We start from the raw sequence: 40397 nt of genomic DNA on the forward strand, positions 1-40397 counted from the left end.
GTATCGCGGCCCTCGGCCGCCTCGGCCACGACATCGAGGAGCTGGGCGGTCCCTACATCGACTCGCTCGGCCATGCCGGCATGCTGGTCCGCCATCCTGGTAACGGGCGGATCGAGGCAACCCACGATCCGCGTTCGGACGGCGGCGCGCTGGGGCTCTGAAGACAGGTATCCGTGGGTGGGGGCCGGTTCTCAGGGCGTGCAGCCCTTCCCGGCCTCCCTGTCAGCCCGCCCCGCCTGCGCGTCGATGTCGAGGGCGGTCATGTCGCCCAGGATGGCGAAGTCGCCGTAATCGAGCTTGAGCGCGCCGCTGACGCCGTTCTCGTAGAGGTCGAAGCCGAGGGTGTAGATCGGTGTCCGCTCCCCGGCGCCCTCCGTGTAGTAGCTCAGGCGCACGGGCCAGTGCGGCATGGCGGCGAGGGCCCCGGCGCGCAGGGGCTTGTCGCGGGTCGAGCCGGAGGCGGGTGCCGGCCCCGTCTCCGTGTGGCCGATCACCGCGAAGGTGTCGTAGATCTTTTTACCGTCGTCCGAGCCGTCGAACACCTTCACCGACAGCGTCGGCTGGCCGGCCCGCGCGGTCTCGATCAGGCGGCGCATGTGCTCGCTGGGGAACAGGACCGGCCCCGCGACGGTCAGCGGCTTACCGGGACCCTTCAGCTTCACCGTCAGGCTGTCGCCCTGCTCGGTGGCGGTCCCGTCCACGGGGGCAGCGGGCTGGTTGTTGGTGAGCGTCGTCGTCTTGAACCGGAACTCGCGGCCCTGCCCGCCCTCGAAGGTGGTGCTGCGCATGTCGGACAGGCGCGTGCCGGTCTCGCCCGAGGCCAGTTCCGTCACCTGACGGGTCAGCATCGTGTAGCCCCGGCAGGCATCACCCCGGAAATCGACGACGATGCGGCCCCGGGCGCTCTCCACCGAACGGGTGCCGCCGCCCTCGGCGAGCGACAGGTCGTAGACCGCGCGGTGGTTGGCCAGCACGATGGCGGGTTCGGTGGCGGGAGCCTGCGGCTTGGCCTCAGGCTCGGGCGCCGGGGGCGGGGCCGCCTGCGCGCTCCAGGCGGAGACGAGAAGGCCGGCCGTCAGCAGTCGGGAGAGGCGCAGGCGCATGGAGGACCTCAGTTCAGCCCGCCGCAGATAGCAGGCTGGGCAAATCGGGCAAACCTCGCGATCACCGGTAGCCCTCGGCCTGCAGGGTGAACAACTCGGCATAGCGCCCGCTCCGCGCCATCAGGGCCGTGTGACTGCCCGATTCCAGCACCCGGCCGCCCTCCAGGACCAGGATCCGGTCGGCCATGCGCACCGTGGAGAAGCGGTGCGAGATCAGCACCGCGGTGCGGCCAGCCGACAATTCGCGGAAGCGCGCGAAGACGTCGTGTTCGGCCCGGGCGTCGAGGGCGGCGGTGGGCTCGTCGAGGATCAGGATCTCAGCTTCGCGCATGTAGGCGCGGGACAGCGCGACCTTCTGCCACTCGCCTCCGGAGAGGTCGAGGCCGCCCGCGAAGCGCTTGCCGAGCGGCTGGGCATAACCCTCGGGCAGGCGCTCAATCACCGGGGCGGCGAGGCCCCGGGCGGCCGCGGCAGCGATGCGATCCTCATCCGCCGCGGCCTCGATACGGCCGACCGCGACGTTCTCCCCGGCGGTGAGATCGAAGCGGACGAAGTCCTGGAAGATCGCCCCGATCCGCGCCCGCAGATCCTCGAGGTCGTAGGCGGTGAGCGGCACGCCGTCGAGGAGAACACGGCCCTCGTGCGGGTCGTAGAGACGGGTCATCAGCTTGACGATCGTGGTCTTGCCGGCGCCGTTGCCGCCGACCAGCGCCACCGTCTCCCCGGCGCGGACGGTGAAGGAGAGGCTCCGCAGCGCCCAGATCTCCGTGCCGGGATAGCGGTATCCGACATCCTCGAAGACCAGCCCCTCGCGGATCGGCACCGGCACCGGGACGGGACGCGCGGGCGCGACGATCTGCGGCCGTATCTCGAAGAACGCGTAGAAGTCGTCGAGGTACTGGGCCTGGCTGGTGATCTGGGTGAGTCCGAGGAGCATCTCCCTGATGCCGCTGTGCAGGCGCTGGAAGGCACCGGCCAGGAAGGCGAGGTCGCCCACCGAGAAGGATCCCGCCACCGTCCGCCAGACGATCACCGCGTAGGCGGCGTAGTAGGCGAGCGTCCCGAGGCCCGCGAAGGCGAAGCCCCAGCCGGCGCGGGCGGTGGCGAGCCTCCGGTTCTCGGCCAGCAGCCGGCGCGCCACCGTCGCGTAGAGGTCGGTGACGTAGCCCGAGAGGCCGAAGAGCTTGACCTCCTTGGCGGTCTCCACGCTGGCGCCGAGATAGCGCAGGTAGTCGAGCCTGCGCCGCTCGGGGCTGCGCAACCAGGCCAGCCGGTAACCGGCCGCGGTGAAGTGCCACTCGTTCAGCACCGCCGGCACGAGGGCCACAGCGATCAGGACGATGAGCCAGGGCGTGAAGGCCGCCACGCCCGCCGCCAGGGAGACGAGGGTCAGCAGAGCCTGGACCTGCCAGAGCACCGTCCCGATGAGGCCGGTGCGGCCGCTGACCTGCCGGCGCGCGCGCTCAAGGCGATCCTGCTGGGCACTGTCCTCGAACTGCGCGAGGTCGAGCGCTGCGGCATGCGCCATCAGCCGCAGGGAGGCCGCGTTGGCGTAGAGGTCGCCGATCAGGGTCTCGACGAGGCTCGTGAGCCGGCCGGCGAGATCCGAGACCAGGGCGAGGCCGAACTCGGCCGCCACCAAGCCGGCGAGCCGCGCCCGGGCGGGATCGGCGAGCCACTGGGACAGGCTCATCTCCGGCGCTGGCCGGGCGTGCTCGGCGACGATCCCGTCGAGGATCAACTTGGCGAGATACAGGGATAGGACCGGCAGGCAGGCCGCGACGAGCCGCAAGGCGAGGCTCGCGGCGAGCAGGCGCGGACTCGCCGCGGCGATCTCGCGGAACAGGACGGGCAGGTAGCGCAGTGCGCCGAAGCGCCCGGCGAGGCGCGACGTGCGCTCGGTCATCCCCGGACGATTCCGCGCCGCCGATCGACGCCCGGTTGGCCGGCGTGCAGAGAAAGCATAAGCTGTAGCATTATAGAGGCTTAGATCTCGTCGAGTGGTGTGTGCTCAGCGGCCCTGCAATTCTGAGAGTTTCGGTCTTACTCATTATCGCCGGCATACTCGCCGCGGTGGTGCAGTTCCTGTTGCCGTCCGCGGGACCCGGGCTCGGGACCCAATCGGCACCGCCGCCCGCTCCCTCTCAAGTGAACGAGCCGCCGCCCGTCGTCCAGCCGGCGCCGCCGCCCTCGTCGCCCGCGCCGGCCGAGCGTTCCCGGGAGCCGGCCGCGCCTTCCGGGACTGGCGCGACGACGCAAGCAGCCCCGCACCAGATGCCCTCCGACGCCCTCGCCTTCCCGTCGGATCCGGCCGCGCAGCAGGACGCGCAGACACAGGCACAGGCACAGCCTCAACCGCAAGGCCAAGAGGCCGCAGGTCAGGCCGAGGTCGAGCGGGCCGAGGACGGTGCCGGACCCCGGGCGCTGGCGGTGGTCGACCTGAACACCGCCTCGGTGGCGGATCTCAACCGCCTGCGGGGTGGCGGCACCATCGGCCGAGCGATCGTCGCCAAGCGCCCCTACACCTCGGTGGACCAGTTGCTGTCGAAACGCGTGCTCAGCCGGGCGGTCTACCAGCGGATCAAGGATCAGGTGACGGTGCGGTGAGGCAGCGGCGGCCCCTGCAGATCATTGTATCGCGGATGCCGCGCCCCGACCGAGATCGATTTCGCGGCGCGGGCGCGCGGGCTCACGCGGTCAGCCGTCCTGGTCTCCGCGGCGCGGGACAAGATCCAGGCCGAAGGCTGACATGCGCCCCTTCAGAGCCTGGTCCCGAAGATCTCCGCCACCTGCGGGATGTCCTTGTCGCCGCGGCCCGACATGTTCATCACCATCAGGTGATCGGCCGGGCGCTGCGGCGCGAGTTCCAGGACCTTGGACAGGGCGTGGGCCGGCTCCAGGGCGGGGATGATCCCCTCCAGCATCGAGCAGAGCTTGAACGCCTCTAGGGTCTCGGTGTCGGTCGCCGACAGGTAGGTGACCCGGCCCATCTCGTGCAGCCACGCGTGCTCGGGGCCGATGCCCGGGTAGTCGAGGCCCGCCGAGATCGAGTGGGCGTCAGCGATCTGCCCGTCCCCGTCCATCAGCAGGTAGGTGCGGTTGCCGTGCAGCACGCCCGGCTTGCCGCCGGTGAGCGAGGCCGCGTGCAGGCCCGACTGCACACCGTGGCCCGCCGCCTCGACGCCGAAGATCTCGACCTCGCGGTCGTCCAGGAACGGGTGGAACAGCCCCATGGCGTTCGAGCCGCCGCCGATGCAGGCGACGAGGGAGTCCGGGATGCGGCCCTCCTGGGCGATCATCTGCTCGCGGGTCTCGCGGCCGATCACCGACTGGAAGTCGCGGACCATTGCCGGATACGGATGCGGGCCCGCCACCGTGCCGATGCAGTAGAACGTGTCGGCGACGTTGGTGACCCAGTCGCGCAGCGCCTCGTTCATGGCGTCCTTGAGGGTCTTGGTGCCGGATTCCACCGGGATCACCTCGGCGCCGAGCATCTTCATGCGGAACACGTTGGGCGCCTGCCGGGCGACGTCGACCGCGCCCATGTAGACGACACACTTGAGGCCGAAGCGCGCGCAGAGGGTCGCGGTGGCGACGCCGTGCTGGCCGGCGCCGGTCTCGGCGATGATCCGCGGCTTGCCCATGCGGCGGGCCAGCAGGATCTGACCCAGCACGTTGTTCACCTTGTGGGAGCCGGTATGGTTCAGCTCCTCGCGCTTGAAATAGACCTTGGCACCCTGCCCCGCCGGAGCCTTGGCGCGCAGGTGCTCGGTGAGGCGCTCGGCGTAGTAGAGCGGGCTCGGCCGGCCGATATAGTGGGTGCCGTAGGACTCCATCTCGGCCTGGAAGCTCAGGTCGGTCTTGGCCGCGTCGTAGGCCGCCTCCAGCTCAAGGATCAGCGGCATCAGCGTCTCGGCGACGAATCGGCCACCGAAGATGCCGAAGCGGCCGCGCTCGTCGGGGCCGGTGCGGAAAGAGTTGGGCTCGGGGGCGATGGTCACGGGACGGGTCCTGCGCGAAGGTCGATCGTTTGCCGGGTGCCTAGACCCATGCGGCCGCCGCCGCAATGCGGCCAGCCGCCCGCGTAACCGGATCGGGCCTCAGGACGAACAGGCTGTCAGCGCACGCCGCCGCATCCGGCAGGCGCATCCGACAGGAGGTCTGCATGGCTCTTCGCGATACGGTCCGTCCGCTCCTCGGCGCGGCTCTCGGGCTCGGCTTGGCCGGCGCGCTCCTGCTGCCCCGGCTGCCCGCCTTCGCCGAGGAGGCGCCGCGCCGTCTGCCGGAGGCGGTGACGCGCTCCGCCGAGGCGCCGGGACCACACGTGGCCGTCTTCGCCGGCGGCTGCTTCTGGGGGGTGCAGGGGGTGTTCCAGCATGTCCGCGGCGTGAGCAGCGCGGTATCGGGCTACGCCGGCGGCACCCGCGCAGAGGCCGATTACCGGGCGGTGAGCGGCGGCGGGACCGGCCATGCCGAGGCCGTCAAGGTCACCTACGATCCGGCTTTGATCCGCTACGATGAGCTCCTGCGGATCTTCTTCTCCGTAGCCCTCGACCCGACCCAGGTGGATCGCCAGGGACCCGATTCCGGGAGCCAGTACCGCTCGGCCCTGTTCCCGCGGGATGACGCGCAGGCCGGCGTGGCGCAGGCCTATATCGCCCAGCTCAACGCGGCCAAGGCCTATGCGCGGCCGATCGCCACCCGGATCGAGCCAGGCGCGGCCTTCTACCCGGCCGAAGCCTACCATCAAGACTTCATGGCGCTCCACCCGGGGCACCCGTACATCACCGTCAACGACGCGCCGAAGCTGGAGGCGCTGCGCACGCTCTTCCCGGAGCGCACGGCGCCGCAGCCGGTCCTGGTCAACCGTCCCCCGGCGTGAGGGTCCGCTCCGTCATCACGAGCGCTGCGAAGCGACGCGGGGCAGCGCGACATCCCTGAGCGTGGCGCCACCCTGGATCGCTTCGCTCCGCTCGCAACGACGGCGGTGCGATCACCGCGAGCCGTCCAGACTCCCCTACTCTTCCGGCGGCCGCGGACGGCCGAAATCGGGAGCCGCGGTCTCCTGGCCCAGGGCCACGATGCTGCGCCGGATCGCCCGGGTGCGGGTGAACATCGCGTGCAGCGCGTCGCCGTCGCCCCAGCGCACCGCTTTGGCGAGGGCCGAGAGATCCTCGTTGAACCGCCCGAGCATCTCCAACACCGCGTCGCGGTTGTTGAGGAAGATGTCGCGCCACATCGTCGGGTCCGAGGCGGCAATGCGGGTGAAGTCGCGAAATCCGCTCGCCGAGAACTTGATGACTTCGGATTGCGTGGCTGATTCGAGGTCGGCGGCCGTGCCGACGATGTTGTAGGCGATCAGGTGCGGCAGGTGGCTGGTGATCGCCAGCACGTGGTCGTGGTGCTCGGCGCTCATCGTCTCCACGTTGGCGCCCATGCCCTCCCACAGCGCCCGGACCCGCTCGACAGCCGCCGGATCCGTGCCCTCCGGCGGCGTGAGGATGCACCAGCGGCCGTTGAACAGGGTCGCGAAGCCCGCATCCGGCCCCGAGAACTCGGTGCCGGCGATCGGGTGGCCGGGGACCAGTGCGACGCCCTCGGGCAGGTGCGGCCGGACCGCCGCCACGACGGCGCCCTTCACCGAGCCGACATCCGACACGATGGCGCCGGGCTTGAGATGCGGCGCCATCTCGGCCGCTGCCGCACCGATGGCGCCGACCGGCACGCAGAGGATCACCAAGTCGGTGTCGGCCGCGCCCTCCGCCGGATCCCCCGTGACCACGTCGGCGATGCCGAGCTCGCGCACCCGCTCGCGCACGGCCGGATCTCGGTCCACCGCCACGATCGTGCGGGCGAGGCCGTAGCGGCGCGCCGCGCGGGCGATCGAGGACCCGATCAGGCCGAGGCCCACGATGGCGAGGCGGCCGAGGGCGGGCTCCGCCGGGATCGTCTCAGGCATGCTGGCCCCGCACGAAGTCGCCGAGGGCTGCCAGGAAGGCCGTGTTGGCCTCCGCCCCGGCCACCGTCACCCGCAGGGCGTCGGGCAGGCCGTAGGCGGTCACGCGGCGTGTGATCAGGCCGCGCTCCGTGAGGAACGCGTCCGCGTCGGCCGCCGAGCGGCCGGGGGCGTCGGGGAAGTGGATCAGCAGGAAGTTCGCGACGCTCGGCGTCACGGTCAGGCCCAGGGCGCGCGCGCCCTCGGTGAGCTTCGGCAGCCACTCGGCATTGTGGGCGGCGGCCGCCGCCATGTGGGCCTCGTCGGCGATGGCCGCCGAGCCCGCGGCGATCGCCGGTCCCGAGACGTTGAAGGGGCCGCGAATGCGGTTGACCGCGTCGGCCACGTGTGACGGTGCCACCATCCAGCCGATCCGGACCGCGGCGAGCCCGTGAATCTTCGAGAAGGTGCGGGTCATCACGACGTTCTCGGCCTCAAGGGCGAGTTCGAGCCCGGCCGAGTAGTCGTTCGCCCGGACGTACTCCGCGTAGGCGCCGTCGATCACCAGCAGCACGTGCGGCGGCAGGCCGGCATGCAGGCGGCGGATCTCGTCGAAGGGCAGGTAGGTGCCGGTCGGGTTGTTGGGGTTGGTGACGTAGACGATCCGGGTCCGGTCCGTGACCCGGGCCAGGATCGCGTCGACATCGACGGTGAGATCGCGTTCGGGCGCCACCACGGGCTCGCCGCCGGAGGCCAGGATGGCGATCCGGTAGACCAGGAATCCGTGCTCCGAGTAGATCCCCTCGGTGCCCGGGCCGCCATACGCGTAAGCCAGCAGCGAGAGCAGCTCGTCCGAGCCAGCCCCGCAGACGATCCGCTCAGGATCGAGCCCGTATCGCTTCGCGATGGCGGTTCGCAGCACCGTGGCGCGCCCGTCCGGGTAGGTCTCCAGCTTGGCAGTGGCTTCGTGGAGGGCCGCGAGCGCCGCCGGGCTGGGGCCGAGGGGCGTCTCGTTGGACGAGAGCTTGTAGACCTTGCCGCCGCCGGGCCGCCCGCTCTTGCCGGGCACGTAGGTGTCGATCGCCAGGACGCCGGGACGCGGTTCCGGACGGGCGGGTCGGGGGGCGGACATGGGCGGGCGACTCGGGATGGGCGGGTTTGAGGATTCTCGCGCCCGTCTACAGCATTTCCTTTGCCGGTGAACCCGGGCCCTCCGGACGCGCCGGCGGATCCGCCGCGAAGCGGTCCGCCCGATCCATCCCCGCGCGACCGCGCCGCCCTACTTCTTCCCCGTCCCACCTCACTGCGGAGGACGATCCCATGCCCCTCGAACGCTATCTGGACGGCGGCGCCCACATCCTGCCCGCCAACGAATCCCTGATCCGCTTCGCCATGACCGACGGCCAGCGGGTGATCGGCATCGACGTTCCGATCCCCGTGCTGCGCCAGCACTTCGGCGGCGGGGCCGAACTCGCGCCCCTGGAGCTGTTCGCCCACAACCAAGCGGTGATCGAGGCCGCGGCGAGCCAAGCCTACGACCGGACCGAGACGCCAAACGACCTGCTGGACATGGGGCCGGAGGATTTCGACACGCGGCCAGCCCCAGCCAAGCTCTGACCAGCAGGATCTCTCAGCGGCAAAACGGTGACGCGCAAATGCCGCGGGGCACTCGCCACGTTTCGGCCTGTTGAGTCCGGAGAAGGGGCGCGTCGGGCGTGCCGCGCCCAGAATCCTCGTTGGCGGATCGACGATGCCCGGTGACCTGATCCTCTGCAGCCTGTTCTTGACCGGGATCCTCACCTCGGTCGCCGCGGATTGCCGCCTCCGGCGCGTCGAGGCTGCCCCGTGGATGAACGGCTGCATCACGGCGGCCGGCGCAGCCCTGGTCTTCGTCGCCTGCGCGGCCGCGATCCGCTGAGGAACCGTCCGGCACCGGACGGATTTCCCCAGCCGGATCGGGTGCTGCGCAGGCGACGCGGCCGGTTGGATGAGGTGTTTATGGTTTCGATACAGGCCCTCATCGGCTGCGGACTCGTCCTGACCGGCATGGTCATCGAGAGTGCGGCGAGCCGGCATTGGCGTGGCGGTGTGCGCGCCGATCGGCTCGATGCCCGCGCAGCCCTCGCCCTCGGCCTTCCGGCGCTGGGTCTTGCCGTGATGGCCGCACCGCTGGCGTGAGCGGGTCGGGGCCGGCGCGGAAAGGTCCCTCCTTCACGAAGCCGCGGACGTGGCGCGTTGACGCTCGGCGCCCCGCGCATTACCTCCGCGGACGCTGACCGCGTCGGGCGAGTGCGGCGCGTCACGCGACCTCCCTTCTCTCCCGGTTCGGCTCCGATCGGATACACGGTCGTCACGACCCGCCATGGACACCCAACCGGACACGGCCCTTCGGCCGGACCCGACCGACGCGCCCGCCCGGACTGTGCCCGAGCGCTCGCAGGCGCTCGACCCGAAGAGCCCGGTCGCCCACTTCGCCGCCGACACGCCGCTCCTCACGGATGCAGGGGTCGAACTCGCCCCCTTCCAGATCGCCTACCAGACCGCCGGCACCCTCAACGCCGCGCGCTCGAACGCGGTGCTGATCTGCCACGCGCTCACCGGCGACCAGTACTTCGCCCACACCCATCCGGTCACCGGCAAGCCCGGCTGGTGGGAGACCCTAGTCGGCCCCGGCAAGCCGATCGATACGGACCGCTACTTCGTGGTCTGCTCGAACGTCATCGGCTCCTGTATGGGCTCCACCGGCCCGGCCTCGATCGACCCGGCGTCGGGGCGACCCTACGGACTGAACTTCCCGCTGGTGACGATCCGCGACATGGTCCGGGCCCAGGCGATGCTGCTCGAGCATCTCGGTATCCGGGACCTGTTCCTGTGCATCGGCGGCTCGATGGGCGGGATGCAAGTGCTGCAATGGGCGGCGCTCTATCCTGAGCGCGTCTTCGCCGCGATGCCGATCGCCACCGGCGCCCGCCATTCCGCGCAGAACATCGCGTTCCACGAGGTCGGCCGGCAGGCGATCATGGCGGATCCCGCCTGGGCGGACGGGCGCTACCTCGAGGCCGGCACGCGTCCCGCCAAGGGGCTCGGCGTCGCCCGGATGGGCGCGCACATCACCTATCTGTCGGAGCCCGCTCTGCACCGGAAGTTCGGCCGGCGTTTCCAGGGCGGCACGGCGCCGACTTTCTCGTTCAACGCGGATTTTCAGATCGAGAGCTACCTGCGCCACCAGGGCCTGAGCTTCGTCGAGCGGTTCGACGCCAACGCCTACCTCTACCTGACCCGAGCGATGGACTATTTCGACCTCGCCGAGGACCATGGCGGCGTGCTCGCCAACGCCTTCCGGGGTACGAAGACCCGCTTCTGCGTGATTTCGTTCACGTCGGACTGGCTGTTCCCGACGCGCGATTCCCGGGCGATCGTGCACGCTCTCAACGCGGCCGCGGCGCCGGTGGCCTTCGTGGAGGTCGAGAGCGACAAGGGCCACGACGCTTTCCTGCTCGACGAGCCGGCGATGTTCTCTGCGGCCCGCGGTTTCATCGACGCCGCGGCACGGGCACGCGGTCTGTGAGCGGCTCGATGCTGGGCAAAACCGCCCACGGGGCGCCCTGGGAGAGCGCTGACGCCCTCCCCCACACGGCCGAGGAGAACGGCGCCCGCGTCGATCACCTCGTCGTGCTGGGCCTCGTCCCGGCGGGTGCCCGGGTCCTCGACATCGGCTGCGGTGACGGCTCGCTGCTGGCCCTGCTGCGCGACCGCCGCGGCATCGACGGGCGCGGGATCGAATTATCCCGCGAAGGGGTCAATGCCTGCCTCGCCCGGGGCCTCTCGGTGATTCAGGGCGACGCTGACACCGACCTCGCCAATTACCCGGACGGGGCCTTCGACGTGGTGGTCCTGTCCCAGACCATCCAGGCAACCCGCAACCCCCGGATCGTGCTGGAACACCTGTTGCGCATCGGGCGGCAGGTAATCATCTCATTCCCGAATTTCGGGCATTGGCGGGTGCGCTCCGAGCTGGCCTTCCGCGGGCGGATGCCGATCACCGAGATCATGCCGGATGCGTGGTGGGAGACACCTAACATCCACCATTGCACGATCCGCGACTTCGTCGGCCTCTGCCGCCTGATCGGCGCCCGCATCGAACACGCCACGGCGCTCGACGCCCGCGGCCGGCCGATGCGGTTCTCGATGCCCTGGTGGGTCTGGAACCTGTTCGGCGCCCAGGGGGTGTTCCTGCTCCGGCGCGAGGGCAGCGAGAACTAAGACGGGCGAGGCGGGACCCGCACAGCGCGCGTCCGGAGGCAGATGCGGCGGACGCGGCCTGCCCAGGCGCGCTCCCCGCATCGGGGAGCGCGCGTCGCACTGCGACGTGGAACGCATCCCAGGCCCGCGCCGGCGCAGCGGAGTCTGACCCGGTCACCGGCCCGAGAGCCCGCCGCGCCGCTCCGCATTCCCGCACATATCCTGAAATAGAGCAGAAACGGAGCTTGGCTATTTCTGATCGCGTCGCCGTGATCGGACCGTGATTACGGATTTGGCTGAGTCTTGCCCGAGGCATATGCGTCCACGGAGGGGTCGTGGACTGCGTTCTGCTGGGCTGAGATCTTGCCGCAATCACGAAGTCCAGCGAGGTCGACAGCACAGGTGCGACGGGCCATCGTCCATATCGGTATGCCGCGAACCGGCTCGACGTCCTTCCAGGAGGTTCTGGCCCGTCTGAGGCCGCGGCTCGATTCGGTCGGGATCTGCTACCCGACGCTGGCGTCTCCCGGAGCTCCGGGGCACGAGGACGTCAACCATTTCCGGCTCGGCCAGGCGCTCGACCGGCGACGCCCCACGGTCGAGCGCCGGGATGCCCTCGCCTGCCTCGACGCGATCCTCGGCACCACCGGGGCGGATACGGTCCTCCTGTCCTACGAGGATTTCTCCGTGCAGCGGCCCTACTGGCGCGTGCCCGACACCCTGCACGCGATCTTCGCGCGGCACGGATTCGCCATGGAGGCCGTGCTCGTGGTCAAGCCGCAGGTCGAGCAACTGGCCTCGGCCTACGCCCTGCGGACGCAGGTGGTCGTCGAGGGCCGCACCTTCCGCGGCTTCCTGCGGGGCGAGGGCGCTTCCGGACGCTACGATTACGCGGCCCGGCTGGAACCCTGGCGGCGGGCCGCGGCAGGTCGGGTCGTGGCCGTGCCCTTCCGGGACCGGGCCTCCGACGCGCCGCTGCTCAAGCGCCTGATCGACGATCTCGGGCTCGGCGAGCGCCTAGCGCGGCTGCTGGGCCCAGCCGATCTCGAGTACCGCACGAACCGCAGCTCGGGCCCCGTGGCGGTCGAGGCCGCGCGCCGGCTGTACCGGCTCGGGGTTCACCGTCAGGTCGCGGGGCATCCGCGCCGGCTCGGCCATTTCCTCGACGACTGGGCCTGGGCGCGGGGACTCGACGGCGAGCGGTTCCGCGGCGATGCCCCGGACGGGCTGGCGGAGGTCGCCGCGCGCTACGCGGACTCGAACGCGCGCTTCGCAGCCTCATGCTGGGGCCGTTCCTGGGACGCGGTCGTGGAGGCGGCCCCCGCCGCGCCTCCGAACGAACTCGCCGCGGGGCCGATCGCACCGGAGACGGAGGCGACCGTCGACGCTCTGGTGGCGGCGGCGACGGCATACGCCGCCTTCCGGGCGCCCCCCGCCTGGCGGCGCCGTTTGGCCCACGCCCTGGAGGAGGCCAAGGAGCGCGTCGGCGATGCCGTCGGCCTGCCGGTCTGGCGCGTGCCCTAGGGCGAGGAGGGCAAGGCGTTGACGATGCGGTGCTTTTCCGAACAGGGCCGGCTTGCGCGGCCTGAGCCTCAGATGGTGGATGCGGGTGCCGTGCCGAAGATCCCGACCGGTGTCACATGGCACAGCCTTCAGCCCCGGGAGGAGCGTTGGGTGTGTCTCGGCCAGAGGCCGGTGATCGCCTGGCTGACGGGCTTGTCGGGGGCTGGGAAGTCGACCATCGCGGTCGCGGCCGACCGGACGCTTGTCGCGAACGGCCGGCACAGCGCCGTCCTCGACGGCGACAACCTGCGCCACGGCCTCAACGCCGACCTGACCTTCACCCACGCGGACCGGTCGGAGAATGTCCGGCGCACCGCCGAGGTGGCGCGGCTGATGGCGGAGTCGGGCTCGGTGGTGATCGTGTCGCTGATCTCACCCTACCGCGCCGACCGGGCGGTCGCCCGGCGGATCGCCGGCGACATCCCGTTCCTGGAGGTGTTCGTCGACACGCCGCTCGGCCTGTGCGAGGCCCGCGACCCGAAGGGGCTGTATCGGCTGGCCCGCGCCGGCCGGATCCCGGGATTCACCGGCGTCTCGGCCCCCTACGAGGCACCGGAAAGCCCGGACCTGACGATCGCCACGGAGGATTGCAGTACGGAAGCCTGTGCGTACCGCCTGAGCACCCTGCTCCTGCGGCTCAGCCGCGGAGGCGAGGCGGCCGCACAACGGCGATAGACGCCCGGGTCGCGGCCGACATCGCGGGGGAACGCGCCCGAGCGCACCCGGTTGGTCCGAGGGGCCCAGCAAGGCGGGGCTCGGCATGAACCGTGGAGGTCCCGTGAGGCAATCCCATCGCACGATCCTGTTCGCGGCGGCGCTCCTGACCTGCGCGACCGGGGCCGCGGACGCGACGGACGGCAAGGGCAAGGCGCCGTCGACCGGTGCCCGCAAAAATGACGGCGCATCGACCACCAGCGTGGGAGCGGGTGGCCTGACCGGTACGGGAGCCGTCAGGGACGGGGCCCGCACCGGCGACGGCCAGGCTCGGACAGGCGACGCGAAGCCGTCCTCCGCCCCGGCGACCGGCATCACCCGCTGAGACGCGCGACTGGCCGCGCTACTGCGAGCGCCGGCTGAACGAGACCGCGTAGGCCTGGACGCGGGCGTCGATCAGCGGGTCATCCGACACCTCGATACCGTCGGTCAGGTTGTTCGGCATGAACAACAGGGCCTTCTCGGCCTCGGCGCTGTCCGGAACCGCCTTGCTCACCGTCAGCGTGCCGAGATCGATGGTCTTGCGGTCGTCCGGCCAGGGCTTGGTGGCGTCATTGGTCGGATCGCCCGGCTCGGCGAGCTGCGCCAGGACGCGGAACTTAGCCGGCTCCTTCGCAAGGCGTGGGCCGATCTCGGTCATCAGGTAGTTCGGATCGCGTTTGGCCGCATCCTCGGACGACAGGATTTCCTCGCCCTGCACCGGCTCGATCCGGAAGCGGAACGGTTGACGCTTGCCCGCCGCATCCACGAAAATGAAGGCGTTGACGCCGTTATAGGTCTGCCGGGCGAGGCTCGACGGAGTCTTGGCCGTGCCGCCCGCCGTGGCGGCGGCCGGATGGGCCGAGGCGAAGCGCTCCAGAGCGGTCGGGTGGGCCGCGTTCGGGCCGCTGTCGGCGACCGCCTTCAGGAGGTCGCGGAACTCCTCGCCGGTGGCGACCGGGAAGTATTTCAGCGCGTTGGTGACGACATCCATGTCCGAGCCGTCGCTGAGCTTGAACTTCAGCGCCATCCCGTGCGGATTGGCATTGGCCGCACCATCCGGGATCGTCGGCACGCCGGTGGCGTCCGAGAACCGGATCGTCACGGGCACTGCGGGGCCTTTGAACAGGGAGGCCTTGCTGATCCGGGCAGCCTCCGCCGACGGGGTGAAGCTGCCCTCGGCGACCACGCCTTTGGCATGGTTGGCGCGCGCCCCCGGATGCTTGCCGAACAGCGTGTTCATCACGTCGATGGTCTGCTCCGCCGTGGAGGCCTCCTGGGCCGCGGCCGGAACTCCGGCCGCCAGGGCCAGGGTGGCGCTCAGCGTCACGGCGCACCCAAATCGCGTCAACAGCATGTGGATCCTCTCGGCTGCGCCAGTCCCATGAACGGGACGAGGTCGATCAACCCACCTTCTAGTGAGGCCGACACAACGCGCACAACCCGAAGCTTCGCCGTCGACGGGCGGCGGTTACGTCCGGCCGGGATTTTCCGCGCGCGTCGCCCGTGTGAAGGTGCCTGCGGTCGCTCCTGCGGGTGCAAGCCGAGGAACGGCTGTCCCGGCGGGCCCGCAGCCGTCATGGCCGCAGGAGCGTTGGCCGATCCGGCCGCCACCCCCGACACGCCCCCCTTTGTCGGAGACCGATCACGGTGCACCGGTGCCGCGACCTTGGAGCAAGGGCTGCAGATCGTCGTACAGGGCGGACAGGATTGCGCCCGGCGCTGCGTCGCACGTCCCTGGAACGACGAGCTTCACGGCCCGCTCGTCCCCGGCGAAAGGCCCGCTGACGCCGAGGACGGCGCCCGCCCGGTACATGAAGTACAGCATGCTCAGCTTCATCACGGCGCGAGGCCCGGCCAGCGTCCAGCCGCGATAGACGAAGGTGGTGCGGTCGCTCGGATCGGGCGAGGCCATCAGGGACGTGTCTCTGCCGTGCGGCGATGGCTCGACGAAATCGACCAGCACGGGTGTCGGGCACGCGGCGATCCGGAGCAGACGGCGACCGGCGTGGTGGAGTGGCAGGGCCAACCGTTCACCCGGCGCGATCGTAACGGTGTTGGCATCGGAGTCCGAGGCTGCGGATCGGTACGCGACGATCCGGGCCGAGACCGACGCGAGGAGCAGCAGGCACAGGACCATCAGAGTCGCGCGATCCGCTGTCCTCAGGCGCGCGGCGTGGCTGGACACGGCGTTCTCTCAAGCTGCAGGACGATCGGCAGGACCGAGGCGGCCGCCGACGCGAGCGCGACGAGGACCGAACCGGTCCCATCGTGCCAATAGTGATAGGCCACGGGCGACGGCAGCATGGCCAGGATCCGGGCAATATTGATCGCTACGACCAGGACGGCGCTCACCGCGAGGGCTCCGAACGCGCCCGGATCCGCCCGTCGTCCGGCGATCTTGAGCACGCACAGCCAGATCAGGGCGGCCAGCGACAGGTTGTGGAAGGCCGAGCAGCCCTCCAGCATGACGATCGTCCAGTCAGGACGGGTGCTGAGGTACACGCCCGTCGCGTGCAGGTTGGGAAAGGCCAGACGCCCGATCCAGGCCATGACGGCGACCTCGAACGGCTCGATGGCGTGGTAAAATAGCTTGAAGGCGAGTTTGCTCCACAACTCGCAGAGGGACAGGGCCAGCCAGATCTGGGCGACATCGGTCATCAGGCGGTCGCGGGACCGCCGCGTGATGAGCCATGCCGCGGCCAGCGTCATGCCGGCGTAGACCGCATGCGCCTCGGGGAGTGTCCAGGCCAGGGCGGACACCGCCAGGATGGCGAGATCGACCGGTGTCAGGGCCGGTCTCGAGCGCGGCGCGGTGAGGATGAGCGCGATTACGGCGGCGGTGGCGAACAGCTCACCGAGGTCGAGCTCGATCAGCCGCTGGGCGCCGGGATCGGGTTCCAGCAACATCCGCTGTAGCGCGGCGGAGATCGCCGTGCCGCAGGAGAAAACCAGCAGGATCCAGCTGGCGGCGTGAATGGGTAGGTTGCGCGGGATGAGCAGCGCGATCGTGGCGCGCAGTCCTCTCCCGCGCCGCGCGACGGAGCGGGCCATGGCGAGACCTCAGGCGACAGCGACCGGGCGGCCGACGTGCCTGCAGAGCAGGAACGCCGAGGTGCCCATGGGCATGGGGAAGCCGAGGAGCGCGTTGACCGCGAGCGCCTGGGGGCCGCCCAAACCGCTACTGCTGGACGCGGTGATCGACGAGACCAGTTCGGCGACAGCGCCATCACCGCCGTAGGAAGTCGCCGCCACGGTGCTGGTCACCGCGTATGAGCCGGCGCTCAGGTTGAGGCTTGCTTGGCTGGAGGCAGCGTCCATCAGAGCTGCGGACGGTTTGGAGGTATCGGCACCGCCGTTTCCCGGCCTGAACGTCAATCCAGTGAGTACGGTCTGAGCCGCCGTGGTCGCAACGTTGATGCGAATTGGGTGACCGCCCGAATAGGCGTCAGTGACTGTAAGGGGCCCAGAGACGGATGGGACGCAGGAGAGCCGTGGCGGCGCTCCTTCGACAATACCGGAATGGACCGGAAAAAATCCAGTATCTGCACGGAAGTGGATACTTTGCGGCCGGGCCGGAACGACATTGGCCATCGCCAACGTCACCCCGAGCAATACGGGCGCAGAACTGAGATTGCCCACTGCCCCAGCCTTCCGTTCGAGATTCTTGAAGCCGCAAGCGTTATGGGTGGATCGCACCCGATGGCTTATGTGCCATGATAATAGATGGTGTTTCAATCTGACCGACAGATAGTTGTCAATCGGACAATCGTCGGAGATGCGAATTAATATTAAGTACGGGCTATAAGCTTTCAGCCGGATCGCGTGTCGATCACTGTCGATCTGGCTGAATGGGATTACCGGTGTACGGTCCAGGCACAGATGGCCGTCCGCCGGCTCAATGCGGCGTGCGTCACGCGCCTTTCGCCGTAGGCCGGGGGATAGCGGCGCTCGGTGTTCCAGACGCTGCGTGGCCTGTTCGAACCGGTCGCGGTCTCCCGAAAGGGCGACATCCGGCGTCGTCCCGCCCGGGGTACAGCCGCCCCGGCTCCTCCGGGCGTGTTGCAAGCGCGTCGAGCCTGTTGCGTCAGTAACGACGATCACCCTCGAAGGCCATCAGGCCAGGACGATGGTCCGTGGGCCCTACCGCGCCCCGCGGTGGAGGTCGCCGTCGATCAGAAGGGCGCTGCGGCTGTCGAGCCGGGAGCGGTAGACTTGAAGGTTCTCCATCACCCGCTGCACGTAGTTGCGCGTCTCCGTGAAGGGGATGCGCTCGACCCAGTCGATCACGTCGACGTCGCCCTTGCGCGGATCGCCGTAGGCGTCGATCCACTTCTTCACGTTGCCGCCCCCTGCGTTGTACGACGCGAAGGCCAGCACGTAGGAGCCGCGCCAATCCTCCATCAGCTCGCCGAGATGGGCTTGGCCGAGCTTGGCGCAGTAGGCGGGGTCGCTGGTCAGGCGGTCGACGTCGAACGCGGCCGAGACCCGGCGGGCGGTGCGTTGGGCGGTCGCCGGCATCATCTGCATCAGCCCCCTGGCGCCGACGCCCGATTGCGCCCGCGGGTCGAACTGGCTCTCCTGCCGGGCGATGGCGTAGACCATGGCCCGCTCCACCTGCGGCACCGCCGTGAAGGTCTCGTAGGTGGGGATCCCGATCGTCGGATAGGCGTGGGCGTCCAGCGGCAGGCCCCGCTGAACCGCCAGCTTGCCGATTGCCACCAGGGCGCGGGCATCCTTCATATCGGTGGCGAGGTCGCCGAGCGCCTGGATCTCGCGGGGGTCGGAGAGCTCCCGAGCGGCGTCGATATAGAGCGGCAGGGCCAGTTCCTTGATCCCCGCCTCGCCCAGCAGGCGCAGCGCGCGGATGTAGAGCCGGCCGTCGAAGGCCTGACGCTCGGACCCTTCCAGATCCGCGGGCGCCCGCAGGGGCAAGCTGGTCTGGCCGAGCCGCGCGCGGGCCACCTGCCCGTAATAGGCGATCGGCTGGAGGGCTGCCCGCTCGTAAAAGCGCTTCGCCTCCTCGGTCTGGCTCAGAGTCTCGGCCGCGCGGCCCTGCCAGTAGGCGGCCCGCGCCACCGAGATCGGACTCTCGGCAATCGCCGCGACCTGCGCGAAGTGCTGCGCGGCGCGTGCCGGGTCGTTGACGAAGCGGAGCGCGATCCAGCCGGCGTGGAACTCGGCCTCGATCCGCTTCTCCGGAGTGCGCGCCGCCGGGGCGCTCGCTACCGCGTAGGCGGTCTTCGCGTCGCCGAGGTCGAGGAGCTTGCGCGCCACGATCCGGCGCTCGATCCACCACTCGTCGCCGTCGACCAGCACGTCCGGGTTGCTTGGCGCCGTGGCCAGCACGGCGGCGGCCGCCTCGGGCTTGTCGGCCCGGCGAAAATATTGCGCCCGGGAGAAGATGTAGGAGGCGTCCCCCCGCAGGGACGGCGGCACCGCGGCCAGAGCGGCGGCGGCGCCCGAAGACTTGTCCTCCACGGCCCGCCGGGCGCGTACGAGGCTGGCATAGCCACCCCCAGCGTAGCCGGCGGCCCGGCCGGCGCTCTCCCAGTCGTCCTTCAGGAGCGCCCGCTCCATTCGGTAGCGGTGATCGACCCGGGTGAGCACCTCCGGGAAGGCGTCGAGAACTTTGGCTTCGAGGCTCCGCCCGAAGTTCTCGCCGCGCCAGAGGTCGCGGACCATATCGGCGGCGTCCGCCTCGTAGCCCTCGGCGCGCAGCGCCAGGGCAAGGGCGAACTTGCCCGGCGCGCTCGAGGGCTTCGCCGTGGCGAAGAACGCCCGTACCGTCGCGGGGGATTTTCGCTCGGAGAGCAGCGCCTCCTCGGCCCGGCGACGCAGCAGCGGGCCGGCCGGCCAGTCCGGGTTGGCCCGGGCGAAGGCGACGGTTCGGGCGAAGCCGATGCCGGCGCCCGCGCGGATCGCCACCCATTCGAGCAGCGCCTTCGCGGCCGGATCGGTGAAGCCGTCGCGCATCCGGTCGCCGTCGGCGACCCGGCCCTTGCGATAAAGGTCGATGGCGCCGCGCAACAGCGTCGGGTCGGTGTCGCCGGAGATCTTCGGGCGCGCCGGATCGGGCACCTCCGGCACCGGAGCCGCCGGGGTGACGGCGGCATCCGGCAGCGGGAAGGCCACGGGGGCGTCGGGATCCGCGGAGGCGTAGGCCGAGGCCGCGGCCGGCAGCGTGCGGGCGGGTTCCTCACCCTTGTCGTCACCGCCGGAGGCATGGACCGGATCGAGCTTGAGGGCGTCGGCCGCGACCGCGTCGGCGGCTTTCTCGGCCTGCACCCCCCGGACCTGCGCGGTGGAGAGGGCGTCGTCGCTCGCGGGCGGTGTCGGCTGCGTGGCCGGCGGCGTCGCCGCAGGCACGTCCGGGCCTACCGGGCCGGCCAGCGCGACGCCGACGGTGGCGATGAGCGCGGCGGCAGTGAGGGACGTGCGCCTCGAGGCCGGATACGAGGCCGCGGATCCGATCACGATTCCCCCCTACTGATCACCGGAGCGGGAAAGGCCGAGGTTGAGGCGGCGACCATTAAGATCGCGTTAACCGACGCCACGATCTGTTTGCGCGGCGTGGCGCGACCGCCTATGTCTGCCCGTCCGCGCCCGTGAGCCGTGCGGCACGCGCGACGTCGAGATCCGTTGGGACGCCTGAGATGACCGAGATGACCGGGAGCCGCCTGCGGGGCTCGCTCACCGCGCTTGTGACGCCGTTCCGCGACGGCGCCTTCGACGAGGCCGCGTTCCGGAAATTCGTGCGCTGGCAGATCGAGCAGGGCAGCCACGGCCTTGTGCCCACCGGCACCACGGGGGAGAGCCCGACCCTCACTCACTCGGAGCACGACCGCGTGGTCGAGGCCTGCATCGACGAGGCGGGTGGACGGGTGCCGGTCGTGGCGGGGGCGGGCTCCAACTCCACCGCCGAGGCGGTCGAGCGGGCGCAGCACGCCGAGCGCGCGGGCGCCGACGCCGTCCTGGTGGTGACGCCCTACTACAACAAGCCGACGCAAGAGGGGCTCTATGCCCACTTCAAGGCCGTGAACGATGCGGTCGGCATTCCGATCATCATCTACAACATCCCGCCGCGCTCCGTCATCGACATGAGCGTCGAGACGATGGCCCGGCTCTTCGAACTGAAGAACATCGCCGGCGTGAAGGACGCGACCGCCAAGATCGACCGCGTCAGCCAGCAGCGTCAGGCCATGGGGGCGAGCTTCCTCCAGCTTTCGGGCGAAGATGCGACGGCGCTGGGGTACAACGCCCAGGGCGGCCACGGCTGCATCTCGGTGGTGGCGAACGTTGCGCCCCGCCTCTGCGCGGACCTGCAGGAGGCGTCGCTGTCGGGTGATTACGCGAAGGCGCTGACCCTGCAGGACAAGCTGTACCCGCTCCAGAGCGGGCTGTTCGCCGAGGCCAACCCGGCGCCGGTGAAGTATGCGCTGTCCCGGCTCGGTCACATGGGTGCGGACCTGCGCCTTCCGCTGGTGCCGGTGAGCGCGCCCACGAAGCGCATCGTGGATGACGCCCTGCGGCACGCCGGGCTCCTGGTCGACTGAGAGGACCCGCATGGCCCCGAAGCCGGAGCCCGGCCGGCGCGTCGTCGCGGACAACCGCGCGGCGCGCTTCCACTATGCCATCGAGGACACGCTCGAGGCCGGCATCGCGCTGACCGGCACCGAGGTGAAATCCCTGCGCGGCGGCAAGGCGACGATCGGCGAGGCCTATGCCGGCCCCTCCGGCAACGACCTGATGCTGTTCAACGCCTACATCCCGGAATATCTGGAAGCGAATCGCTTCAACCACGACACGAAGCGGCCGCGCCGGCTGCTGCTGCACCGCCGCCAGATCGACAAGCTGATCGGCGCGACGCAGCGCCAGGGCTACACGGTGGTGCCGCTGAAGATCTACTTCAACGACCGAGGCCGCGCGAAGGTCGAGCTGGGTCTCGGCAAGGGCAAGCAGGCCCACGACAAGCGCGAGGCTGTCAAGGAGCGCGACTGGCAGCGCGACCGGGCGCGGCTGTTGCGGGACCGGGGGTAGGCGGAGCGGCCGCCGCGCGCGGGCAGCCCCGTCCCGTCATCGCGCGCGGCGCGACTGAGGGCGACATGACGGCGAGCCCGGTGCAGCCGGATTTCTGCCGCCGGGCTCGCAAGGACGGGGCTGCTGAAGTCGTCCGGTGGCGACAGGATCGCTTTGGCCATGATCGCGCGATATCTCATGGTCACGGCTCCGCCGGTGCGGCGTTCCGAGCTTGCGATCATGCGGAGCGATCGATGCAGTCCAACCCCGACTCCCTGCCCGACGACCTCCCGAACCCTGTGGATGACGGCGCGGCCGATCATCTGCGCGGGATGCGGCTGCCCGACGTGGCGCTCACGGCCACGGATGGCCGCACCGTCTCGCTGGCGCGGCTTCCCGGCCGCACCGTGGCCTACGCCTATCCCCGCACCGGCGAGCCGGGGAAGCCGAGCCTCACACCCGACTGGGACGCGATTCCCGGGGCCCGGGGCTGCACGCCGCAGGCCTGCGATTTCCGCGACCACCACACCGAGCTGACGGCGCGGGGCGTCGACCACGTCTTCGGCCTCTCGACACAGCCGAGCGCCTACCAGCGCGAGGCCGCCGAGCGGCTGCGATTGCCGTTCCCGCTGCTCGCCGATCCGCATCGCGCCTTCACGATGGCGGCACACCTGCCGGTGTTCGAGGCCGGCGGGCATGTGCTGCTCCGCCGCCTCACCCTGGTGATCGATGACGGCGTGGTCAGCCAGCTGTTCTATCCGGTCTTCCCGCCGGACCGGAGCGCACGGCAGGTCCTCGACTGGCTCGACGGCGCAGGCGCCTGAGGCGCTAGTCCTCTCCGTCCTCCGGCTGGCGGATGCCGTAGCGGTTCTCCAGGCTCGGGTTCGCCCGGCCCTCGCCACGGTAGCGGCTCGGCGAGTCGGCCGTCGTCCGGGCCGGGCGCTCGCCGGGCTCTCGCCCGATCCGGCTCGCGAGGCTCGCGAGGTCGACGAACTCGTCCGCCTGTCGCCGCAAGTCGTCGGAGATCATCGCCGGCTGGGTCTGGATGGTGGAAATCACCGTGACCTTGACCCCGCGCCGCTGCATGGCCTCGACCAGCGAGCGGAAGTCGCCGTCGCCCGAGAACAGGATCATATGATCGATATGGGCGGCGAGTTCGAGGGCGTCGATCGCCAGCTCGATATCCATATTGCCCTTGTACTTCCGACGTCCCATCGAGTCCGTGAACTCCTTCACGGGCTTGGTCACGACGCGGTAGCCGTTGTAGTCGAGCCAATCGATCAAGGGACGGATGGAGGAATATTCCTGATCCTCTATCATGGCAGTATAGTAGAAAGCGCGGAGAAGGTTCTCACGCGACTGAAATTCCTTCAGCAATTTTTTGTAGTCGATGTCGAAGCCCAGGGCTTTGGTCGTGGCATAGAGGTTTGCGCCATCAATAAAGATGGCGCTGCGCTGCATCGCAGTCATGGATAGTTCGAATCCTGAAAAGAAGGGTGACGGGAAATCGCTAGATGAAACGGCCTGGCCTCGTCCGGCGTGGAAGGCCGGGACCGGGGCCGCCAGGAGGCGTCGCTATAGTCTGCAATCCCGGGCGCAATAGCCCGGTCTTCTTCCGTATGACCGCCGCCCAGTCGGACGAACCATTCGTTCCAAACGCCGTCTTGTCAAGCAGATCCGAAGATTTCCCGCCCTTAAGATCGTCTCCCGTCGGGTTGGTGACCGGAAGGGACCGATACGGTTTGGCTTTCACTGTAGCTGGGAAGATTTGCCGAAGATAATCGACGCAATCTCAGGTTTGTCCCCCGGTGGACAGGCTCAGCCGTTCACCCGCTCGACGCTGTTCACCGGGCGCTTGCCGCGCAGTTCGGCGATGATCGCGTTCAGGTGCTGAAGGTCCCAGACCGAGAGGTCGATGGTGATGTCGGTGAAGTCCTGGGTGCGCCGCTTCATCGAGATGTTGTCGATGTTGCCGTCGTGGTCGGCGATCACCTGGGCGATCTGAGCGAACACCCCCGGCTCATTGATCGACTTGAGCGCGAGCCGGGCGGGAAACCGCTCGCCGCTGAGCGCCTCCGTGTCCCAGCGGACGTCGAGCCAGCGCTCCGGCTCGTTGTCGAAGGCGGCGAGCGCCGCCGACTGGATCGGGTAGACGGTGACGCCGACCCCCGGGGTCAGGATGCCGACGATCCGGTCGCCCGGTACGGCGCCCCCGTTCGGCGCAAAGGTCACCGGCAGGTCGCCCGCGAGGCCGCGGATGGGGATCGCGTCGCTCCGGTTCTCGTCCGCACCGCCCTCGGCACCCGGAAATGTCAGGCGCATCGTCTGGTCGGACGAGCGCACGAGCCGGCCCGCGCCCCCGGCCGCTCCCGGCGACGGTGACGGCCGGCGCTCGTCGCGGTGGTCGGGGTAGACGGCGCGGACAACATCTCCGGAAAACATTTCGCCGCGGCCGACCGCGGCGAACACGTCCTCGGTGCTGGCCCGGGCGAGCCGCGGCAGGGCGCCCCGCAGCTTGTCCTCCGAGAAGGTCTTGGCCGCCCGCTCGAAGGCCCGGTCGAGGATCTGGCGGCCGAGCCCGGCATATTGCCGGCGCACGGCGGCCCGCGTCGCCCGCCGGATCGCCGCCCGGGCCTTGCCGGTCACCACCAGGGATTCCCAGGCGGCCGGCGGCGAGGCGCCATCCGAGCGGCTGATCTCCACCTCGTCGCCGTTGGCGAGTTCGTGCAGCAGCGGCGCCATCCGGCCGTTGATCTTGGCGCCCACCGCGGTGTTGCCGACGTCCGTATGGACCGCGTAGGCGAAGTCGATCGGCGTCGCGCCCCGCGGCAGCGCGATCAGCCGGCCCTTCGGGGTGAAGCAGAACACCTGGTCCTGGAACAGCTCCAGCTTGGTGTGCTCCAGGAACTCCTCAGGGCTGTCGCCCTCGGCGAGCAGCTCGATGGTCCGGCGCAGCCACTGGTAGGCGCCGCTCTCGGCGGCCAGCCGCGGATGCACGCTGCCCTCGCCGCGGGCCGGCTCCCGGGTCAGCTCGATGCCGAGCTCCTTGTACTGCGCGTGCGCGGCGATGCCGTACTCGGCGATCTCGTCCATGGCGCGGGTACGGATCTGCAGCTCGACGCGCTGGCTCTTCGGCCCGATCACGGTGGTGTGGATCGAGCGGTAATCGTTCTGCTTCGGCGTCGAAATGTAGTCCTTGTAGCGGCCCGGGACCATCGGCCAGCTGGTGTGGACGATGCCGAGCGCCGCGTAGCAACCCTGCACGGTGTCGACGACGACCCGGAAGCCGAAAATGTCGGAGAGCTGCTCGAAGGCGACGGACTTCCGCTCCATCTTCGACCAGATCGAGAACGGGCGCTTCTGCCGGCCGCTCACCTCCGCGGTGATGCCCTGCGCGCCGAGCTTGTCGGTGAGCACCTGCGCGATCGTCTCGACCACGCTCTCGGACTTGGCGGTGAGCCGCTCCAACCGCTGGGTGATGGTAGCGTAGACATCCGGCTCCAGGTTGCGGAAGGCCAGATCCTCCAGCTCCTCGCGCAACTCCTGCATGCCCATGCGGCCGGCCAGCGGCGCGTAGATGTCGAGCGTCTCCTGCGCGATGCGGTGGCGCTTATCCTCCCGCATGTGCTGGAGGGTGCGCATGTTGTGCAGGCGGTCGGCGAGCTTGACGAGCAGCACCCGCACGTCCGCCGCCACCGCGAGCAGCAGCTTGCGGAAATTCTCGCCCTGGGCCGCCTGCTTGGAAACGAGGTCGAGACGCTTGAGCTTGGTCAGTCCATCGACCAGCGCGCCGATTTCCGGCCCGAACAGCCGACGGATCTCCTCCAGCGTCGCCTCGGTGTCCTCCACGGTGTCGTGCAGAACCGCGGCCACGATGGTGGCGTCGTCGAGATGGAGGTCGGTGAGGATCGCCGCGACCTCGAGGGGGTGGGCGAAGAACGGGTCGCCCGAGGCGCGCTTCTGCGTGCCGTGCGCCTGCATGGCGTACACGTAGGCGCGGTTGAGCAGCGCCTCGTCGGCGACCGGATTGTAGCGCTTGACCCGCTCGACCAGCTCGTACTGGCGCATCATCCGCCGGGACGGGGCCGGCTCCTGGGGCGTGCGCGCGGGCCGGATCACGCGCGATTGTTCCGCACCCTTCGGCGCCACGCCAGCCTTCGCGGCGAGCGGGGCCGGTGCGGGCTCGGAACGAGAGAACCCGGCGTCGCCGCCGGGTCCGGATTCGCTCAGGTCGTGCGTGTCGAGACCCACGGGGCCTGACTCACTCGCCCTCGTCGTCGGTCTCGACCGGCGGGGCGAGGTTCTCGAGGCCGCGCAGGAGGTCCTCCTCGCTCATGCGGTCGAACTGGACAGCCGCGTCGTCGCTGGAGGATTGCGGCGCCACCGCGGCGGCGGCCGGCGAGCTCGACAGCAGCGGCACAGTCTCTGCCTCGGGCTCGTCCACCTCGACGTATTTCTGCATCGAGTGGATCAGCTGCTCCTTGAGGTCGTCCGCCGTGATCGTCTCGTCGCCGATCTCGCGCAGGGCCACGACGGGGTTTTTGTCGCGGTCGCGGTCGATGGTGAGGGGGGCGCCGGCGGCGAGGAGGCGTGCCCGATGGCTCGCCAGCAGGACGAGCTCGAAGCGATTCTCGACCTTCTCGATACAATCTTCAACGGTGACGCGCGCCATGCGGGGCGGCTCCTTGGGCTTGAGCGACGTGTGCTGTCAGGTATGACGCCGTCTTACACCGGATGCCGTTCTGCAACAAGCACAGCGGCTTGCGCCCGGCGCGGCCCTGAGGGGCGAGCCGGGCCTGCGCGGAGGCATTCGCGGGGTCGGAGGCGGGGTCGAACGAAGGTCAACACCGTGCGGCACATTGTGCGGCGCATTGTTGACACCCGCGGCCGCGGGTGCGAGTGCGCGCGCCATTCCAGAGTTTCAGCCGACACGGGCGGCGTCCGCGCGCCGTCCGGCGCCGGCGATCGGGAAGTACCATGCGCGCACTCATCTTTCCCGGCCAGGGCAGCCAAGCGGTCGGCATGGCGCGTGACCTCGCCGGGGCCTTCCCGCAGGCGCGGGCCGTGCTCGACGAGGTCGACGCCGCCCTGAGCCAGAACCTGTCGCGGCTGATGTTCGAGGGGCCGGTCGAGGAGCTCACGCTCACGGCCAATGCCCAGCCGGCCCTCATGGCGGCGAGCCTCGCGACCCTGCGCGTGCTGGAGGCCGAGCGCGGCCTCGACCTGACCCGGGATGTCTCCTGCGTGGCCGGCCACTCGCTGGGCGAATACGCGGCGCTGGCGGCCTGCGGCAGCCTCTCGGTCGCCGACGCCGCCAAGCTTCTGCGGCTGCGCGGCGAGGCCATGCAGGCCGCGGTGGCGCCCGGCGCAGGCGCCATGGCGGCGCTGATCGGCACCGACCTGGAGGCCGCCCGGTCCGTGGCCGAGGCCGCGGCCGACGAGGCCGGGGGCGCCGCGGTCTGCGACGTCGCCAACGACAATGGTGGCGGCCAAGTGGTACTCTCGGGCGACAGGGCCGCCGTGGAGCGTGCCATCGGCATCGCCACCAGCCGCGGGATCAAGCGCGCCGTGCTGCTCAACGTCTCCGCGCCGTTCCACTGCCGACTGATGGCGCCCGCCGCCGAGGCCATGGCCCGGGCGCTCGCCGCAGTGCGCCTGGCGGCGCCGCGCGTCACCCTCTATGCCAACGTCACCGCCGCCCCGGTCTCCGACCCGGAGGCGATCCGGCGGGCGCTGGTCGAGCAGGTCACCGGCACCGTGCGCTGGCGCGAGAGCGTCGCCGCCATGGCGGGGTCGGGCGTGGACCGGTTCTACGAGCTGGGCGCCGGCAAGGTGCTCACCGGCCTCGTCAAGCGCATCGCCCCCCAGGCCTCGGCCGCCGCGATCGGCACGCCCGCGGACGTCACGGCCTTCGCGCTCTGATCCCACAGGAGCCCTGCATGTTCGACCTCACCGGCCGCAAGGCCCTCGTCACCGGCGCCACCGGCGGCCTCGGCCAGGCGATCGCCCGGACCCTGCACGCGCAGGGCGCCACCGTGGCGCTCTCGGGCACGCGCCCGCAGGCGCTCGAAGCGCTCGCCGCCGAACTCGGCGAGCGGGCCCACCCGGTGGCGGCCGACCTCGCCGACGCGACCTCGGTCGAGGGCCTCGTACCGGCCGCCGAGGCCGCGATCGGCCCGCTGGACATCCTGGTGAACAACGCCGGCATCACCCGCGACAACCTCTTCATGCGGATGAAGGACGAGGAGTGGGAGCAGGTGCTGGCCGTCAACCTCACCGCCGCCTTCCGCCTGTCGCGGGCTGCCGTGAAGGGCATGATGCGCCGCCGCTTCGGGCGGATCGTCAACATCGGCTCAGTGGTGGGCTCGACCGGCAATCCCGGCCAGGGCAACTACGCCGCCGCCAAGGCCGGCCTCGTGGGCCTGACCAAGGCGCTCGCCGCCGAGGTCGCCTCCCGCGGAATCACCGTCAACTGCATCGCTCCGGGCTTCATCAGCTCGCCCATGACCGACGCGCTGAACGAGAAGCAGCGCGAGGGCATCCTGACCCGGGTGCCCGCCGGGCGCCTCGGCGAGGGCGCGGAGGTGGCGGCCGCCTGCCTCTACCTCGCCTCCGCGGAGGCCGGCTACGTCACCGGCCACACGCTGCACGTGAATGGCGGAATGGCGATGTACTAGGATCTGTATACTGGTCTTGGCTGTTCGCGAATCAGGGTGTCCGGCACGCAAACGCCACACCCATGAAGGGTTTCTGAACGGCCCCTCGCCAGGGCGGGAGCCCTGTGCTACCAACCCCCCGCAGCCGCACAGGGGGTTGACGGTTCAGCGGGTTTTCAGTCCAAGGCCTCCCGGCGGGGGCACAGGGTTCACCTCGCCGGTTACCTCAGAAGCACGCGCGATCGGACACCGGCCCGTCAACAAGCCCTAGAAGGGGCGCGACGCGGTCAAGGCATCACCCCGAGAAGACTGACAGACCAGAAGGACGAGGACGGAAGACCGATGAGCGATATCGCTGAGCGCGTGAAGAAGATCGTCGTCGAGCACCTGGGCGTCGAGCCCGAGAAGGTGGTCGAGAGCGCCAACTTCATCGACGACCTCGGTGCCGACAGCCTCGACACGGTCGAGCTGGTGATGGCCTTCGAGGAGGAGTTCAACGTCGAGATCCCGGACGATGCGGCCGAGACGATCCAGACGGTGGGCGACGCCGTGAAGTTCCTGGAGAAGAACTCCGCCGCCTGACGGCGCCGGGACTTTTTCGATTCACGCGGCGCGGGCGAGGCGGAACGGCCCCCGCGCCGTTATGCGTTTGAAGGCTCGGAGGCGTGATCGGTCCCGACGGGACCGAATCCGCCTCCGGCAGTTATAGACGATGCGCTCCGGCGGACCGGGTGCGCCTCAAGACGGGACGGGTGCGATGCGGCGGGTGGTGGTCACGGGTCTGGGGATGGTCACGCCGCTCGGCAGCGGGGTCGAGCACACCTGGAGCCGGCTGATCGCGGGCGACAGCGGCGCCGGCCCGATCCGCGGCTTCGAATCCGGCGACCTGCCATGCCGGATCGCCGCCCAGGTCCCCTTTGGAGACGGCACCGACGGCACCTTCAACCCCGACGCGGTGATGGAGGCCAAGGAGCAGCGCAAGGTCGACCCGTTCATCGTCTACGCCATGGCGGCGGCCGACGAGGCCCTGAAGGACGCGAACTGGCTCCCGAAGAGCCACGAGGACCAGTGCGCCACCGGCGTGCTGATCGGCTCCGGCATCGGCGGCATCGGCGGCATCTACGACGCCTCCGTGACCCTGCACGAGAAGGGCCCGCGCCGGATCTCGCCATTCTTCATTCCGGGCCGGATCATCAACCTCGCTTCCGGGCAGGTCTCGATCGCCTACGGCCTGAAGGGGCCGAACAACGCCGTGGTGACGGCGTGCTCCACGGGCGCCCACGCCATCGGCGACGCGAGCCGCCTGATCGCGCTCGGCGACGCCGACGTGATGGTGGCGGGCGGCGCCGAGTCGCCGGTGAACCGCCTCTCGATCGCGGGCTTCTCCGCCTGCCGGGCACTGACCACGGGCTTCAACGACGCGCCGGAGAAGGCCTCCCGCCCCTACGACCGCGACCGCGACGGCTTCCTCATGGGCGAAGGTGCCGGCATCGTGGTGCTGGAGGAGTACGAGCACGCCAAGGCCCGCGGCGCGAAGATCTACGCCGAGGTGGTGGGCTATGGCCTCTCGGGCGACGCCTACCACATCACCTCCCCCTCCCCGGACGGCGACGGCGCCTTCCGCTGCATGAGCGCGGCGGTGAAGCGGGCCGGGATCTCCCCGTCCGAGATCGGCTACATCAACGCCCACGGTACTTCGACGCCCATGGGCGACGAGCTGGAGTTGAAGGCCGTGGAGCGCCTCCTGGGCGACGCCGCCGCGAACGCCACCATGTCGTCCACCAAGAGTTCGGTCGGCCACCTGCTGGGCGCCGCCGGCTCGGTCGAGGCGATTTTTTCGATCCTCGTCCTGCGCGACAACGTCATCCCGCCGACGCTGAACCTCGACAACCCCTCGGTCGAGACCAAGATCGATCTTGTCCCGTTCGAGGCGAAGCGGAAGCAGGTGGATGTGGTGCTGTCGAACTCGTTCGGGTTCGGGGGGACCAACGCGTCGCTTGTGATGCGGCGGGTGAATTAATTTCTAGGGACTTTGATCCATTACTGAGGTCATAGGATCAGGCGCAGGCCTCAAAAGCGAATTCTACCTAACCAACATATTGTCATGGATCGGTAGGAATTAGAGGTTGGCGATCACCACCTCTGCCGCTCCTCTGCTCCGGGCACCCGCCCCTGCGGCGTGAGCACGTGCACCACCTCTGGCAACGCCTGGGCCAACTGAGAAAGAAGCGTCTCGCGGTCCATCCCAGTCTGGCTCTGGAGGGTGTTCACCGTGTCGGGGCCGAGCGCCCGAGCGAGCTGGTCCGGGGCCACCGGGCGGTTCGCGCCGTGGCCGATCCAGGACTCCATCACGTCGCCAAGGCCCCCTTGGCGGAACCGATCCACCAGCCCGTCGAGGCCGCCGAGATCCCCCTGCCCTTCCGGCGCGGCGCGGCTCGGGGCCGGGGCGTCGCCGGGGCCGTCGAGCATGCCGGACAAATCCGAAAAATCGCCGGGCGGCAGGGACGGGTCGACGGTGCCCTCGGGGCCGCTATCGCGGCGGCCGCCATACTGGTCCCAGCCGCCGATATCGCCCCCGTCGGGCCGGCGCCCGCCGGCATCGGCGGGGTGCTGGCCGGGATCGCGCCCGTAGGGCCCAGCGCCGCCGGAGCGGTCGGCCTCGGGTCCCGGCTCACCCTGGTGCCCGCGCCCGAAAATGTCGCCGAAGCCGCCGCTCGCGCCCTTGGCGAGTAGCAGCATCAGCAGGGCCTTCACCAGGGGCGACATCCCCCCGGATCCCTGCTTCTGCCCGCCGAACACCTGGCCGAGCACGCCACCGATCGCCGATTCGAGCAGTCCCATGGCCGTCTCCCCGGAGCCCGGATGCGGGCTCGGGCGGACAACAATCCGGAGCCGGTCCGGGTTGCCTCACCGGACGCGGCTGGCCGGCGGATCCGCCGCGGATCGCGGTGGGCGGAGCAGATCCGCAACTGCCCATTCCGCGCCCCGCTCCGCGGCCCGAACGGCCGCGGAGCGGGGCGCGAGGCTCCTTCCCCCCGGCCGGGCTTGCCCGTCGAGGGCTTCTTCGTGCCGATCCCGGGCAGACCCGGGATCGGCCTAGAGGAGCGACAGGGTGAGGGATCATGTCCTTCCGGACAACGCGCACCCCTCGCCCTACCCCTTTCCAGCACGGCAGTGACGGCGCGTCCGCCCGACGCGCCGCCGCCATTAGCGGGCCGGCAGCGTCAGGGCCGCCTGCGCGGTTTGGCCGGAGGTGGTCGCGTCGGCGGGCTCGACCAGCGGCACCGTGGCGGCCGAGAGGGCGAGAGCGGCCAGGAACAGGCCGGTGGCGGCGGCGCCGGCCCGGGGGCGCGGCAGACGGAGGGCGGAGCGGCGCTGCGCCGGGCGGGGACTTCGATCGGTCCGGATCATGGCGGCCTCGTCGGTTCGGGGTGGGCATCGCGCCCTGCATGGGGAGGCAACGCGGGCAGGCCGCGCACCGGTTCCCGAACCGATCGATCGCCCGTCGCCGGAGCCGCTCAGCTCCGCGTCGCGAGATGCCGCCCCAGCGCCCCGAGCACGCAGCCGGCGAGATAGGGCGGCAGCAGCAGGGCCGCCGCGTCCAGCCAGAGGCCCGGCACGCCCGGCACGAACCCGGCGATCGCCGCGGCCCCCAGCAGACCCGCCAGCACGAACAGGCCAAGGGGCACGCCGTACCGGTCCGGCCAGCCCGCGAGGGCACCGACCACGAGGCCGAGCGCACCTGCCCCGGCGAGCCCGGGCCAGAACCCGGCGAGCAGAAGCGTCACGGCCGTCCGGCCTCCCTGCGGGTGCGGTGAAGACGCGGGCGCGGGAACGGGCGCGACCCGGCCGGCGGGCGCGCGGCGGAGCAGATGGCCGTCACGGCAGCAGCGCGATGGCGACGGGCCCGGCCGGGACGTCCGGTCCCGGCGCGACCTGATCGGGGCGGGCGCCCGCCTGGAGCAGGTACTCGACCACGGCCTGCGCCCGCAGGCGCGGCAGGTCCTGCGGCGGCTCGTCGGGCGCTTCGGCCGGCTTCTTCGCCGCCGTCTTGCCGTGGGCGGCCGCCTCCTTCCGGGGCAGATCTTTCTTCGATCCGTCCTTCTTCCCCGCATCGGCCTTCGGCGCGTCCTTCTTCGGTGCGTCCTTCGCGACCGCCCCCGCCTTCTCTCCGGGCCCCTCCGGCGCGGCCTTGCCGGATGCCGGTTTGGCCGCCGCGGACGTGTCCGGCGTCGCCGCGGGCTTCCCGGCCTGTCCCTCCGGCTTGGCGGCACTGGCGGGCTGGGCCGGGTCCGCGGCGGAATGGGCGCCCTCCCCCGGGCCCGGTCCGGCGGCCGGCGTCGGCGGAGCCTTCGCCGGGGCCGGCTTGGTGGCGTCGGCGGGCCCCGAGACCGCGAGGTGCAGCGACGGGCACGCCTTGGCAAGGGCGGCCAGGGCGTCGAGGGTCGGGTAGAAGGCCGGCGACAGCACGGTGCTGCCCGCCGGGAAGCGCAGGTCCGCCCGGGTCAGGTCGGCGGCGTCGGCCCGGCAGGTCTCCGGGTCGCGCCGTTCCGCCGGCTGCCGGGCCGAGACCGAGGCCTGCCCGGTCCAGCCCCGGGGAAGCGCCTCGGCCAGCCGGTCGGAGGCGCGGGCGGCGCTCTCGCGGTAGAGGCTTTCGCCGCTCAGCTTCAGGGCGCGGTCCGAGGCCGCCAGCTCGCCCGAGGCGAGGCCGGTCACCAGGGGGATCGCGGCGGCCAGTGCGCCGCCCAGATCCGGCGGGGCACCCTCGGCGAGGCGGGTGCGGTCGATCACGGGCTCGCGGAACAGGCGCGGCCTCAGGGCGTCGAGCAGGCGCTCCCGGGTCTGGACATCCGGCACATGCCCGGTGAGCGTGACCGCATCCGCGGTCCGGCGGATCGTCACCCGGTAGGGCGAGAGCGGCCGCGCCGCCAGCGCCACCCTACCGGCCTTCACGCCGGCGGGCCGGGCGTCGCGCATCAGCGCCTCCGCGTCGGGAACAGCCTGCCCGTCGATGGCGTCCCCGGTCACCGAGACGGCGCCGTCTGCGAAGGCGACGCGGCCGGTCTGGATCAGCTCAGCCAGCCGGAACGCGAAGGCGATGAGGGTCTTGGGATCGATCGCCGGGTCGAGGCCGCGGGCCGGCAGGAGCCGGTCGTCCACGGCGCCGCCGGCCGCAGCCTCGGAGGCGGCGCGCCGGGCCGCTTCCAGGTCGGACGCGGTGGGTGCGAACCCGTCGAGCGTGATCCCCCGGGCGGTCTTCTCCACGGCGAACCGATACGATGCCACCAGCGGCGGCAGGATCTCGACCCGCCCGACACTGAACCCCTCCGGCGGCTCGGATAGGGCGGCGCGGAGCGCCTCGTAGGCGGGCACGTCCACGGCCTCGCCGGACAGGCTGAGCACCGTGTCGTCGAGCGACGCCCGGCCGCCCTTGGCGAGGCCTGAGAGCCGTGCCGCCAGGAACGCCGCCGCGCTCGCGAATTCCGGCGGCGCCCCGCGGGCGGCCCGCGCGGTGTCGTCGAGGCTCGTGCCGGGGCTCAGGGCGCCCGTGACCCGCGCCTCCAGGGCGCGCCGGCCCATCTCCGCCGGGCGGCTGCCCTCCAGGGCGACCCGGTCCGGCCCCAGGCGGATCGCGGTCCACCGGAACGGCGCCGCGGTTTCGACGAGGCCGATCTCGGAGACGATCCGGCGCGGCCCGTCCAGTGTGGCAAGACGGAGAAGCGCGCCGGTGCGCGCCGTGACATCGGGCGCCTCGCCGGCCGCCAGGAGGTCCCGGCCCCGGGCCTCCAGCCGCAGCCAGGGCTCGCCGGTTCCGGTACCGGTGCCGGCCACCACGGTCGCGCCCGCGGCCTCGATCCGATCACCGATCTCCGGGGCGGCGTAGAGGGTCGCGCTCGCCCAGACCAGCGCGAACGCCGGCAGGCCGGCGAGCCAGCCGGCACGGCGCAGGCCTGAGGCGAAGAAGTCGGGCAACGGTGCAGTCGTGGGTTCGGGCGGATCCGCCTGTCAGACGACACCGGCTTTCCGGCAGGATGAAGGCCGCAACCTCCCGTTCCGGCCGCTGCGGTGGGGGTCCGCGTCAGCGCGCCGCCGGACCCGCACGGGCCGCGGCTTCGTTGATCCCTGAAGCGCTTTACGCGGAGACAATCATGCGGGCCATCCTCGCCGCCCTGCTGGTGCCGATCGCCGTCCCGGCCTGGGCCCAGAGCCTGTCGGCCACCGCGACGGTCCCGAATTCGGCCTCCCTGGAGCCCAACAGCGCCATCGCCAATCCCGGGCAGCTCAGCCTCGGCGGCGGAACGACCACCGGCCCCTTCCCGACCCTCTCGGCGCAGACCGGCGGCCTCGTCAATGCCGGCCAGCTCAGCCTCAGCCGCTCGGGCGGCGGTGGCGGCACCATCGGCGCGCCGTCTGGAACCGGACTCGCCGCGGGCCAACTCGGCCCGTCGGGAACCGGGGATACGGGCGGCGCCGGACTCGCGGGGACGACGGCCGGTTCGAGCGGGATCGGCAACACGATCGGCGCTACCGGGATCCGGATCGGCTCCAGTTCCACCGCACGCTCGGCGCAGGGTTCGATCGGGGGCGGCGTCTCGTCGATCGGCTCCGGCAGCCTGCCGGTCGGCGCCTCCGCGAGCGGCCTGACCTCCCCGGCAAACGGCTTCGGAGCCGGTGGCACCGGGACATCGACGGGCGGCGTTTTCGGGGTCTCGACCGGACAGGGGCGCCTCGGCACCGGCTTCGCGACATCGGGGATTGCGGCCAGCGGCGGCGCAAGCAGTGGCGGCGCCGGAATCGCTGTCGGCACGTCCGGGATCACAGACCGCGATCTCGATGCCGCCGCCACGGCGCGCACGCCACAGGCCGCGGGCGGCGCCTCCGGCGGTGCCGGCATCGCGGGCGCGGCGCCCGGCTCAGGGAGCAGTGCCTGCAAAGGCTTGCCGGCCGAGGCCTGCCTCGTCGGGGCTGACACCTTCTGAGGGACCGGTCGACGCGGAACCGGTCTCAAGCGGTGCCGTTCCTTCTGAGCCGGCACCTGGGCCGGGACAGGAGGCAGGGATGAACGTCACGGTGGGCCGCATCTCGCTCGCGGCCGTTCTCGTTCTGGGCGTCTCCAGCGCGGCGTTTGCGCGCGAGGCGGGGACCAAGACTCGCGGGGCCGACAGGGCATCGGGCCTGCATGGGATCGGCTTCACCGAGCCGAAATTCGGATCGACGCTTCGGACGGCCAGGGATCAACCCTATACGTGGCCGGTGAGCGACCGCTATCGTCCGGTCTCCCAGCCCTTCTACGGACGGGCCTACTGAGAGTCTCCGAAACACCGCCGGCGCGACCCCGCGCCGGCGTCCAGAGGCAGAGCCAGGAATGTGCGCGATGCATCCGCGAAGCTGGCTTGTCCTAACGGCCCTCGTCGCCTCGCCTTTCGCGGTGCAAGCGGGGGAGTTCGCGCAGACGGCGCCGGCTCCCGGCATGGCCTTGACGCTTCCCGAGCCCGGCATGGCGAACGGCGTTCCCGCACGGGCGCCGCCCTCTGCCGCAGAGACGCCAGCACCGGTCGCGCCCCAGGTCGAATTCCAGGGCAGTCGGCGGCGGTTCAAGGCGCTTGGCAGTGGATTGCCGGTGATCGACGGCCAGCTTCCCAACCAGCGCACAGGGCCGAAACGCGAACACGTGGTGCACGACATCTGTATCGGCTGCTGATCGCTTTCGACGGCGCCCCGGGTGACCGAAATCGGTGCTGAAGCCCCTATTGAAGCGGGCGCCCAAGGGTGTTGGCCCGGATCCAACGCGGCGAGAGGATGTCGCCCGCCTCGGTGATGATCCAAGGTTGAGCATCCTCGGCCTCGATCGCCTGTGCGGCGACGGCGAGTGCTTCCCTGAGGGTTTTAAACGGTCGTCCCTCGGCGGAACGGCCAGGCGAGCGCCGGGGCCAGACAGTCAGTTCGGCGCGCATATCGAGATCGGCGGGCGTCATCTCTCGCTCCGAGTGCTTCGTGGGCTCGCCATCCCTAACGCCGCCGTGTGACGTGGATCTGGCGATCGTGTTGCCGATTCGTGTCGCGGTTCCGCGCCGGTCCTCAGTCCGCTTGCGCGGGCAGGTGGCAGGAAACGCGTCGTCTCTGAAAATCAAATCTTATACGGCCTCAATTTTCATTTGAGGTTGGCATATGGAAGTTTAATTCCTCTTGCAGTCAATGCATGGCTTCAACAGTCCTTCCTCAAATCTAGCACTCAGAATGCATCGGAAACATTGCAGTACCGTTCCGATGCGGCGTTATGGTGCAATGCGCAATCAACATGCCGCAACGCACAAATCCATGGTTTCCTGCGGGTGTCGGTCGTGTCCTGCGATCGATCCGCGCTCGAAACGGAGATGCCCCATGCGCACGATCCTCATCCTCGCCTCGGCCGCGCTTGCCACGGCTGCCGTCCTGGTCGGTCCCGCTGCCGCCGATGACCGCCTGCACCTCACCCCGCCGCTCTACAGGGAGCAGGCGCGCAGCACCCGCGAAGTCCACCCCGCCGGCGATCTGACGACCACGCCCCAGCCCGTGGCCGCTCCTGCCAGCCAGATCCGGTCCACCTCCGCCCTCGTTCGGCCCCTCATTCAGGCCTCTGCCGAGGTGAGCCGCTGAGCGCGACGCCGGGGGCACGATCGTCTCCGGCGCAGCTTCAGCCCTAGCGTCATCCTGTGCCGAGCATCGCGACGTCGATGATCAGACGAGGCGCAGGTCGCGGGCCGCGGCGGAAGGCGCGACACCCAGCCGGATCAACCGGCGTGTCCGCGCCCTCTGATCCTGTCGAGCGCTGCAGACTGAAGCTGCCGATTGATGCGCTTCGAACCACCATTCGAACCAGGCATAGTGGACGGCAACAGCGAGCAGGATGACGGTCTCTGCCTGCCGAAGACTCAGCCTCAGGCTCTCGTCCGCCAGACGGCCAACCTCGCCCGACATCATCGGCGCACCCGTTCCGATCCGTTCACTAGAACCGGGGCCGCGACTGCCTCCTGCGCGCTCAGAACCGACACGGCGCGACCGAACGGGGACCGGGATCTTCGCAACGTCATCCTGCCTCCTCGTGCACGAGCTGGCTCCTCAACCCCACCCATCCGTTGGGCGGTCTGGGGAGGCTCGGTCAGATGTCGGTCTCGCGCCTGATCACGGCGTCCTCGTCGAGGCCCTTCTGCGACAGGCCGACATCGGGATCCTCGTCGGTGATCGCCGGAGGCCTGACCGCAGGAGGCGACCGGCGCGATCCGGGCTCCGGCTCGACCGCGGCGCTGTCCTGATCCGAAAGCTCGGTCGCGCGCGCGTTCGACATCCTGAAGCTCTCCCCATCCTTTCAACGCGCCGCGCGCGCTCCGGCTCCTTGTCGGGAGCGCCCACGGCGGCAGGATCGGATCGGCAGCGCTATATGGGTCGGGAGAACAAGGAGAGCGTTGTGTTCACCGTCAAGGGGATCGACCCGTCCGGGCGCGTCATGACCTTCGCCTGCGGGACCGACGAGCAGGCCATGGAGAAGACGTGGGAACTCGCCCGTCGCGGCTTCCGCGAGATCACGGTCGCCGATCCCAAGGGCAAGGAGATGTCGGCGGCCGCTTTCGAGCGTTCCCTGAACATCGACTGGGATTGATGCGCACTCCGGCGGAGCGGCCCATCCGACCGGCGCCGCGACTGCGCCGTCAGTGCAGCTCGTAGCAATTCGTGATCACGCGCGGGTTGCGGGTCACATCGCACAGGATCGAGCACTGGACGAGATACGGCCTGTCCTTCCTGCGAAACAGGATGAGGGATGAGCGGTTGTCGAAGGTCCCGGTATAGCCGGCGATCTCCCAGCCTTCCGTGCTAAGCCGCTCGATGGTGAGTGGTTGCTCGGCCGCCGCAGTCCCCGAAATCCAAGCGAGGCTGGCGATCAGGCCCAGACAGCTGCCCGGCAGCCTGAAGCCTTGAGGCCATACGGTTGGAATGGGCCTGCGTCCCCACGGTGCGAAGTTGCGTCCCGCCGGGATCACAGCCCCGTCACCTCATCGATTTCCGGCGCAGGCTCCTCTCGCGGGGGCATCGGCTCGTCCTCCGGTGCTGGAGGAAGCCGCGGTGGGGGCATCTCGCCGCTGTTCGGCGGTGTCGGCAGCCCCTGCGGGAGGTCGACAGCCGGCGCTGCGTCGGCGTCGCGCGATTTCGGATCCGGCATGATTCGTCCCCGATGTGACTCCGGCGACGCGCCGCGTCGCGACATCAACCCGACAGAGAACGACCGGAGCGCGGGAAGGTGCCGCCCCTGCGGCGGTCGGTCCGTCGATGCCGGTCAGGACAGCTCGAGCGCGCGGGCAAGACCGAAGCCGTCCGGGTGCAGGATTGGGGATTCGTCCGTCGTCGCTCCGATCTCTTCCGCCTTTCGCCAGACCGCCCGGCAGACGAGAAACTCTTTGCTGGCATCGATGCTGAGCACGAAATGCTCCGGCACGATCTCGGCATCCGGCAGAGCGACGCGGATCCCGCCGGCGGATCGGTCGTAGACGATGCACGGTAAGCTCCGGTGCTCGTCCACCGAGATGCTGCCGGTCTCATTCAGGCGCGTACGCGGGTAACTGCGTCGTTCGAACATCGCCGCCTCGTGGAACTTCGAGCGGCAGAATCGGCGATACGCGTTCAGGGGACGTTTTTGAATTACATCAAATTGTCTGCACTGGCGATCGATTGTGAATTATGAGTTTTGATGTCGTATCCCCAACATATTCGCGGAATGTATGCAGATGATGGATCGTCCTGCCAGGCGGTTGAGCCACGCCGAAGGCCCCGACGAGGCCAGTCCGGACGGCGGAAGCCTATCCGGTGATCACCTCGACAAGGGTCGTCAAGAAGCCAAGGGCAACCGCGCCGATCCCACTCATGAACGCCACGTCCCAGCCGGCGAACTCCTTCGACTGCGGCGCGCGCATGAAGGTGAACACCGTAACGACGGTTCCGCACACGACGAGCGCGATGGCGAGGTAGATCGGACGGGACATGACGCTTCCTCTTCACCGGTCCCGCGGCCCTGGAGGGCTCATTCTGCGGACGCATGAAACCGGCGTGATCTGTCTTTGCGCGTCCGTGGACGAAGCATGACAGACGCAAACGCGGTGAACAAGGTGCATGTCAGTTCTGCATCGCAGAACGACGATGCGTAAAGGTGTGGAGATCTGATCTCAACGTCGAGCTGCTTCAAGGCGGTCGCATTGTACCGCAGCGCTGCTGGGGCGGCCGGCCCGGGCAGGTCGGAGAAGAGGCGAATGCCGTCGGCGTCGAGAATGTCTTACCGGCCTGGCGCCGTCGCGCTTAGCCGATCGTCGCCAATTCCCGCGCGGCGCCACGGCCTTCCGTGGCGAAGCGAGCCTACACGCCGACGAAGCGAACCGACGCCGCAGGCTTGACCGCCGACGCGTCGACCGCGCCCGCCCGATGGAGGATCCGAGGCTTATGCTCGGGTGATTACTTCCGGGCAGCCATCAGGTCGTGGGTGAGTACCGTCAGCTTGCCGATCAGGCTGCTGATGTCGGCGCCCTTGCAAGACCACTGCGTTCCGATTGCTTCCCCGTCCGCCGAGACGGAGACCACGGCCACGGAGCGCAGCCGACCCTCACGGGCGAGCGCCAACTGGTCCTGCAGCACTGCGATGATCGACGCGGTATCCTCGTCGGCAATGGCGGGGGCGACATGGGCCGGGAAGGGCACCACCGTACTCGTCTGCTCTCGCTTCATCTCGCTGATCCCTCGACTCTCGTCCTAGGGACCGACGTGCGCATCCGCTTTGTGCAGAGTAAGGCAGCTTGTCCGTGTCGCGCGACGTTGCGGATCAGTGTGGCGCTCGCGCAACGATCGCGGCGTCCGGGCAGCGTCGTGGCGGCATCCCGTCCGGGCGCCGCACGCGCAGCCCCGCGACGGGACGCGGATCGGCTCAGGCGGCCTGACGGCCCTTCCGCTCGGCCATGGCGCCGGGCTGTCCGAGGCCGATGGCCTTGGCGAGGGCGGAGCGCTGCTCGGCGTAGCTGGGGGCGACCATCGGGTAGTCGGCCGGCAGGCCGTAGCGCTCACGGTAGCTCTTCGGGTCGAGGCCGTGGCTGGTGAGGTGGCGCTTGAGCGTCTTGTAGGTCTTGCCGTCGATGAAGCTGACGATGCCGTCGGGCCGGACCGACTTGCGGA

General features: G+C 70.3%; 48 protein-coding genes (1 of these 48 cut by a window edge). 23 read left to right on the forward strand and 25 right to left on the reverse strand.

The genetic code is table 11. The annotated features are described in order from the left end of the window. Window positions 1–161, forward strand: the 3' portion of a protein-coding gene (locus ACLBX9_RS26620; protein ID WP_447721006.1) for a gamma-glutamyltransferase family protein. 1438 nt of this gene lie to the left of the window's left edge; the window shows 161 of its 1599 coding nt (coding positions 1439–1599); the start codon falls outside the window, past its left edge; it ends in the stop codon at window positions 159–161. Between the two features lie 30 nt (window positions 162–191). On the opposite strand, the gene ACLBX9_RS26625 is transcribed toward ACLBX9_RS26620, so the two are convergent. Further along, window positions 192–1103, reverse strand: coding sequence for a cell envelope integrity EipB family protein (locus tag ACLBX9_RS26625; protein ID WP_447721007.1), 912 nt, complete (start codon window positions 1101–1103; stop codon window positions 192–194). A gap of 61 nt (window positions 1104–1164) precedes the next feature. Next, complete coding sequence (locus ACLBX9_RS26630) at window positions 1165–3009, reverse strand: ABC transporter ATP-binding protein (RefSeq protein ID WP_447721008.1); 1845 nt, start codon at window positions 3007–3009, stop codon at window positions 1165–1167. A 368-nt stretch (window positions 3010–3377) separates the two neighbouring features. Here ACLBX9_RS26630 and ACLBX9_RS26635 point away from each other — a divergent pair, with 368 nt between their 5' ends. After that, window positions 3378–3710 (forward strand): helix-hairpin-helix domain-containing protein, encoded by a 333-nt coding sequence (locus ACLBX9_RS26635; protein ID WP_010685388.1) that lies wholly within the window; start codon window positions 3378–3380, stop codon window positions 3708–3710. Window positions 3711–3862: 152 nt separating this feature from the next. Here the strand turns inward: ACLBX9_RS26635 and trpB are convergent, their stop codons facing one another. Then, window positions 3863–5104 (reverse strand): tryptophan synthase subunit beta, encoded by a 1242-nt coding sequence (gene trpB / locus ACLBX9_RS26640; protein WP_447721009.1) that lies wholly within the window; start codon window positions 5102–5104, stop codon window positions 3863–3865. Between the two features lie 164 nt (window positions 5105–5268). On the opposite strand from trpB, the gene msrA reads away from it, so the two are divergent. Then, window positions 5269–5985, forward strand: coding sequence for a peptide-methionine (S)-S-oxide reductase MsrA (gene msrA / locus ACLBX9_RS26645; protein WP_447721010.1), 717 nt, complete (start codon window positions 5269–5271; stop codon window positions 5983–5985). A 135-nt stretch (window positions 5986–6120) separates the two neighbouring features. Here the strand turns inward: msrA and ACLBX9_RS26650 are convergent, their stop codons facing one another. Further along, the gene (locus ACLBX9_RS26650; protein WP_010685391.1) at window positions 6121–7062 is read right to left on the reverse strand and encodes a prephenate/arogenate dehydrogenase family protein; all 942 of its coding nucleotides are present in this window, start codon (window positions 7060–7062) and stop codon (window positions 6121–6123) included. Next, window positions 7055–8170, reverse strand: a complete 1116-nt coding sequence (locus ACLBX9_RS26655) for a pyridoxal phosphate-dependent aminotransferase (RefSeq protein WP_010685392.1) — start codon at window positions 8168–8170, stop codon at window positions 7055–7057. The genes ACLBX9_RS26650 and ACLBX9_RS26655 overlap by 8 nt, the downstream gene beginning before the upstream one ends. Window positions 8171–8358: 188 nt before the next feature. Here ACLBX9_RS26655 and ACLBX9_RS26660 point away from each other — a divergent pair, with 188 nt between their 5' ends. The 8 genes from ACLBX9_RS26660 to ACLBX9_RS26695 all read left to right on the forward strand — a co-directional run bounded on the left by ACLBX9_RS26660 (window position 8359) and on the right by ACLBX9_RS26695 (window position 13882). Then, complete coding sequence (locus ACLBX9_RS26660) at window positions 8359–8655, forward strand: hypothetical protein (RefSeq protein WP_447721011.1); 297 nt, start codon at window positions 8359–8361, stop codon at window positions 8653–8655. A gap of 133 nt (window positions 8656–8788) precedes the next feature. Next, entirely contained in the window at window positions 8789–8956 is a 168-nt protein-coding gene (locus ACLBX9_RS26665; RefSeq protein ID WP_191991843.1) for a hypothetical protein, read from the forward strand. Between the two features lie 80 nt (window positions 8957–9036). Further along, on the forward strand, window positions 9037–9216 hold the full coding sequence (locus tag ACLBX9_RS26670) for a hypothetical protein (RefSeq protein ID WP_010685394.1): 180 nt from the start codon (window positions 9037–9039) through the stop codon (window positions 9214–9216). Between the two features lie 184 nt (window positions 9217–9400). Continuing rightward, window positions 9401–10606 carry a homoserine O-acetyltransferase MetX gene (metX, locus tag ACLBX9_RS26675; protein WP_447721012.1) on the forward strand — a complete coding sequence of 402 codons (1206 nt, stop codon included), beginning with the start codon at window positions 9401–9403 and terminating at the stop codon, window positions 10604–10606. Window positions 10607–10614: 8 nt separating this feature from the next. After that, a complete protein-coding gene (gene metW / locus ACLBX9_RS26680) occupies window positions 10615–11301 on the forward strand; it encodes a methionine biosynthesis protein MetW (protein ID WP_010685396.1) in 687 nt (228 codons plus the stop codon). A gap of 381 nt (window positions 11302–11682) precedes the next feature. Continuing rightward, window positions 11683–12804, forward strand: coding sequence for a hypothetical protein (locus tag ACLBX9_RS26685; protein ID WP_447721013.1), 1122 nt, complete (start codon window positions 11683–11685; stop codon window positions 12802–12804). A gap of 72 nt (window positions 12805–12876) precedes the next feature. Then, window positions 12877–13518, forward strand: coding sequence for an adenylyl-sulfate kinase (gene cysC / locus ACLBX9_RS26690; RefSeq protein WP_447721014.1), 642 nt, complete (start codon window positions 12877–12879; stop codon window positions 13516–13518). A gap of 103 nt (window positions 13519–13621) precedes the next feature. Then, window positions 13622–13882 carry a hypothetical protein gene (locus ACLBX9_RS26695; protein ID WP_447721015.1) on the forward strand — a complete coding sequence of 87 codons (261 nt, stop codon included), beginning with the start codon at window positions 13622–13624 and terminating at the stop codon, window positions 13880–13882. Between the two features lie 18 nt (window positions 13883–13900). Here ACLBX9_RS26695 and ACLBX9_RS26700 read toward each other — a convergent pair whose 3' ends face one another. The 5 genes from ACLBX9_RS26700 to ACLBX9_RS26720 form a co-directional block, all read right to left on the reverse strand. After that, window positions 13901–14893 (reverse strand): catalase family peroxidase, encoded by a 993-nt coding sequence (locus tag ACLBX9_RS26700; protein ID WP_447721016.1) that lies wholly within the window; start codon window positions 14891–14893, stop codon window positions 13901–13903. A gap of 288 nt (window positions 14894–15181) precedes the next feature. Continuing rightward, complete coding sequence (locus ACLBX9_RS26705; protein WP_447721017.1) at window positions 15182–15724, reverse strand: hypothetical protein; 543 nt, start codon at window positions 15722–15724, stop codon at window positions 15182–15184. Continuing rightward, window positions 15700–16590, reverse strand: a complete 891-nt coding sequence (locus ACLBX9_RS26710; RefSeq protein ID WP_447721018.1) for a hypothetical protein — start codon at window positions 16588–16590, stop codon at window positions 15700–15702. The genes ACLBX9_RS26705 and ACLBX9_RS26710 overlap by 25 nt, the downstream gene beginning before the upstream one ends. Before the next feature lie 9 nt (window positions 16591–16599). Beyond that, window positions 16600–16857: a hypothetical protein gene (locus tag ACLBX9_RS26715; protein ID WP_447721019.1), complete on the reverse strand. Its 258-nt coding sequence runs from the start codon at window positions 16855–16857 to the stop codon at window positions 16600–16602. 822 nt (window positions 16858–17679) lie between these two features. Further along, complete coding sequence (locus ACLBX9_RS26720) at window positions 17680–20013, reverse strand: lytic transglycosylase domain-containing protein (RefSeq protein WP_447721020.1); 2334 nt, start codon at window positions 20011–20013, stop codon at window positions 17680–17682. Window positions 20014–20192: 179 nt separating this feature from the next. Between ACLBX9_RS26720 and dapA the strand changes: the two genes are divergently transcribed. The 3 genes from dapA (at window position 20193) to ACLBX9_RS26735 (ending at window position 22379) form a co-directional block, all read left to right on the forward strand. Next, entirely contained in the window at window positions 20193–21092 is a 900-nt protein-coding gene (dapA, locus tag ACLBX9_RS26725) for a 4-hydroxy-tetrahydrodipicolinate synthase (RefSeq protein WP_010685405.1), read from the forward strand. Between the two features lie 10 nt (window positions 21093–21102). Beyond that, window positions 21103–21576 carry an SsrA-binding protein SmpB gene (gene smpB / locus ACLBX9_RS26730; protein WP_010685406.1) on the forward strand — a complete coding sequence of 158 codons (474 nt, stop codon included), beginning with the start codon at window positions 21103–21105 and terminating at the stop codon, window positions 21574–21576. A 233-nt stretch (window positions 21577–21809) separates the two neighbouring features. After that, window positions 21810–22379: a peroxiredoxin gene (locus ACLBX9_RS26735; protein WP_447721021.1), complete on the forward strand. Its 570-nt coding sequence runs from the start codon at window positions 21810–21812 to the stop codon at window positions 22377–22379. Between the two features lie 4 nt (window positions 22380–22383). Here the strand turns inward: ACLBX9_RS26735 and ACLBX9_RS26740 are convergent, their stop codons facing one another. From ACLBX9_RS26740 to rpoZ, 3 genes are all read right to left on the reverse strand, one after another. After that, window positions 22384–23025, reverse strand: coding sequence for a LabA-like NYN domain-containing protein (locus ACLBX9_RS26740; protein WP_158169137.1), 642 nt, complete (start codon window positions 23023–23025; stop codon window positions 22384–22386). 348 nt (window positions 23026–23373) lie between these two features. Next, on the reverse strand, window positions 23374–25626 hold the full coding sequence (locus ACLBX9_RS26745) for a RelA/SpoT family protein (RefSeq protein WP_010685408.1): 2253 nt from the start codon (window positions 25624–25626) through the stop codon (window positions 23374–23376). 190 nt (window positions 25627–25816) lie between these two features. Continuing rightward, window positions 25817–26227, reverse strand: a complete 411-nt coding sequence (gene rpoZ / locus ACLBX9_RS26750; RefSeq protein ID WP_010685409.1) for a DNA-directed RNA polymerase subunit omega — start codon at window positions 26225–26227, stop codon at window positions 25817–25819. 305 nt (window positions 26228–26532) lie between these two features. Here rpoZ and fabD point away from each other — a divergent pair, with 305 nt between their 5' ends. From fabD to fabF, 4 genes are all read left to right on the forward strand, one after another. Continuing rightward, on the forward strand, window positions 26533–27477 hold the full coding sequence (gene fabD / locus ACLBX9_RS26755) for an ACP S-malonyltransferase (RefSeq protein ID WP_447721022.1): 945 nt from the start codon (window positions 26533–26535) through the stop codon (window positions 27475–27477). Window positions 27478–27494: 17 nt separating this feature from the next. Then, on the forward strand, window positions 27495–28232 hold the full coding sequence (gene fabG / locus ACLBX9_RS26760; RefSeq protein ID WP_010685411.1) for a 3-oxoacyl-[acyl-carrier-protein] reductase: 738 nt from the start codon (window positions 27495–27497) through the stop codon (window positions 28230–28232). Between the two features lie 321 nt (window positions 28233–28553). After that, window positions 28554–28793 (forward strand): acyl carrier protein, encoded by a 240-nt coding sequence (locus ACLBX9_RS26765; protein WP_007559070.1) that lies wholly within the window; start codon window positions 28554–28556, stop codon window positions 28791–28793. A gap of 175 nt (window positions 28794–28968) precedes the next feature. Continuing rightward, window positions 28969–30231: a beta-ketoacyl-ACP synthase II gene (gene fabF, locus ACLBX9_RS26770; protein WP_447721023.1), complete on the forward strand. Its 1263-nt coding sequence runs from the start codon at window positions 28969–28971 to the stop codon at window positions 30229–30231. Between the two features lie 113 nt (window positions 30232–30344). Here the strand turns inward: fabF and ACLBX9_RS26775 are convergent, their stop codons facing one another. From ACLBX9_RS26775 to ACLBX9_RS26790, 4 genes are all read right to left on the reverse strand, one after another. Continuing rightward, the gene (locus ACLBX9_RS26775; protein ID WP_447721024.1) at window positions 30345–31052 is read right to left on the reverse strand and encodes a YidB family protein; all 708 of its coding nucleotides are present in this window, start codon (window positions 31050–31052) and stop codon (window positions 30345–30347) included. Window positions 31053–31418: 366 nt separating this feature from the next. Continuing rightward, on the reverse strand, window positions 31419–31622 hold the full coding sequence (locus ACLBX9_RS26780; RefSeq protein WP_447721025.1) for a hypothetical protein: 204 nt from the start codon (window positions 31620–31622) through the stop codon (window positions 31419–31421). Between the two features lie 107 nt (window positions 31623–31729). Then, complete coding sequence (locus tag ACLBX9_RS26785) at window positions 31730–31999, reverse strand: hypothetical protein (protein ID WP_447721026.1); 270 nt, start codon at window positions 31997–31999, stop codon at window positions 31730–31732. A gap of 91 nt (window positions 32000–32090) precedes the next feature. Beyond that, window positions 32091–34184: a hypothetical protein gene (locus ACLBX9_RS26790; RefSeq protein WP_447721027.1), complete on the reverse strand. Its 2094-nt coding sequence runs from the start codon at window positions 34182–34184 to the stop codon at window positions 32091–32093. A 176-nt stretch (window positions 34185–34360) separates the two neighbouring features. On the opposite strand from ACLBX9_RS26790, the gene ACLBX9_RS26795 reads away from it, so the two are divergent. The 3 genes from ACLBX9_RS26795 (at window position 34361) to ACLBX9_RS26805 (ending at window position 35913) form a co-directional block, all read left to right on the forward strand. After that, window positions 34361–35191 carry a hypothetical protein gene (locus tag ACLBX9_RS26795; protein WP_447721028.1) on the forward strand — a complete coding sequence of 277 codons (831 nt, stop codon included), beginning with the start codon at window positions 34361–34363 and terminating at the stop codon, window positions 35189–35191. 79 nt (window positions 35192–35270) lie between these two features. Continuing rightward, window positions 35271–35519 carry a hypothetical protein gene (locus tag ACLBX9_RS26800; RefSeq protein ID WP_010685418.1) on the forward strand — a complete coding sequence of 83 codons (249 nt, stop codon included), beginning with the start codon at window positions 35271–35273 and terminating at the stop codon, window positions 35517–35519. 190 nt (window positions 35520–35709) lie between these two features. Then, the gene (locus ACLBX9_RS26805; protein WP_244625534.1) at window positions 35710–35913 is read left to right on the forward strand and encodes a hypothetical protein; all 204 of its coding nucleotides are present in this window, start codon (window positions 35710–35712) and stop codon (window positions 35911–35913) included. 46 nt (window positions 35914–35959) lie between these two features. On the opposite strand, the gene ACLBX9_RS26810 is transcribed toward ACLBX9_RS26805, so the two are convergent. Continuing rightward, entirely contained in the window at window positions 35960–36187 is a 228-nt protein-coding gene (locus ACLBX9_RS26810) for a hypothetical protein (RefSeq protein ID WP_010685420.1), read from the reverse strand. Window positions 36188–36593: 406 nt separating this feature from the next. Here ACLBX9_RS26810 and ACLBX9_RS26815 point away from each other — a divergent pair, with 406 nt between their 5' ends. Further along, window positions 36594–36848, forward strand: coding sequence for a hypothetical protein (locus ACLBX9_RS26815; protein WP_010685421.1), 255 nt, complete (start codon window positions 36594–36596; stop codon window positions 36846–36848). Between the two features lie 81 nt (window positions 36849–36929). On the opposite strand, the gene ACLBX9_RS26820 is transcribed toward ACLBX9_RS26815, so the two are convergent. Together ACLBX9_RS26820 and ACLBX9_RS26825 are read right to left on the reverse strand one after the other, a co-directional pair. Continuing rightward, window positions 36930–37172 carry a hypothetical protein gene (locus ACLBX9_RS26820; RefSeq protein ID WP_447721029.1) on the reverse strand — a complete coding sequence of 81 codons (243 nt, stop codon included), beginning with the start codon at window positions 37170–37172 and terminating at the stop codon, window positions 36930–36932. Window positions 37173–37350: 178 nt separating this feature from the next. Next, the gene (locus ACLBX9_RS26825; protein ID WP_010685422.1) at window positions 37351–37536 is read right to left on the reverse strand and encodes a hypothetical protein; all 186 of its coding nucleotides are present in this window, start codon (window positions 37534–37536) and stop codon (window positions 37351–37353) included. 93 nt (window positions 37537–37629) lie between these two features. Between ACLBX9_RS26825 and ACLBX9_RS26830 the strand changes: the two genes are divergently transcribed. Next, the gene (locus tag ACLBX9_RS26830; RefSeq protein WP_432419879.1) at window positions 37630–37848 is read left to right on the forward strand and encodes a hypothetical protein; all 219 of its coding nucleotides are present in this window, start codon (window positions 37630–37632) and stop codon (window positions 37846–37848) included. Window positions 37849–37897: 49 nt separating this feature from the next. On the opposite strand, the gene ACLBX9_RS26835 is transcribed toward ACLBX9_RS26830, so the two are convergent. From ACLBX9_RS26835 to ACLBX9_RS26855, 5 genes are all read right to left on the reverse strand, one after another. Continuing rightward, a complete protein-coding gene (locus tag ACLBX9_RS26835) occupies window positions 37898–38227 on the reverse strand; it encodes a hypothetical protein (protein ID WP_447721030.1) in 330 nt (109 codons plus the stop codon). A gap of 293 nt (window positions 38228–38520) precedes the next feature. Continuing rightward, a complete protein-coding gene (locus tag ACLBX9_RS26840; protein ID WP_447721031.1) occupies window positions 38521–38820 on the reverse strand; it encodes a PilZ domain-containing protein in 300 nt (99 codons plus the stop codon). A gap of 220 nt (window positions 38821–39040) precedes the next feature. Next, window positions 39041–39223 carry a hypothetical protein gene (locus ACLBX9_RS26845; RefSeq protein WP_010685426.1) on the reverse strand — a complete coding sequence of 61 codons (183 nt, stop codon included), beginning with the start codon at window positions 39221–39223 and terminating at the stop codon, window positions 39041–39043. A gap of 463 nt (window positions 39224–39686) precedes the next feature. After that, a complete protein-coding gene (locus tag ACLBX9_RS26850; protein WP_010685427.1) occupies window positions 39687–39956 on the reverse strand; it encodes a hypothetical protein in 270 nt (89 codons plus the stop codon). 196 nt (window positions 39957–40152) lie between these two features. Next, a partial coding sequence (locus tag ACLBX9_RS26855; RefSeq protein ID WP_447721032.1) for a MucR family transcriptional regulator occupies window positions 40153–40397 on the reverse strand: 245 nt, incomplete at its 5' end.

The sequence above is a fragment of the Methylobacterium sp. A49B genome (assembly GCF_053346215.1).

Bases quoted from the DNA above. Each gene is read 5' to 3' on its own strand.
- ACLBX9_RS26625 (WP_447721007.1), bottom strand. From the start codon at position 1,103: ATGCGCCTGCGCCTCTCCCGACTGCTGACGGCCGGCCTTCTCGTCTCC.
- ACLBX9_RS26630 (WP_447721008.1), bottom strand. From the start codon at position 3,009: ATGACCGAGCGCACGTCGCGCCTCGCCGGGCGCTTCGGCGCACTGCGC.
- ACLBX9_RS26635 (WP_010685388.1), top strand. From the start codon at position 3,378: ATGCCCTCCGACGCCCTCGCCTTCCCGTCGGATCCGGCCGCGCAGCAG.
- msrA (WP_447721010.1), top strand. From the start codon at position 5,269: ATGGCTCTTCGCGATACGGTCCGTCCGCTCCTCGGCGCGGCTCTCGGG.
- ACLBX9_RS26650 (WP_010685391.1), bottom strand. From the start codon at position 7,062: ATGCCTGAGACGATCCCGGCGGAGCCCGCCCTCGGCCGCCTCGCCATC.
- ACLBX9_RS26655 (WP_010685392.1), bottom strand. From the start codon at position 8,170: ATGTCCGCCCCCCGACCCGCCCGTCCGGAACCGCGTCCCGGCGTCCTG.
- ACLBX9_RS26660 (WP_447721011.1), top strand. From the start codon at position 8,359: ATGCCCCTCGAACGCTATCTGGACGGCGGCGCCCACATCCTGCCCGCC.
- ACLBX9_RS26665 (WP_191991843.1), top strand. From the start codon at position 8,789: ATGCCCGGTGACCTGATCCTCTGCAGCCTGTTCTTGACCGGGATCCTC.
- ACLBX9_RS26670 (WP_010685394.1), top strand. From the start codon at position 9,037: ATGGTTTCGATACAGGCCCTCATCGGCTGCGGACTCGTCCTGACCGGC.
- metX (WP_447721012.1), top strand. From the start codon at position 9,401: ATGGACACCCAACCGGACACGGCCCTTCGGCCGGACCCGACCGACGCG.
- metW (WP_010685396.1), top strand. From the start codon at position 10,615: ATGCTGGGCAAAACCGCCCACGGGGCGCCCTGGGAGAGCGCTGACGCC.
- cysC (WP_447721014.1), top strand. From the start codon at position 12,877: ATGGTGGATGCGGGTGCCGTGCCGAAGATCCCGACCGGTGTCACATGG.
- ACLBX9_RS26700 (WP_447721016.1), bottom strand. From the start codon at position 14,893: ATGCTGTTGACGCGATTTGGGTGCGCCGTGACGCTGAGCGCCACCCTG.
- ACLBX9_RS26710 (WP_447721018.1), bottom strand. From the start codon at position 16,590: ATGGCCCGCTCCGTCGCGCGGCGCGGGAGAGGACTGCGCGCCACGATC.
- ACLBX9_RS26715 (WP_447721019.1), bottom strand. From the start codon at position 16,857: ATGGACGCTGCCTCCAGCCAAGCAAGCCTCAACCTGAGCGCCGGCTCA.
- dapA (WP_010685405.1), top strand. From the start codon at position 20,193: ATGACCGAGATGACCGGGAGCCGCCTGCGGGGCTCGCTCACCGCGCTT.
- smpB (WP_010685406.1), top strand. From the start codon at position 21,103: ATGGCCCCGAAGCCGGAGCCCGGCCGGCGCGTCGTCGCGGACAACCGC.
- ACLBX9_RS26735 (WP_447721021.1), top strand. From the start codon at position 21,810: ATGCAGTCCAACCCCGACTCCCTGCCCGACGACCTCCCGAACCCTGTG.
- ACLBX9_RS26740 (WP_158169137.1), bottom strand. From the start codon at position 23,025: ATGACTGCGATGCAGCGCAGCGCCATCTTTATTGATGGCGCAAACCTC.
- ACLBX9_RS26745 (WP_010685408.1), bottom strand. From the start codon at position 25,626: ATGATGCGCCAGTACGAGCTGGTCGAGCGGGTCAAGCGCTACAATCCG.
- rpoZ (WP_010685409.1), bottom strand. From the start codon at position 26,227: ATGGCGCGCGTCACCGTTGAAGATTGTATCGAGAAGGTCGAGAATCGC.
- fabD (WP_447721022.1), top strand. From the start codon at position 26,533: ATGCGCGCACTCATCTTTCCCGGCCAGGGCAGCCAAGCGGTCGGCATG.
- fabG (WP_010685411.1), top strand. From the start codon at position 27,495: ATGTTCGACCTCACCGGCCGCAAGGCCCTCGTCACCGGCGCCACCGGC.
- ACLBX9_RS26765 (WP_007559070.1), top strand. From the start codon at position 28,554: ATGAGCGATATCGCTGAGCGCGTGAAGAAGATCGTCGTCGAGCACCTG.
- fabF (WP_447721023.1), top strand. From the start codon at position 28,969: ATGCGGCGGGTGGTGGTCACGGGTCTGGGGATGGTCACGCCGCTCGGC.
- ACLBX9_RS26775 (WP_447721024.1), bottom strand. From the start codon at position 31,052: ATGGGACTGCTCGAATCGGCGATCGGTGGCGTGCTCGGCCAGGTGTTC.
- ACLBX9_RS26780 (WP_447721025.1), bottom strand. From the start codon at position 31,622: ATGATCCGGACCGATCGAAGTCCCCGCCCGGCGCAGCGCCGCTCCGCC.
- ACLBX9_RS26795 (WP_447721028.1), top strand. From the start codon at position 34,361: ATGCGGGCCATCCTCGCCGCCCTGCTGGTGCCGATCGCCGTCCCGGCC.
- ACLBX9_RS26800 (WP_010685418.1), top strand. From the start codon at position 35,271: ATGAACGTCACGGTGGGCCGCATCTCGCTCGCGGCCGTTCTCGTTCTG.
- ACLBX9_RS26805 (WP_244625534.1), top strand. From the start codon at position 35,710: ATGGCGAACGGCGTTCCCGCACGGGCGCCGCCCTCTGCCGCAGAGACG.
- ACLBX9_RS26810 (WP_010685420.1), bottom strand. From the start codon at position 36,187: ATGACGCCCGCCGATCTCGATATGCGCGCCGAACTGACTGTCTGGCCC.
- ACLBX9_RS26815 (WP_010685421.1), top strand. From the start codon at position 36,594: ATGCGCACGATCCTCATCCTCGCCTCGGCCGCGCTTGCCACGGCTGCC.
- ACLBX9_RS26820 (WP_447721029.1), bottom strand. From the start codon at position 37,172: ATGATGTCGGGCGAGGTTGGCCGTCTGGCGGACGAGAGCCTGAGGCTG.
- ACLBX9_RS26825 (WP_010685422.1), bottom strand. From the start codon at position 37,536: ATGTCGAACGCGCGCGCGACCGAGCTTTCGGATCAGGACAGCGCCGCG.
- ACLBX9_RS26830 (WP_432419879.1), top strand. From the start codon at position 37,630: ATGGGTCGGGAGAACAAGGAGAGCGTTGTGTTCACCGTCAAGGGGATC.
- ACLBX9_RS26840 (WP_447721031.1), bottom strand. From the start codon at position 38,820: ATGTTCGAACGACGCAGTTACCCGCGTACGCGCCTGAATGAGACCGGC.
- ACLBX9_RS26845 (WP_010685426.1), bottom strand. From the start codon at position 39,223: ATGTCCCGTCCGATCTACCTCGCCATCGCGCTCGTCGTGTGCGGAACC.
- ACLBX9_RS26850 (WP_010685427.1), bottom strand. From the start codon at position 39,956: ATGAAGCGAGAGCAGACGAGTACGGTGGTGCCCTTCCCGGCCCATGTC.